The following is a 55,159-nucleotide window of genomic DNA, read 5'->3' as shown; positions in this document are numbered from 1 at the left end:
CGCTGTTCGACCTGCAGTACCCGGCACCGGGTGACCCCGCGCTGGCGCAGGAGATTGCGCAGCGGCTGACCGCGGCCGGCCTGTCGACCGCGATCGATCCGCAGCGCGGTCTCGACCACGGTGCCTGGGTGCCGCTGCGCTTTCTGTACCCGCAGGCGGATATCCCGGTCGTGCCGCTGGCGATCCAGCCGCTGCTTGGGCCGGCCCATCAGTTCGCGCTGGGGCGCGCGTTGGCCCCGCTGCGCGAGCAGGGCGTGCTCTTGATCGGCTCGGGCAGCATCACCCATAACCTGCACGACTGGCGCAGCTACCAGGACGGCAAGGAAGCGCCGTATGTGCGGCCCTTCATCGAGTGGGTGGAGCAGCGCCTGCAGGCCGATGACAGCGCCGCCCTGCTGGACTACCGCCGTCAGGCCCCGCATGCCGCGCAGGCACACCCCAGCGACGAGCACCTGCAGCCGCTGCACGTCGCGATGGGCGCAGCCGGTGGCGATGCGCTCGGCGCGCAGCGTATCGATGCCGGGATCGATGCTGGCTTCCTGGCGATGGACATCTATCGCTTCGACGGCGCCGACGCGCAGCAGCGCGCCGCGTGAGTGCCCTGCAGGCGAGCGGGTGCGCATGCCTGCAGCTGCTGTCCGCAAACTGAGCCTGGCGCGCCCCGCGCGTTCGCGTGGCGGCGCACGTGTGGTACGTTTTTTCCTGTTTCCGGCGCCGGCTGCCTGCAGCCTCCCCCGCGCTGCTTACTGGAAAATGCATGCATACCATTGAAGTCGTCCTGGCGATGCTGGTGGCGGTGGTCGCCAGCGGCTACCTGGTCCGCGTACTGCCGTTGTCGCTGCCGCTGCCGTTGGTGCAGATCGGGCTGGGCGCGGTCATTGCCGGGGTATTCAACCGCGGCCACGCGCTCGAGCCGGAGATGTTCTTCCTGCTGTTCCTGCCGCCGCTGCTGTTCCTGGATGGGTGGCGCATCCCCAAGCAGGGTCTGTTCCGCGATAAAGGCGTGATCCTGGAGCTGGCCTTCGGGCTGGTGGTGTTCACCGTGATCGGGGCCGGGTTCCTGATCCACTGGATGATCCCGGTGATGCCGCTGGCGGTGGCGTTCGCCCTGGCCGCGATCATTTCGCCGACGGACCCGGTGGCAGTCAGTTCGATCGCCTCGCGTGCACCGATTCCCAAGCGGCTGATGCACATCCTGGAAGGCGAGTCGCTGCTCAACGATGCCTCCGGGCTGGTCTGCTTCCGCTTTGCGGTGGCGGCAGTGATGACCGGCTCGTTCTCGCTGGCGACTGCCTCGCTGACGTTCCTGTGGGTGGCGGTGGCCGGACTGGCGATCGGTGTCGCGGTGACGCTGGGCGTCTCCACGTTCCAGCGCTGGCTGTGGCGGCGCTTCGGCGAGGAGCCGGGCGCGGCGCTGCTGGTCAATCTGTTGATTCCGTTCGCGGCCTACCTGCTGGCCGAAGAATTCAACGCCTCGGGCATCCTCTCGGCGGTCGCTGCGGGCATCACGATGAGCTATGTGGAACTGAGCGGCCGCGTGTCCGGCAGCATGCGCGTGCAGCGCACCGCCGTGTGGAACATGCTGCAGTTCAGCTTCAACGGCATCATGTTCGTGCTGCTCGGCGAGCAGCTGCCGGGCATCGTGGAGCGCGCGATCAAGACGGTCAGCGAGAGCGGGCACCACAGCGCGTGGTGGCTGCTGGTCTACGTGGTGGTGATCAATCTGGCGCTGGTGCTGCTGCGCCTGGCCTGGGTATGGCTGTCGCTGCGCTGGAGCCTGCTGCGCGCGCGTCATCGTGGCGAGGCCCGGCAGGGCACGTCCTGGCGGATCGTGGTGGCCACTTCGGTGGCGGGGGTGCGCGGGGCGATCACCCTCGCCGGCGTGTTGACCCTGCCGCTGTTCCTGCCCGACGGCAGCGCCTTCCCGGCGCGTGATCTGGTGATCTTCCTGGCCGCGGCGGTGATCCTGTTCTCGCTGGTCGGCGCCAGCATCGCGTTGCCGCGCCTGCTCAAGGGCCTGGAACTGCCGGCCGATTCGGGCGAGCGCAAAGAGGAGGACCTGGCCCGCAAGCTGGCCGCCAAGGCCGCGCTGGCCGGCGTGGAGCGCACGCGCCAGCAGCTGGTGCAGAACCAGACCACCGAGAACGTGCAGCTCTACAACGACGCCGCCTCCCGGGTGAGCCTGCTGTACCAGCGCAATCTGGAGAAGGAAGCGGGGCCGGATGCCGATCCGGACAAGGTCAAGCGGATGGAGCAGGGCTACCGCCAACTGCGCACCGCCGGGCTCACCGCCGAGCGAGAAGAGCTGTTCCGCCTGACCCGGCGCGGCAAGATTTCCGATGAGATCTCACGCAGGTTGATCCGCAATCTGGACCTGCTGGAGACGCGGCAACGCGATTGAGGCCGCACCGTGTCACGGGTAGAGCCACCCCATGGGTGGCTGCCCTTCGTCCCGGACGCCTGGGTTCCAGTGGGTCCGCGCAGCCACCCATGGGGTGGCTCTACCGCCGGCAGACGTGGATCAGGCGTCGCCGGCAGACGTGGGATCAGGCTTCCGGCTTCTGATCCAGGAAATAGGCCACCACGGTGCCCTTGATCTTGATCGTCATCGGGTTGCCGCGGCGGTCGCGGGCCTTGCCGGCCTGCACGCGGATCCAGCCTTCGCTGACCGAATACTCTTCAACATTGTCGCGCTCGACATCGTTGAAACGGATGCCCACGCCGCGCTCCAGCGCAGCGGCATCGTGGAAGGGGCTGGCCGGATTGATCGCCAGGTGATCGGGAGGGGTATCGCTCATGGTCACAGGATGCTGACGACCACCAAGGCCGCCTTCTGCCGTACAGGATAAACCGCAGCGGGCCCCGCGCCGAATTTCGCTTCCTGCCAACGCCCTTGCACGGCAGAATGCGCCCCTGTCTCCAGGAATACCGGCCATGCCCGACAACAGCGATTATTTCGACTTCGAAGAAGAGGAACGCGATTTCGACGAAGACGATTTCGAGGCACGGATCTGGAATCTGTTCGTGCTGATCAACCCGGGCGATGAGGAACTGGCCCTGCAGCAGTTCAATCGCTGGCGCGAGGCCCTGCTGGAGAGCGGCGAAGGCATTGATGAGGACGCCGACTGGCTGCCGCCGACGATGGCGGCGATCGCTTGGCAGTCCGGGTTCGAGGTGGAACGCAGCGATGCCGATGCGCTGATGTCGGCGGTCAACGAGCTGTCCGCGCGCTGGAACCTGCAGATCGACTGGGGCGGCGACCTGGACGATGAGGATTTCGCCGCCGAGGTGGATGCCCCGATGCTGATGGCCACCGCCCATGACCGCCTGCGCGAGCACAACTACGCGTTGTGGAGCGTGGATACGGGCAATGGCACCCTGGCCGGGTGGATGGCGCTCAACCGCGATGACGATGCCATGCTGGCGCTGTGCTCGCTGCTGGGCGTGGAAGTGCGGCCGGGCAGCGATCCGTTCTGAGGGCGCGATTGCGGTCTGCGTGTGCCGACCAACGGTCGGCACCTGCGCCTAGGGCAGGTACTGCCCACGCGCGTTGGAGATGACCGCTTTGACCAGCGCGCGGTCCGTATGCCGTGAGATGGCCTGTGCGCCCAGGGCGATCGCCTGCAGGCGCAGCGGGGCGGGCACGTCGTAATGCGCGCCGCTGCGGCGGTTCTGGAACGCCCGCCGCGGAATCCCGAGCTGCGCCGCCATGGCGTGCAGCTCGGGCAGGGTGTCGGCCATCAGATGCGCCCAGCGTTCACCACGCCAGGGATGTACCGCATCGTCGATATAGACCGTCACCGGGTGGCCGTGGCTCAGGCCTGCGGCTTGTCGTCGCTGGCGGCCGGGGCCGGCTCGGCGTCGGCATCGGCTTCGACGGCAGCATCGGTCACGATCTCGGCGTCTTCGGCCTCGTCGTCACCTTCGCCTTCGCCTTCCACGCCTTCGAACTCGGAGACCAGCTGCGACAGGTACTCGTCGGCAGTCTTGCCTTCGTCAGCGGCCAGGTCGTCGATCAGCTGCTGCAGCTGGGTCGAGTACTCCAGGTTGACCTTGCGGCCTTCCTTTTCCTGGACGTTGGACAGGTGCTTGAGCATGGCCAGCATCGGGACCGGGTTGTCGGCGTTGCCCATGGTCTGGCCGCCGATGGCCAGCAGCCACTCGGTGCCCTGCAGGCCGATCGCAGCGACGACCTGGCCTTCTTCGTTGGTCAGCACGGCATGGTTCTGCACCGGCTGCTGGGCGTTGAGGCGGTTGATCGGACGCTTGGGCTGCTGCTTCTTGCGCTTGTCGCGCTTGGCCTTGGACTGCTTGGACATGAGTGCCGTCTATCTACAAAAGGGAAGACCCATTGTAGTGCCGGCCGCCGGCCGGCTCCACGGATTCCCTGAATTCCGCCTGCAGCCCCCGCCGCCGCGCCCCTTAAGGCGCGACAGCCGGCGCCAGCGCCGCCTGGATATCGGCGTCGGCGGCGGTGGGCGACAGCGCCACTTCCTGGCCTGCCCCCGCCAGCGCGGCGATCTCGGCGGCCTTGGTCATCACCACGATGCTGATCCGCCGGTTGATCGGGTTGTCCGGCTGCGCCTTGTCGAACAGCACCGAGGACGACAGGCCGACCACGCGGGTCACCTTGTCTTCGGTCATCCCCCCGTCGAGCAGGGCGCGGCGGGCGGCGTTGGCGCGGTCGGCGCTGAGCTCCCAGTTGCTGTAGCCATGCACGGCGTTGTACGCAGTGGTATCGGTGTGGCCGGTGATGCTGATCCGGTTCGGCACGTGGTTGATGAACTGCGACAGCTCGCGCAGGATCTCGCGCGTATAGGGCTTGAGCGTGGCGCTGCCCATGTCGAACATCGGGCGGTTCTGCTTGTCCACGATCTGGATGCGCAGGCCTTCCGGGGTCAGGTCGAGCAGCAGCTGGTCCTTGAACGGCTCCAGTGCCTGGCTCTTGCTGATGGCTTCTTCCAGCTCCTGCTTGAGCGCTTCGAGCTGCTGCTTTTCGCGCTCGCGATCGGTCTGCGGCACCGGCTTGGCGGCCTGCTGGTTCTGGAACGGGTCGTTGCTGTTGCCGCGCGAGATATCGGTGGCGCCGCCCAGTTTGATCATCGAGGTGCTGGCACCGCCCGGGCCGGCCATGCCCGGGGCCGGGGTCGAGCTCTGTCCGACCAGCGGGCTGGGGTTGCGGAAGTACTCGGAAATGGCCGCCCGCTCGGGCTTGGTGGTGGCGGCCATCAGCCACAGCACCAGGAAGAAGGCCATCATCGCGGTGACGAAGTCGGCGTAGGCGACCTTCCAGGCACCGCCATGGTGGGCGGCATGGCCGCCTTTCTTGACCCGGCGGACGATGACGGTGGGTTTGTTCTCGGCCATGGCGGTGCCTTACTTGACCGTCTTGAGGTGCGCTTCGAATTCGCTGAAGCCCGGGCGCACGTTCGACGGCAGGGTCTTGCGGGCGAATTCCAGCGCGATCTTCGGGTTGTAGCCCCGCAGGCAGGCCAGCAAGGCGGTCTTGACCGACTCGTAGATGCGGCTGTCCTGCTCGGCGCGGGCTTCCACCGCGGCCGCCAGCGGGCTGACGAAGCCATAGGCCAGCAGGATGCCGAGGAAGGTGCCGACCAGTGCGCCGGCAACGTGCGCGCCGACTTCTTCAATGGCGCCGCCGATGGAACCCATGGTGATCACGATGCCCAGCACCGCGGCCACGATGCCGAAACCGGGCAGGCCGTCGGAGACCTTGTTGAGCACCGCCGAGGGCTGCATGGCTTCGGCGTGGTGCTTCTCCAGCTCCATCTCCAGCAGCGGTTCCAGTTCGTGCGGCTCGATGTTGCTGCCGATCATCAGGCGCAGGCAGTCGGTGATGAAGTCGACCAGATGGTGGTCGGCCTGCACCTTGGGGTAATTGGCGAAGATGCTGCTTTCGGCCGGGCGCTCGACGTGGTCTTCCAGCGCCATGAAGCCTTCGCGGCGGGCCTTGTTGAGCAGTTCGTACAACAGGCTCAGGACGTCGATGTAGTCCTGCTGCTTGTAGGCCGGGCCCTTGAATACACCCACCGTGGCCTGCAGGGTCTGCTTCACGGTTTTGATCGGGGTGCCCACCAGGAAGGCGCCCAGCGCCGCGCCGCCGATGATGACCAGTTCATACGGCTGCCACAGCGCGCCGAGTTTGCCGTGCGCGCCCACGTAACCACCGAGCACGCTGAGGATGACGACGAGGAATCCAACGATGATGAGCATGGGGCCGACGCGGGGAGGGGATACCTCCATGTCGGCCCGTTCACCCCTTTTCTGAAGGGGGGCGTTCGCTCAATGTCACACTTTTGCGAATTCAGGCAGCGGGCTCAGCCTCGGCGCCCGCGCGCTGCAGCGGGTCCGGGTAGGGCTGGCCGTTCGGCGTGAACGCGAGCGACGCCGAGTTGAGGCAATGGCGTTCGTGGGTCGGCGGCGGGCCGTCCGGGAACACATGGCCGAGATGGCTGTCACAGCGGGCGCAGACGATCTCGGTGCGGATCATGCCGTGGCTGGCGTCACGGATCTCGCGCACATGGGCCGGATCGAAGGGGGCGAAGAAGCTCGGCCAGCCGGTACCGGAGTCGAACTTGGTGCTGGAGCGGAACAGCGGCAGCCCGCACAGACGGCAGCCATAGACCCCGTCCTGCTTGTTGTCCAGGAAGACCCCGCAGAACGGTGCTTCGGTGCCGTGATGCAGCAGCACGCGCTGCTCATCGGCGCTGAGGCCGGCGATCAGGGTCTGGCGCTGGGCGTCACTGGGCGGGGAGAGGTCGAAAGCAGTCATGGGCAGTCCTCACGGGGAGACTCTCTACATAGGGCCGGGCGTGGCACGTTCCAAGCCGGCGTCGTTCATCGCGCTGATACCCGTGCCGGTGCATGGTGAAGGTCTGAACCGCTGCCCGGGAGATTGCCATGTACCGCTCACGCTGCCTCGCCGCCCTGCTGGTGGTGCTGCCCTTGGCGGCAGGTGCGCAGATCGGTCCGCCGCCCAAGCCCACCGCGACGCGTCCGGTCGTCACTCCCCAGCCAACTCCCGTCCCGCTGCCCACGCCGGTGCAGCCGGCACCGGCCGACAGTCTCTCTGGCCAGCTGGCGCCGGTGAAGTCGTCCGCGCAGACCCAGCAACAGCTGCGTACGCACCCCATCCAGAGCAAGGGGCCGTCGCAGCCTGCGCCGATGCAGGGGCCCGCAGTGCAGGGCAAGGTCTACGACCGCCATGGCCGGATCATTCCGGGGGCCCGGCAGGTCGGGCCGAACCGGGTGCTCGATACGCGCACGGGCCGTTACTACGACTCGCTTCCCAGCGCGGATGGGCAGCAGATCAAGCCGTGATCCCCTGCAACGGCTGCGGGTGTCATCTGAACGGTTTACATCGAGGACCCGCAGTCATCCCCGTCAACGCATCGCCTCACCGTTTTTTCGCCTGTGATTAACCGGATCGGCGGGACCCTGTGCGTGCGCCGGAACACAGCGCATCCCCGAGGTTTTCAAGAAGAGTGCAATCATGGCTAACCAGCAGAACCGCAGTCCCGGCAAGATGCCGCAGGAGCAGCAGGGCAGTCAGCAACAGAACCAGAAGCCCGGCCAGCAGAACCAGCAGCAGTGGGACCAGCAGAATCAAAAGGGCGGCAAGCAGCAGGACCAGAAGCATCAGGACCAGAAACAGCAGCGCTGATGCGCTTGACGCAATGAACGAAGGCGGTGCGCACAGGCGCGCCGCCTTTTTTGCGTCTCAGCCCCCAGCCCAGCCAAGCGACGGGATCAATCCGGAATTGGCAGGGTCAGGGTCTCCTTGACCTCTTCCATCACGATGTAACTCTTGGATTCGCGCACGTGTGGCAAGGTCAGCAGGGTGCTGCCGAGCAGCTTGCGGTACGAGGCCATCTCGCTGATGCGGGCCTTGAGCAGGTAATCGAAATCGCCCGAGACCAGATGGCACTCCAGCACATTGGGCAGCTTCAACGCTGCGCGCCGGAACTCCTCGAAGATGTCGCCGGATTTGTAGGCCAGGCTGATCTCCACGAACACCAGCAGGCTGGCCTTGAGGTAGTGCGGATCGAGCTTGGCGTAGTAGCCGGTGATGGCTCCGTCGCGCTCCAGCCGGCGTACGCGCTCCGTGCAGGGGGTGGTCGACAGCCCGACCCGCTCGCCCAGTTCGGTGAAGGAAATGCGCCCCTCCACCTGCAGGATGCGCAGGATTTTCCGGTCGATCTTGTCCAGTTCGCGGGCACGCACGGCCATCGGCGTCAGCCTCTCAAGGGGGTTTGCAGGACAATACCCTGCCTGTAGGCTCAAAAACAGGCGAATTGATTGGTTTGGGCTGACTATACTTCCTCAATTATGGTCCCGGCGTGCTCCTGCGCAGGGAATGATCGGGTTGGAGAGGTGTCATGCGCGTTCTAGTCCTTGGCAGCGGTGTGATCGGCACGACCAGTGCCTGGTACCTGCGGCAGGCCGGGTTTGAAGTCACGGTCGTCGACCGCCAGCCCGGTCCGGCGCTGGAAACCAGTTTCGCCAACGCGGGCCAGCTGTCGTTCGGCTACACCTCCCCGTGGGCCGCCCCGGGCGTGCCGCTCAAAGCGGTCAAGTGGCTGTTCTCCGAACATGCGCCGCTGGCGATCCGCCCAGGCCTGGATTGGCACCAGTACCGCTGGCTGGCGCAGATGCTGCGCAACTGCACCCATGAGCGCTATGCGATCAACAAGGCGCGCATGGTGCGCATGTCCGAGTACAGCCGCGACTGCCTCAACGAACTGCGCCGCGAAACCGGCATCGAGTTCGAAGGCCGCGACCTGGGCACCACCCAGCTGTTCCGTACCCAGCAGCAGCTGGATGCCTCCGCCCAGGACATCGAGGTGCTGGCCCAGTACGGCGTGCCCTACGAGGTGCTCGACCGCGACGGCATCATCGCTTACGAACCGGCGCTGGCCGGCGTGGCCGACACGCTGGTCGGCGCGCTGCGCCTGCCGCGCGACCAGACCGGCGATTGCCAGCTGTTCACCCGTCGCCTGGCGCAGATGTGCGTCGATGCCGGGGTCGAATTCCGTTTCGATCAGGACATCGCCGGCCTGCAGAGCGAGGGCGACCGCATCACCGGCGTGCGCATCGACGGCAAGCTGGAAACCGCCGATCACTACGTGGTCGCGCTGGGCAGCTACTCGCCGTCGCTGGTCGCCCCGCTGGGCATGCAGCTGCCGGTGTACCCGCTCAAGGGCTACTCGCTGACGCTGCCGATCACCGACCCGGCGATGGCCCCGACCTCGACCATCCTGGATGAAAGCTACAAGGTGGCCGTGACCCGCTTTGACGACCGCATCCGCGTGGGTGGCATGGCCGAAGTGGGCGGGTTCGACCTGTCCCTTTCGCCGCGCCGCCGCGCCACGCTGGAGAAGGTGGTGCGCGATCTGTACCCGGAGGGCGGCGACCTGTCGCGCGCCGAGTTCTGGACCGGCCTGCGCCCGGCCACGCCGGACGGCACCCCAGTGGTCGGCGCCACGCCGTACCGCAACCTGTTCCTCAATACCGGCCACGGCACCCTGGGCTGGACCATGGCCTGCGGCTCCGGCCGCTACCTCGCCGACCTGATGGATGCCCGCCAGCCGCAGATCAGCACCGAAGGCCTGGATATCTTCCGCTACAACCACCACGCCGCATCCGTCCGTCACCGTGAGCCGAGTTCATGCGCCCAGCCCGTGCGTTGATTGATCTGGACGCGCTGCGCAGCAATTACCGGCTGGCACGCGAACTGGGGGGCGGCAAAGCCGTTGCGGTGATCAAGGCCGATGCGTACGGGCACGGTGCGGTGCGCTGCGCCCGCGCGCTGCAGGCCGAGGCCGATGCATTTGGCGTAGCCTGCATCGAGGAAGCGCTGGAACTGCGCCAGGCCGGCATCACCGGACCGATCCTGCTGCTGGAGGGTTTCTTTGATGCCGACGAACTGCCGCTGATCGTCGAGCACGACCTGTGGTTTGCCGTTGGTGCACCGTGGCAGGTCGAGGCGGTGGCCGCGTTCCAGACCACCGCCACGCTCACCGTGTGGTTGAAGCTGGACAGCGGCATGCACCGGCTGGGCCTGTGGCCGGACGAATTCCGCGCCGCGCATGCCACGCTCAGTGCGTTGGCGCATGTCGGGCCGATGGTGCTGATGACCCACATGGCGCGTGCCGACGAGCTGGACAGCCCGCGTACCCGCGAGCAGGCCGATGTGTTCGCCGCGGCCATTGAGGGCCTGGCCGGGCAGACCAGCCTGTGCAACTCACCGGCGCTGCTGGGCTGGCCGGACGTGCGCAGCGACTGGGTGCGCCCGGGCCTGATGCTGTACGGGATCAACCCGATGCCGGCGCACACGGCGCTGACCGAGCGTCTGCGCCCGGTCATGACGATGCGCTCGAAGATCTTCGCCGTCCGCGATATCGCCGTGGGCGAGCCGGTCGGCTATGGCGCGCGCTTCGTCGCGCAGCGGCCGACCCGCGTCGGGGTGGTCGCGCTCGGTTACGCCGATGGCTACCCGCAGTTCGCGCCGAATGGCGCCCCGGTCCGCATCGATGGCCAGCCGGGCATCGTGATCGGCCGGGTCTCGATGGACATGCTCACCGTGGACCTGACCCACCTGCCACAGGCGGGCATCGGCAGCACGGTGACGCTATGGGGCGATGCCCCGCGCATCGAAGCCCTGGCGCCGCTGTGCGGGGTCAGCGCATATCAGCTGCCGTGCGGCGTGAAGCGGGTCGTGCGCGAGTACGCCGGCGGCTGAGGCATCCCTCAGTTGCTGGCCGTGGCCTCGTTGCGCAGATCGCGCCGGATCCAATCCTCCAGCAGGCGCTTTTCGTAGCGCAGCGGATCGGTGTCGCTCTGCCGCCCGATGTTGTGCAGGTAGCCGGTGTCCTGCAGCTTGCGCTCGCCTTCACCGATCACCTGGCCCTGCGCATCCTTGAGCGTATAGGTCAGTGTCACGCGCGGCGGGTAGATATCGCGCATGACCCGGATGTCGTCGGCTCGTGGGCCATGCCACGGCTCGTAGTCGCCGGCGCGCTTGATGTCGGTGAAGGTCACCTCCAGCGTCTGCCCGGGCTGCAGCTGTTTGCTGGCCGTGGTCTGCACATACTTGGCCAGCTGCTGCACCCAGTCGCCGCGTTCGGCCTCGAAGCGGTTGTTGCTCTGGCGGATCTCGGTGAACTGGGCAGGGTCGCTCCAGCTCACCTGGACCGGGCCTGCGGTCTCGAGCGCGCGCGGTGCCTGCGGGTCGGTCACGGTGCGCGGGGCCGCGGTGGCGCTGCCGATGAGCAGCAGGCCGGCCAATGCCCCGGCGATCAGGGATGTGCGGTTCATGACAACTCCTGCGTCGCGATCACGGGTGGGATCAGGTCCTCAGTGTGATCCCGAACCGGGTGGCCCACAATCCACGCGTGTATGCTCGGCGGTTGCCGTTGGCGCCAATTCATCCCGCCGGCACCCCGAGTCCCCACTGCGCTTGACACTGCGAATACGCGCATTGGCTGATCCTGTGTCCCTCTGTTTCGCCAGCTGCCCCATTGACGCCCTTGCCCAGCCTGCCTACCTCAACGTTGGAACGCGCCTCCTTCCTGGCTTCATCGCCGGATCCGGCCCTGTATCGCACGGTACTTGAACGCCTGAATGCGGGGTTCTGCATCATCGAAGTGATCTTCGACGACGCAGGCGTGGGTGTGGATTACCGGTTCGTGGAGGTCAACGAGGCGTTTTCGCGCAATACCGGGCTGAGCAATGTCTGCGGCCAGCGGATGAGCAGCCTGCAGCCAGGGCACGAGCCGGACTGGTACCGCACCTATGGCGAGGTGGCGCGCAGCGGTCAGGCACGCCAGTTCGAGATGGAAGCGCGGGCGCTGGGCCGCTGGTACTCGGTGGAAGCGGTCAGCGTGGGCGAGCCGGACGAGCACCTGGTGGCGGTGGTGTTCTTCGACATCACCCACCGCAAGCACATCGAAGTGGAGCTGGCTGAAAGCGAAGCGCGTTTCAGTGCGCTGGCCGATGGCCTGCCGATGCCGGTCTGGGTGCTGGACGAGCGCGGCCATTCGCGCTTCGTCAACAGCGCCTTCAGTGAGTTTTTCGGCGGCGATGAGCAGCGCGTGCCCGACGATGTCTGGCGTGGCTTGGTCCATCCTGACGATGCCTCGGTCTTCGACTATGAGCTCCAGGAATCGCTGAAATCTCAGCGGTCCATGCACGCCCTGGTCCGCGGTCGGCGCGCCGATGGCCAGTGGCGCTGGCTGGAAATGAACGCCCGGCCGCGGTTCTCGCGCATGGGCCGTTTCATCGGTCTCGCCGGCAGCAGCCCGGACGTGACCGAGCGCCGCGAGATCGAAATGGCGCGCGAGGAACTGCTGCAGTCCGAGCGCGCTGCGCGCAGTGCCGCCGAAAACATGGCGCGGTTGAAAGATGAATTCCTGGCCACGCTCTCGCATGAGCTGCGCACGCCGCTGACCACCATCCTGGGCTGGAGCGAGCTGCTGCTCCAGCGCATCGACAACACCAGCCCGATGTACAAGGGACTGGGCGTGATCGCCAACAGTGCGATGGCGCAGAAACGGCTCATCTCGGACATGCTGGACCTGAGCAGCATGCTGCTGGGCAAGGTGCAGCTGGAAGTGGAAATGCTCGATCTGCGCACCCAGCTGGAAGAGGCGATGCGCGCGCAGGAGCTGGTGGCCGAAGGCAAGGCCCTGACCATGGAGCTGGTGATGCCGGAGGAACCGTGCCTGGTCCTCGGCGATGCCACGCGCCTGCAGCAGGTGCTGTGGAACCTGCTGTCCAACGCGATCAAGTTCACCCCGGCCGAGGGCCGGGTGGTACTCACTCTGGCAGCGGACGGCGGGCACTGGTCGATCAGCGTCACCGATTCCGGCGACGGCATCGCGCCGGAGTTCCTGCGTCACCTGTTCAGCCGGTTCCGCCAGGCGGACGGGACCACCACGCGCCGACATGGCGGCCTGGGCCTGGGCCTGGCGATCGTGCAGCAGCTGGTGGAGCTGCATGGCGGTGCGGTGGCCGCCAGCAGCGACGGCCATGGCCACGGTGCCACCTTCAACGTGCGCCTGCCGCGCTACCAGCCGCAGGCCGACGGTCGTCCGCTGCGCGAAGTGTTCAGCGGCCCGATCACCGAGCAGATCATCGAGCCGTATCCACTCAAAGGCCTGCACCTGTTGGCTGTGGAAGATCAGCCCGAAGTGCTGGAGTACCTCCGGCGGCTGCTGGAAGAGCAGGGCGCCTCGGTCACCACGGCGTCTTCGGCCGGCGAAGCGCTGGCACTGCTCAACGAGAAAGGCCATGACGGCATCGACGCGCTGCTGACCGATATCGGCATGCCCGGGATGGACGGCTATGGTCTGGTACGCACACTGCGCGACAACATGGGGGTCGAGGCAGATGCCCTGCCGGCCGTGGCCGTGACCGCGCTGGCACGGGCGGATGACCGCAAGCGGGCCTTGGCCTCCGGCTTCCAGGAGCATGTGGCCAAGCCGTATTCGGTTGCCCAGCTGGTGGCTGCCGTACGCAGTGTGCTGGGCGGCAACCGCTGAGTAAGCGTTGGCGGCGTGTTGACGTCGCCGGCGGCACACTTAGGCCATACGCCACAGGAGTTGCCATGTCCCGTTACGCCCCCCGCATCCACACCCAGCCGGCCGATATCGCGGCCCTGGAGGCGCTGTTGCCGCAGCTGCACGGCCAGACCCAGGTCGAACTCACCATGGACGATGGCAGCCGCCTGCTCGGCACGGTGGCCGCGCAGCCGACGCTGCAGCAGTACCGCGACGCCGAGGAAAACGAAGGCAGCAATGGCCAGCTGCGGTTGGACGATCTGGATACGCCGGTCCAGCAGCACGTGGTGTGGCTGGACCAGATCAAGGCCATCCGGCAGCTGCCCTACCGCGAGTGACCGCGGCGGGCAGGCCCGGCGGAGGGCGGCGTCAGTGGATGAACTCGCTGGGTTCAGCCTCGAAACGGCGCGCATACGCCCGCTCATCGGCGATGCGGGCCACCTCTTCGTCGGCCAGGTCCGGCGCGCCGTAGACCGCATAGGCCACGCTGCCGTCGGCGGTCTTGCCGACCTGGTGGAGGCGGTAGCGCGAATGGCCGCCGCCGGTATCTTCGGGGTAGTGCACCGGTGGCTGGCTGCCCTCCATGTCCATCTCGCTGTTGTCGACTACGCCACCGACAAACAATGCACGCATGAGCCATCTCCACGGGAAGTGAGGCTCCACCCTGCCGGTTTGGATGTTGTCAGGGCATCAACAGGACGTTGAATAAACGCAAATCCGGGGCTGGCGGGGCGAACCGGTAGAATGGCGGCCTCTTTTCAAGATGTGCCCTCCGCATGGCTGCCCAGCACGACGCTCCCCTGGAAACCCTGTTCCTGCCGTTCGCCAGTGGCGTGCTGTCCTGGCCGGCCGGCCCCGTGCTGTTCCTGCGCGCCCGCGATGGCGCGCCGCTGCGCGAGCACGCCCAGCCGGCGCAGCTGCTCTGCGAGCAGAGCTTCCGCCCGTTTGCCGACGCCCTGGAAGCCAGCGGCTGGACCGTACGTGAGGAGCAGCAGCTGGCCGGTGATGCCACCCGCTACGCCGTGGTGCTGGTGCTGCCACCGCGCCAGCGCGAGGAAGCCAAGGCGCTGTTCGCCCGTGCGCTGGCCCTGACCGCCCCGGGCGGGATCGTGGTGGCCTGCCAGCACAACAACGAAGGCGCCCGCTCCGGCGAAGGCGACCTGCAGCAGCTGGCCGGCCTCGGCGGCAAGCTGACCAAGAACCATTGCCGTGCCTACTGGACTGCGCCGCTCAACGGCCAGCACGACGCCGCGCTCGCGCAGCGCTGGGCAACCCTGGACGCGCCGCGCGCGATCCTTGGCGGCCGCTTCCAGAGCCGCCCGGGCATCTTCGCCTGGGACCGCATCGATCCCGCCTCGGCGCTGCTGGTGGAGCAGCTGCCGGCCGATCTGGCCGGTCGTGGCGCCGATCTGGGCGCCGGCTTCGGCTATCTGTCCGCCGAAGTGCTGGCGCGCTGCCCGAACGTGACCGCGCTGGACCTGTACGAGGCTGAAGGCCGCGCGCTGGCGCTGGCCCGCGAGAACCTGACCGCACTCGGCAAGCCGGCGGCGCTGGCCTATCACTGGCAGGACGTCACCGCCGGGATCGAGGGCGAGTACGACTTCATCGTGACCAACCCGCCGTTCCACACCCCGTCGCGCGCGGATCGCCCGGATATCGGCCAGCGCTTCATCGCCGTGGCCGCGCAGGCGCTGCGCCCGGGCGGTCGCATGTGGCTGGTGGCCAACCGTCACCTGCCGTACGAGCACATTCTCAACGAGAGCTTCGGCCAGGTCCGGGTGGCTGCCGAGCGCGATGGCTTCAAGCTGATCGAAGCGACCAAGGCCAGCAAGAGTGCCACGCCGGTCCGCACGCCGCGCAGCACCGAGCCGAAGTGGGGCCGCGGAGGCCGCGCATGAAGCTGGTCAAGCTGTTGGCCAACCTCGGCTATGGCAGCCGCAAGCAGGTGCAGGGGATGTTCCGTGCCGGCCTGATCACCGATGCCGAGGGCGAGGTGCTGTACGCCGATGACGCGGTCGCGCATGAGGCGATCCGGGTCGAGGGCGAGCCGCTGGACCCGCCGCAGGGGCTGACCCTGCTGCTGCACAAGCCGCGCGGCTACACCTGTTCGACCAAGGACAAGGGCCGGCTGATCTACGACCTGCTGCCGCCGCGCTACCGCGACCGTGCGCCGGTGTTGTCCTCGGTGGGCCGCCTGGACCGCGACACCAGTGGCATGCTGCTGATGACCGACGATGGCGCGCTGCTGCACCGGATCGTGTCGCCGAAGTCGCGCCTGGACAAGGCCTACGAGGTCACCCTGGCCGAAGACCTGCGCGGCGATGAAACCGCGCGTTTCGCCAGCGGCGGCCTGCTGCTGGAATCGGACGACAAGCCCCTGCTGCCGGCCGAGCTGCACGTGAACGGTCCGCGCCAGGCGCAGCTGGTCCTGCACGAAGGCCGCTACCACCAGGCCCGCCGGATGTTCGCGGCCGTCGGCAACCACGTCGAGGCGCTGCACCGCAGCCGCATCGGCGGGCTGTCGCTGGGGGAGCTGCCTGAAGGTGAGTGGCGCATGCTCGATGCGGCCGATCTCGAGACGCTGTTCAACGTCCCATGACCGCCTTCGCCGCGCTGCCGTTCCTGCCCGACGCCGTCATCTTCGACATGGACGGGTTGATGATCGACAGCGAGCGCGTCTCGATCGCGTGCTGGTCGCAGGCGGCGCAGGAGCTGGCGCTGCCGTTCCCGGAGGGCTTCTGGCTGCGCATGGTGGGTCTGGGCGACCGCGACTGCGAACGCCTGCTGCTGCAGACGGTCACTGCCGAGCAGGTCACCGCGCTGTTCGCGCGTTGCCACGAACTGTACGAAGCGCGCACGCAGCAGGGTCTGCCGCTGCGCCCCGGCATCCTGGAGATCCTGCAGCTGCTGCACGAACATGGCGTTCCACGTGCAGTGGCGACCTCCACCCGCCAGCCGCGTGCCTCGCGCAAGCTGGCGGCGGCCGGGCTGCTGCCGTTCTTCGAGGTGGTGGTGACCAGCAGCGATGTCGCGCATCCCAAGCCCGCCCCGGACATCTACCTGCTGGCGGCGCAGAAGCTGGGCAAGGACCCGGCGCGCTGCATGGCGCTGGAAGATTCCCCGGCCGGTATCCGCGCGGCCGTGGGTGCGGGGATGACCGCGATCCAGGTGCCGGACCTGGTGCATCCGGATGAAGAGCTGCGCGCGCTGGGGCATCGCATCGTGGATTCGCTGCTGGATGCCCGGGCGTTGTTGATGCCGCTGTTGCCGGTGACCGGCGCGCGGTGATGTCCCGCCCGGCTTGCCGATACACCGGGCATTGATCGCGTGCACCACGAAAAAGCCCGGCACATGGCCGGGCTTTTTCATGCGGATCCAGACGGTACTCAGAGGCGGCTGAACACCAGCGCCGCATTCGTGCCGCCAAAGCCGAAGCTGTTGGACATCACGGTGTTCAGCTGTGCCGGCTGGGTCTGCTGCACGATCGGGAAGCCTTCCACCAGCGGGTCCAGCTCGCCGATGTTGGCCGAGCCGGCGATGAAGCCATCGCGCATCATCAGCAGGCAGTAGATCGCTTCGTGCACGCTTGCCGCGCCCAGCGAATGGCCGGACAGCGCCTTGGTCGAGGACAGCGGCGGAATGCTCTCGCCGAACACCTCACGCACCGCCTTCAGCTCGGTGACGTCGCCCAGCGGAGTCGAGGTGCCGTGCGTGTTGAGGTAGTCGATCGGGGCGGTGATGTGCTCCATCGCCATGTTCATGCAGCGCACCGCGCCTTCACCGGACGGGGCGACCATGTCGGCGCCATCGGAGGTGACGCCGTATCCGACCAGCTCGGCATAGATGCGCGCGCCACGGGCCACGGCGTGGTCGTAGTCTTCCAGCACCAGCATGCCGCCGCCACCGGCGATGACGAAGCCGTCGCGGTCCTTGTCGTACGGGCGCGAGGCCGAGGCGGGCGTGTCGTTGAAGCGGGTCGACAGGGCGCCCATCGCATCGAACATCACGCTCATCGACCAGTGCAGGTCTTCACCGCCACCGGCGAACATCACGTCCTGCGCGCCATGGCGGATCAGATCCGCGGCGGCGCCGATGCAATGCGCGGAGGTGGCGCAGGCGGCCGACAGCGAGTAGCTCAGGCCCTTGATCTGGAACGCCGTGGCCAGGCAGGCCGACACGGTGGAGCACATCGTGCGCGGCACCATGTACGGGCCCACCTTGCGCACGCCGCGGGCGCGCAGGATGTCGGCCGATTCCACCTGCCACTGGCTGGAGCCGCCGCCGGAGCCGGCGATCAGGCCGGTCCGCGGGTTGGCGACCTGCGCCTCGTCCAGGCCGGCATCGGCGATCGCATCGCGCATGGCGATGTACGCATACGCCGACGCATCGCTCATGAAGCGCTTCACCTTGCGGTCGATCTGCGCATCCAGGTCCAGCTCGATGTTGCCGCCGACATGGCTGCGCAGGCCGGCTTCGGCATGATCGGGCAGGTGGCGGATGCCGGCCTTGCCTTCACGCAATGCAGTGGACACGGTGTCCAGATCGTTGCCCAGGCACGAGGTGATGCCCATTCCGGTAATGACGACGCGACGCATCAGAAGTTCTCAGTGGAAGTGAACAGACCTACACGCAGGTCTTTGGCAGAGTAGATTTCGCGACCGTCCACCAGCATGCGGGCGTCGGACTGTGCCATCACCAGCTTGCGGTTGATGACGCGCGAGATGTCGATTTCGTAGGTGACGCGCTTGGCGCTCGGCAGCACCTGGCCGGTGAACTTCACTTCACCGCAGCCCAGGGCGCGGCCACGGCCGGGCGCACCGATCCAGGTCAGGAAGAAGCCGGTCAGCTGCCACATGGCATCCAGGCCGAGGCACCCGGGCATGACCGGGTCGCCGAGGAAGTGGCAGTCGAAGAACCACAGGTCAGGGCGGATATCCAGTTCCGCGCGTACCATGCCTTTGCCGTGTGGGCCGCCGTCCTCGCGGATATCGGTGATGCGATCGAACATCAGCATCGGATCATTGGGCAGGCGGCCGCTGCCCGGGCCGAACAGTTCACCGCGGGCGCTGGCCAGCAGCTGGTCGCGCGAGAACGCGTTGAGACGAGTCATGGAAAACGCAATCCTGAGGAAGTTGTCATCGGGGTGAGCCGACCACAGGTCGACTGCTCTTGCATGAAGCAAGTGCTCAAGAGTGCATGAGAAAAAGTGATTCAATCAAACGTTTTAACCGTACGCCGCCGTAGTGTTTTCAGGTTCAAAAACGCATGTTGTTGTTATCCAACAACCATACTGCGGCGTGTGGCTGTAATCTTGTTCATCTGAATTCGAGTGCCAACGCCCGTGTCCCGCCCCCGCAAGATCATTCACGTCGACATGGATGCGTTTTACGCGTCCGTGGAGCAGCGTGACGACCCTTCTTTGCGGGGCAAACCGGTGGTGGTGGCGTGGCGTGGGATGCGCTCGGTGGTCTGCGCGGCCTCGTACGAGGCGCGGGTGTTCGGGGTGCGTTCGGCGATGCCGGCGCTGCGCGCGGAGCGGTTGTGTCCGGATGCGGTATTCGTGCCGCCGGATTTCGCCCGCTACAAGGCGGTGTCACGCCAGGTGCGCGAGATATTCCTGCGGCATACGGATCTGGTGGAACCGTTGTCGTTGGACGAGGCGTATCTGGATGTGACCGAGCACAAGGGCGGGATGACGGTGGCGACGGAGATCGCGCAGATCATCCGCGCGCAGATCCGCGAAGAGACGCAGTTGACCGCCTCGGCGGGGATCGCGCCGAACAAGTTCCTGGCCAAGATCGCCTCGGATTGGCGCAAGCCCGATGGGCAGTTCGTGGTGCCGCCGCATCGCATCGAGCAGTTCCTGACGCCGTTGCCGGTGAACCGTGTGCCGGGCGTGGGCAAGGTGATGGCAGCGAAGCTGGCCGAGCTGGGCGTGGCGACGGTGGGTGATCTGCGTGCGCTGCCGCTGGAGGAACTGGAGGCGCGGTTCGGGACGTTCGGGGGGCGGTTGTTCAATCGTGCGCGCGGTGTGGATGAGCGGCCGGTGGAGCCGGATCAGCCGGTGCAGTCGATTTCGTCGGAGGATACGTTCGCGGAGGATCTGTTGTTGGAGGATCTGGCGCCGGCGATCGTGCAGTTGGCGGAGAAGACGTGGCTGGCGACGCGCAAGACGGACCGGGTGGGGCATACGGTGGTGTTGAAGTTGAAGACGTCGCAGTTCCGGATCATTACGCGCAGTTTTACGCCGGAGTCGCCGCCGGATTCGGTGGAGGAGCTGCGCGATATTGCGTTGGGGTTGCGGGCGCGGGTGGAGTTGCCGTTGGAGACGCGGTATCGGTTGGTGGGGGTGGGGTTGGGGGGATTCCGCGAGCGGGAGGTGGTACGCCAGCCGGGGTTGTTTGATCATCTTGGTGATGTGTAGTTGGTCGTTTTTTGGCTTTTTTCAAGATCGATATCAGCGTTGACCCCAACGCCAACGTCAACGACGGATGCGCTGGTGTTCGGGTGATGAGGGTTTGGGACGACGCGGGTGAGGTATCGGGACCCGCTGCAAGTACGTCCCTGTAAGCTCGTGTGTTGCCATCCATGGCAACACACGGTCCCGATACCCCACCCGCGCCGTCCCTCCGACACTTGGCCGGTGCGCATGGATAGGTGCGTTGCACTTTTCTGGGTCCACTGAAGACGTTGTCCGCTAGGACTGTATTGCTGCAGTCACTCGACTGTTCTTGGCGACGTTGCGGCCGACAGTTGCGGTCGTTTCGTGCTGGTTGGACTTGCATCTGGATCGACCGCTCAGGTCTCACTTACGCGTGGTGATCGTGCCACCTTCGCGCCGCCCAGCCTGTTACTTTCGCGCGATTACGGCCACTGCATTTCACCCTTGGCTATTTTCGCGCTCAGTTCCAGTGAGCTCTCGCCAGCCAGGTTTGGATAGCGCTTTTTCATTGCGGCGATCAGTGCGTTGGCATCGTTGCTGTGTGCGGTTTCTTCGTCGAACGCGCGGATGTAGTTGGCGGTGAAATCCACGGCGCTGATGTCCAGGGCGGCATCGGCTGCGTAGTGGCCGGGGATGACGCGGGTGGGGTTCAGGGCCTTGATGGTGGCGAGGGTCTGCAGCCAGTGCGCGTGTGATTGCGCGCTTTGGGTGTCGGCCATCCATACGTGTTCGCCGGCGACGATGGGGATGCCGCCGAGGAGGGTGCGCTGGGAGGGGATCCACAGGACGGTGCGGTCCGGGGTGGGGCCGGTGAGGCCGATGATCTTGATCGGTTGGCCTTCGAGGGTAAGGGTGTCGCCGTCCAGTGGGGCGGGGATGACGATGCGGCTCGGCTTGCCTGCGCCCATCTGGGGGCCCCAGAACGCGAGTTTGGCGGCCTGGGTGGCGTTGATGTGGGCGACGGTAGCGGGCGTGGCGAGGATGCGGGCGTCGGGGAAGGCGTCCTGCAGGGTGGCCAGGCCGAAGTAGTAGTCGGGGTCGCCGTGGCTGATGTAGATCGTGGTCAGGCGTTTGCCTGAGTCACGGATGCGTTGGACCAGCTGCGCGGCATCGGTGGCGGCGAACTGGGCATCCACGAGGATGGCGTCGTGACGGCCGGTGATCAGGGTCGAGGAGACCGCGAACAGGGCGTCGTCGCCGGGGTGGTACGGCTGCACCGCGAGGGGAGCGGCCTGCGCGGGCGCGTTCGCGGCGGGGCGGGCATGGCTGGTGGCTGGGGTGAGGGCGGTGAGGCCGGTGATCAGGGCGAGGCTGAGGGCCAGGGTGGTGCGGGAGAGCGTGGGCATGGGGGCGGTTCCATCCAGTGCCCCGGCGGGGATCGCCGGGGCGGGCAGGGCTCAGTACGCGACGGTGGCGATCTGGCGCAGGTATTGCGGGGTTTCGATTTCGCTGACGAAGGCGTCGGCGTAGTCGGGGTAGCTGATCCGGCTGTGGCCGTCATCGCCGACCAGGAAGTTCTTCGCTTGGGTGCGGAAGCCGCCGCGCTGCGGGCCGGGGCCGATTTCGGCGGCCGGGGAGTAGAACGTCCAGTCGAGGTCGTCTACGGCGCGCAGCTGCTTCAGCGTCTCGCGGGCGGCCAGGGCGACCGGCTTGTAGGCATCCGGGAAGCCCTCGGTGTCCACCAGCTGCACACCGGGGGCGACTTCCAGGCTGCCGGCGCCACCGACCATGATGAAGCGGGGCACGCCGGCCTGGCGCGCCGCGGCGACCAGGGCGGCACTGGTGGTGGTCACCGTGGCGGGTTCATCGCCCGGGCGCGGGCCGAAGGCGCTGGCCAGGACGTCATGGCCGGCGATCACGGCGGCCAGCGCGTCGGTGTCATCCAGCGCGGCCACGGCCAGCTGGGCGCCGTCCAGTTCCGCCGGGAGGTCGGTCTCACGGCGGACGATGGCGGTGACCTGATGGCCGCGGGCGAGGGCCTGGCGGGTGATTTCACGGCCGATGTTGCCGGTGGCACCAACGAGAGCGATTTTCATGGGGGAGGTCCGTTGAGGAAGGAAGGCCAGCGTATGCCTCTGGAATCGAACGAAAAACCGCGTATAACGGCCTAATTTGTTGCACGGATCGATCAAATGGACCGGATGACTGCCATGAACGTGTTCGTCGAGGTAGCCGAGCGTGGCAGCCTGACCGCTGCGGCCGAGGCGCTGGAGATGTCGCGGGCGATGGTGACGCGCTATCTGGCCGAGGTGGAGCGCTGGCTGGGCGCGCGTCTGCTGCACCGGACCACGCGCCGGATCAGCCTGACGGGGCCGGGAGAAGCGGCGCTGCTTCGCTTCCGGCAGATGCTGGCGATCGGCGATGAACTGCACGCTGAGCTGGCCACTGACAACCCCGAGCCACACGGGCTGATCCGGGTGACCGCGAGTGTTTCTTTCGGGCAGCTCCACCTGGCCGCGGCGGTGGCCGAGTTCGTCAAACGCCATCCGCTGACGCGGGTGGAACTGCTACTCGTCGACCGGGTGGTGAATCTGGTGGAAGAGCGGGTGGACATCGCCGTACGCATCTCGCGCGCAATCGACCCGAGTCTGATCGCGCGCCATCTTGGGCCGTGCCGGTCGGTGTTGTGTGCGGCGCCGTCGTACGTGGCCGAGCGCGGTGCACCGGGCTCGGCCGATGCATTGGCCGCGCATAACTGCCTGACCCACCACTACGTGGGCAAGAGCGTGTGGCACCTGCAGCGCGACGGGCGACAGATCGCGGTGGCGGTGGGCGGCAACATCAGCGCCAATGAAGCATCGTTGCTGCTGGAAGCCGTACGCGCCGGAGCGGGTATCGCCATGTTGCCGATGTACCAGATCGCGCCGCTGCTGCGTTCGGGCGAGCTGGTGGCCGTGCTGCCCGACTACACGGTGGAGACGCTGGGGCTGCACGCCGTGTACGCCTCGCGCCGGCAGCTGCCGACGATCATGCGCAGCTTCCTGGATTTCCTGGTCGAGCGTTTCAGCAGCCCGCAGTTTCTGGCGTTGCTCTGAGTGCCTGGGGTCAACGGCGCATGAGCAGAGCCGTGGCGGTGCCGCCGTACAATGGGGCTCCCACGTCGTTGAAGTGAGTGTCGTCTTGTCGTATCCGTATCCGTTGGTGGTGTTCGATCTGGATGGCACGCTGGTGGACAGCGCGGCTGATATCGCCGAAGCGCTCAACCGCACGCTGCAGGACTGGCAGTTGCCGCGCGTGCCGGAGGCGACGGTGTTGACGTGGATCGGTGATGGCGTGCGGCGGCTGGTCGAGCAGGCGTTTACCGCGGCCGGCAGCGATATCGATCTGGACGAGGTGATGCCCGGTTTCATGCGGCACTACGAGGCGTGCCTGTTGCGCAGCCCGCGCCTGTTTGATGGCGTGACCGAGACGTTGGCCGCCTTGCGCGAACGTTCGGTGACGCTGGCGATCTGCACCAATAAGCCGTCCGCGCTGGTGGCGCCGTTGCTGCAGCATTTCGGTCTGCAGGATGTGTTCGCACTGGTGCTGGGCGGGGATTCCCTGCCGGAGCGCAAGCCGAATGGTGCGCCGTTGCGGCATATCGCGGCGCACTTCGACGTGGCTGTCGAGGCAGCGTTGATGGTGGGTGATTCGATCACCGATTACCGCGCTGCGGTGGATGCAGGCATGCCGGTGGCGCTGGTGCGCTATGGGTATCCGCGTGGTCTGGATCTGGACAACGTCCAGGCGGTTGCCGTGGTGGATGATCTGCGGGAATTACTGGTGTTGTGAGGCGTTCGAGCGTGTGCCGACCAACGGTCGGCACCTACCGGAGGTTGGACGGCGGCAGTGCCGCCGTCCAGATCCCTTACTTCGGCTGGTAACGCACGCTCAGGCGGTACTCGCGGCCGGGCTGGTTGTACCAGGCGACGGTTTCGTAGTCGCGGTCGAACACGTTGCTGACCCGGCCCAGTACGGACCAATCACGGGTCAGCGCGTATTCCAGGCGCAGATCCACGGTGCCGTAGCCGCCCAGGCGCACGGTGTTGGCCGCATTGTCGTACCGCTTGCCGGCGCCGTTGGCGGTGAGGCCGGCGCGGAAGTCACCGAAACGGCGATCGACGTCCAGACGCGCGGTGTTCTGTGCGCGGCGGGCCAGCCAGTTGTCGAACTGCGCGCTGCCGTCGGTGCGGTTGCGCGGGTCGGTGTGGCTGAGTTGTGCGTTGAGGTCGAATCCGGCGACGGTGATCGCACCGGTCAGTTCGGCACCGCGGATGCGGGCCTTCTCGACCTGCGACATCATGAAGGTGGTCGCGTCGTAGGTGATCAGGTCATCGATGCGCGTTTCGTATACGTCCAGGCCCCAGCGCCAGCCATCACCCTGCTGGGCGATGCCGATGTTCGCGCTCTTGGATGTCTCCGGATCCAGGGTCGGCACGCCGCTCCACGGGTCGTAAAGGTCGCTGAAGGTCGGGGCCTTGAACGCGGTGCCGTAGCTGGCGTTGAGGCGGAAGCCGCTGCCCAGCTCCAGACCCCAGCCGAGGCTGCCGGTGGTGTGGTTGCCGAACTGCTCGTTGTCGTCGTTGCGCACGCTGGCCTGCAGGTGGTGCGCGCCGAAGCGGCCCTGGTACTGCACGAACACACCGGTGTTGTCGCGGCTGTCGACCAGGTAGCCGGCGCTGCTGCCGTCCAGGTTGTCCTGGCTCCAGTCCACGCCGGCGCTCAGCAGCTGGCCGTCAGCGATGCCGATGTCGGCCTGTACCGAAGCGCTGTCGCGGTGGGTCTGCGCGTTGCCCAGCCAGGTATCACCGTTGTAGTTGTCCGATTCGTTGTCAGCGCGGCCGACGTTCACGGTCAGGTTGAAGCGCTCACTCGGCGTGTAGCGCAACTTGCTGCCGAGCACCTGCTGCAGGGTCTCGGAGTAGTTGTAGTAGCCGTCGTAGTGGTTCTCGCCTTCGGCACGCAGCGCGGTGCCTTCCAGGCTCAGCGTGTCGGTCAGCGCATAGCCGCCGCGCAGGCTCATCGACAGGTTGCGGTAGCCGTCGCGGTCGGGCTCATCGGCACCGCAGCCAGCGAAGGTAGCGGCGTCGCCGCGGCAGGCGTTGATGCCATCGGTGTGCTGGTAGGCGATGTCGGTGCCGAACCAGCCACGCTCCCCGCTGCCGCCGAAGCCACCGCTGGCCTCGCGCAGACCATTGCTGCCGCCACCAAGCTGCAGGTGCGGCGCGAACTGGCCGGCGTTGCGGCGGGTGAAGATCTGGATCACGCCACCGATCGCATCGGCGCCGTACAGGCTGGACTGCGGGCCACGCACGATCTCGATGCGTTCGATCTGCGCCAGCGGCAGGTCCTGGATCATGGCCAGGCCGAGGTCGCCGGTGTTGATGCGCACGCCATCGACCAGCACCAGGGTGTGGGCCGAGTTGGTGCCACGCAGGAACAGCGAGCTCTGCTTGCCCAGGCCGCCGCTGTTGTTGAGGTTGATGCCGGCACGGCCGCGCAGCAGATCCTGCAGCGACGGTGCCTGGCTGCGCTCGATCTCGGCGCGGTCGATCACCTGCGCCGGTGAGATGCTGTCCTGCAGGGCGATCGGGGTGCGCGTGGCGGTGACCAGCACCTGGTCCAGCGCGGTGGCGTCGTCCTGTGCGGAGGCCAGCAGGGGTAGGGCCGACAGCACGGCCAGGGAAAGAACGCGGGTTTGCAGCTTCATCGATGACTCCATGCACCGCGCACGCCCGCGCGGCAAGGGGTGGGGATGATCACGCTGCAGGGGTGTTCGACGGTGGGCGGACGCACGCAGGCGCCTGCTTGCCGCCGCCATGCCCGCCGCATCGCAACCAGTCGTCCTCCAGGCCGGTCTCCGGGCTCGCGCGTCGATGGCGGTGCCATCGTGCCAGGCGCCTTCCCATGCCGGAGCACAGTGGCGTGTTGCCTGGTGTTTCCACGCTTACCGTTGCGGGGGCAGCGCCGGAGTGGCGTGGCACAGGGCCTGACGCGTCACCGGCTTCCCGTTTCAACCTGGCGGCATTGCAGCCCCAGGTCACCTGAAAGTGGGCGCAGTCTAAGCCATCGGCCGGGCCCATGGAGCGCACCGGTTAGAATGCGCCTCGCTTTTTCGATGTGATCTCCATGACCCCAACGTGGTTGCAGCACCCCGGCACCGACGCCCGTGACCCGCACCGGCCGGCCGCAGCGGGCAGCAGACGGGGCGCGGCATGATCCTCGATCTGATCCGCCACGCCAGCACCGGCCGCGACGATCATCTTGATGGCCGCACCGATCCAGCGCTGCACGAGGGCGCGACCGACGCCCTGTGCGCGCGTTATGCCGGGCTGCCCTGGCAGCGTGTGCTGTCCTCGCCACGGCAGCGAGCACTGTTGACCGCCGAGGCATTGGCCTTGCCCCACGCGGTGGACGTGGAGGCCGATGAGGAATGGGAAGAACTCGATTTCGGCGACTGGGACGGGCTCGCGCTGGAGGCGCTGCCGATGGATGCGCTGTCCGCCTTCCATCTGGACCCGCATGCCAATCCACCGCCGCATGGCGAAAGCTGGGGCCACTTCGAACGCCGCATCGCGCGCGGTCTGCATCGGTTGCTGGATGAACCCGAGCCGGTCCCGACCTTGATCGTCAGCCACGGCGGACCGCTGCGGATGGTGCTGTCGCAGGTGTGCGGCCTGCCGATGGCGATGTGCTGGGCGCTGCGCATCGATCACGGCACGCGGCTGCGCCTGCGCGTGGAGCGCGAGGACGACCGGCTGTGGGGCGAACTGCTGGAGCTGCAGCAGGTATGAAGCGCACGGGTAGCGACGGTGTGTCGGTACCCGTGGATCAGCGGTTGTCGTCGTCCATCTCGAACGGCGGCGCTTCCTCGCCGTCATCATCGCGATGCTCCACGGTGCGGTCGTAGACCGGACCGGAGGCAGGCGGCGCCTTCTTCAGCGGCTGGTCGGCGATGATCGCTTCGTACTCCGCCACCAGCACGGTGCGGCGCGCTTCCGGCAGTTCCTGCCAGTGGCAATCCTGCAGTGCACCTTCCAGCGAGTAGAGCAGGTTCAAGCTGGGCTTGAAGCCGGCGCGGCGCACTTTGACGAAGGCACCGACCGCGCCGACCGCCACCAGATCTTCCGGCGTACGCAGACCGACCTGGCGCAGCCATGCTGCGCTCTTCGGGCCGATGTTGCGCAGCTTGACGCCACTCATCCCAATGCCTCGACGAACACGGCGGCGATCGCTTCCAGCCCGGCCTGGTCCTCGGCATCGAAGCGCGACAGCGAAGGGCTGTCCAGATCGAACACGCCGACCAGGTCGCCGTTGTGGACCAGCGGCACGACCAGTTCCGAGCGCGAGGCTGAGTCGCAGGCGATGTGACCCGGGAACGCATCGACGTCTTCGATGCGCTGGGTCAGCCGCTGCGACGCCGCGGCGCCACACACGCCCTTGTCGAGCGGGATGCGCACGCAGGCGGGCAGACCCTGGAACGGGCCAACGACGAGCTCCTTGCCATCGAAGAAGTAGAAGCCGACCCAGTTCAGGTGCGGCAGGGCGTGGTAGACCAGCGCCGACAGGTTGGCCGCATTGGCGATGCGGTCGCGCTCGCCGTGCACCAGAGCGCGGGCCTGGGCCAGCAGCTGGCCGTACTGTTCCGGCTTGCTGCCGGTGAGCGTGGAGGTATCGAACATGGCCGCAGTCTACCAAGCGCGGCGGTTGGTTGCCCCCGGGGCTGGCGGAACGCAGCGGACCGCACCGCAGCGCTGCCGGGAGGGCGGATAATGACGCGATTCCGCTCCCGGTCGTTCCCATGTCCCTGCCTGCGCCGCGCCCTGCCGCCCTGTTCGTCACCGGCACCGATACCGGCATCGGCAAGACCTTCAGCAGCTGTGTGCTGCTGCATGCCCTGCGCCGCCACGGCGGCACCGCAGTGGGCATGAAGCCGGTCGCCAGTGGCTGCGAGCGCACGCCCGAAGGCCTGCGCAACGAGGATGCCACGGCCCTGCTGGCCGCCAGCATGCCGATGCCCGCGTATGACGACCTCAACCCGTTCGCGCTCGAGCAGCCACTGGCCCCGGAGATCGCCGCGGCAGAGGCTGGCGTGCAACTGTCGCTGGCGCCGATCGAGGCCGCCTTCGAGCGCCTGCGCGCCAGCGCGGACACGGTGGTGGTCGAGGGCGTCGGCGGCTGGCTGGCGCCGCTGTCGGCCACGCTGGACCAGAGTGATCTCGTGGACGCGCTGGCGCTGCCGGTGGTGATGGTGGTCGGGCTGCGGCTGGGCTGCCTCAACCATGCGCGGCTGACTGCCGAGGCGATTGCGGCCCGTGGCGCGCGCTGCATCGGCTGGATCGCCAATGAGGTGGACCCCGCCATGGCACGCCGCGACGAGAACGTCGCACTGCTCACCGCGCGGCTGCCGATGCCGTGCTGGGGGCGCCTGCCGTATGCGCCGGGTGCGGACCCGGCCCGCCTGGCGGACCGGCTGGTGTTCTGAGCGTCAGCTGCCTGCGCGCGTCTGCAGCGCGCTGGCCAGCCGGCCGAGCGTGGCAATCGCGCCGGCGAAGCGCTCGTCCAGCTCCTGGCAGCACGACAGGCGCAGGCAATGCCGGTAGCGTGCACCGCGCGAGTAGACCTGGCCGGGCATGAACACCACGCCCTCGGCCAAGGCCTGCTCGAACAGCTCCCCGGCATCGATCGCGGCGGGCAGTTCCACCCACAGCAGGAACCCGCCGGTCGGCTGGGTGGCCGACGTGCCGGGCGGGAAGTGCTGCGCGATCAGGCCACGCACGTGGCTGACCTGATCGCTGTAGAGCCGACGCAACCCCCGCAGATGATGCTCGTAGTTGCCCGCTTCCAGGAACGCGGCAACCGCGTCCCCGAGCAGGCGTGATTCGGCACCAGAGGAGTGGAACTTCAGCAGCTGGATATCGGCGGCGAAGCGGCCACCGTCGAGCCAGCCGATGCGGTAGTCCGGTGCGAGCGTCTTGGAGAAGCCGCTGCAGACCATGATCCAGCCATCGCGGTCAAAGCTCTTGGCCAACGGCTCCAGCGGTTCCTTGAACTGGAGTTCGGCGTAGACCGCGTCTTCGATCAACGGCACCTGGTAATGGTTCACCAGCGCGGCAAGGCGCTGTTTGTTCGGCACGGGCATGCTGCCGCCGAGCGGATTGTGCACGGTCGGCATGGCCATGATCGCGGCGATGCCACCGGCGGCGAGCAGCGCTTCCAGTGCGTCCAGATCGAGGCCGTCGCGCGGATGGGTAGGCAGCTCGATCGCGCGCAGGCCCAGACTGCGCAGCAGCGGGTAGATGTTGAAATACGAGGGCGCTTCGATCGCCACCGCATCGCCGGGTTGGGTCACCACGCGCAACGCCAGCTGCAGGGCTTCCATCGCACCATGCGTGAGCACCAGCCGGTCCGTGGTGGTGTGCAGCCCCAGCCGTGGCCCACGCTGCACGATCTGGGTCAGCAGCCGTGCCGCACCGTTGGGACGTGCATAGGTCTCCACCGTGGTGGTGGCACGGCGCAGTACCTGCGCGGTGATGCGTGCCAGCTGCGCGCCGGGATAGAAACGCTTGCCGCGCGGGCCGGCGAACGCCAGATCGATGATGTCCGGTTGCTGCTGTGCGGCCAGCACGCGCGCCATCATCGCGTGCTGCGCGGGTGCGGTCGGTGGTGAGGGTGCCTGCCGCAGTGACTGCGTCGGTTCGGGAAGACGTGGGCTGACCACGAAGCCGGCCTTCGGCCGCGGCAGCACCAGCCCGGCATCCTCCAGCTGCCGATAGGCGGCGATCACCGTGTTGAGGCTGAGGCTGCGCTGCGTCGCCAGGCCGCGCAGCGACGGCAGCCGGGTGCCGACCGGCAAGCGTCCACTGCGGATCGCGTCGGCCATTTCATCGGCCAGGGATTGATAGAGGTTGCTCGCCATCGGTCTGTGCGTCCACGGGTATCTGTAACCGTGCGGATGCCAGTCATCTGCATCTGTACCCGCCTCAGGACGCAGCCTACCATGGCCGTGATGACTTCCCTCGCGCACGGCAGAGCGATGTGTGCCGTGCGTCTTTTCTTCAGGTTCGCCGCGTGATCAGCGCGCCGAAATGGTGGTACTCACCAGGCGCGGCTGCTCGCGGTACAGGGCCGGATACTGCTGTTTCAGCGCAGCCACCTTGGGCAGGTCGTTGATCCGGATGTACATCGATTCGGGATGCAGCGTGAGGTAGTTCTGGTGATACCCCTCGGCGGCGAAGAACGGCTTGCCACCATCGACCTGGGTCACCACCGGCGCGGCGTAGGTCCTGGCCTGCTGCAGCTGGGCGATGTACGCGCGGGTCGCATCGCGCTGCGCCGCGTCGTCGGCATAGACCGCCGAGCGGTACTGCGTGCCCCGGTCCGGGCCCTGCCGGTTGAGCTGGGTCGGATCATGCGCCACCGAGAAGAACACCTGCATCAGCTGGCCATAGCTGACCTGGGCCGGATCGTAGGTGACCTGCACCGCCTCGGCATGGCCGGTACCGCCGCCGCCGACGCGCGGGTAGGTGGCATTCGCCGCACTGCCGCCGATGTAGCCGGAGAGCGCGTTGTCCACGCCCTTGATGTGCTGGAACACGCCCTGCACACCCCAGAAGCAGCCACCGGCGAACACCACCTGGGCGCGTTTCAGGCCTGGTTGGCGCAGGTCCGCCTTGCCGGTAGGCGCAGGCACGGCCATGGTCGTGGCGGCGGCAGCGTGTGCCGGCCTATCAAGGCCGACCACCACCACGCTGGCGGTGAGTGCGGCGATGGCGACAGCGATGCCGCCTGCAACGAGTTTGTCGACTGCGATCTTCATGCGATGGCTCCTCACCCAAACGTAAAGGCGTAGGCGCGCACGCCGGGATCGAGGAACTCGATCTCGAAGGTGCGCTCCTGCACGGCGCCGGACTGGCGGATCAGCTGATACAGACGGTTTTCATCCACGCGGCCGTCGCCGTCGGCGGAGATGTCTCCACCGGCCGCAGCGCCGGGTGCCTGCCCGTCGATGCGCACGCGGAACCGGACCGGCTTGCCGTCCTCGCCCGGTGCCAGCACCAGGTGCAGGTCACGTGCATGGAAGCGGAAGGCGATACGGCCGCCGCGTGTCTGCAGCCGGGCGTCTTCGTTGCCCACGGTCCAGCGTCCGGCCAAGGCCCACTGGTTGTGTTGAAGCGTGGCCGGCACGGTGTAGTCGGCAGGCTGGTCCTGGCGCTGGCCACCGGGCGAGGCGAAGTTCTCGGCACGCGCGTGGCCGAGGTAGGTCTCCGGTGATTTGAGGTTGCTCATGTCGGCCTGGCGCGCCACGCCGTCCAGCGTCATCGCTACCGGTGCATCGTCACCGGGCAGGGTGTTGCCGGCCTCGCGCAGCAGCTGGCGGATGATCTGCTCGGACTGCGCATAGTTGCCCTCGCCGAAGTGATGCGCGCGGATCCGGCCCTGCGCATCGATGAAGTAATGCGCCGGCCAATACTTGTTGTTGAAGCCGCGCCAGATGGCGAAGTCGTTGTCGATTGCGACCGGGTAGGTGACCTTCAGGTCCTTCACCGCCCGCTGCACGTTGGCCAGATTGCGCTCGAAGGCGAACTCCGGCGCATGCACGCCGATCACCACCAGCCCGTGGTCGCGATAACGCTCGGCCCACTCACGCACGTAGGGCATCGCGCGCAGGCAGTTGATGCAGGAGTAGGTCCAGAAATCGACCAGCACCACCTTGCCGCGCAGCGCCGGTGCATCCAATGGCGGGCTGTTGAGCCAGTCGGTCGCACCGGCCAGCGAGGGCAGGGTGCCCTCCACCGGCAGCGGTTGCCCGGGGGCACCGGCGGTGCTCATCATCGCCGCGCCGGCAACCGGCTGCTGCCCTGGCAGCACGTCGAGCAGGCCCTGTTCCAGCTTGGCGGTGCTGACCGTGGACAGTCGGGTCAGCACACCGGTATCCCAGCCCATCGCGATGGCGACCACCGCCAGCAACGCGGCGATGCCGAGCCCGCGACGCACCCACTCCCCCACGCCAAGGCGGCGCTTGAGCGCGGCGAACACCCGCCCGCCGATCCAGATCGCCAGGGCCAGTGAGGTGGCCGCGCCCAGTGCATAGGCCAGCAGCAGCCCGCTGGTGCCGACACTGGCGCCCTGCAACGCCGCGCCGGTGAGGATCAGTCCGAGGATCGGCCCCGCACACGGCGCCCACAGCAGGCCGGTGGCGATGCCGATCAGCAGCGAGGTGCCAACGCCCCCACGCCCTGCGTCACTGGCCGCATCGGCCGAGGCGCTCAGCCGCGCGCCCAGCCGCTGGAACGGCGACAGCAGACGGTCGGCCAGCGCCGGCCACAGCAGCGCCAGCGCGAACACCGCCATCACCACCAGCGCGATCCAGCGCCCGATCTGGTTGGCCTGCGCCACCCATTGGCTGCTCACCGCCGCCAGGCTGGCGACCACGGCGAACATCAAGGCCATGCCGATCAGCAGCGGCAGGCCACTGCGCAGGAACGGGCGGTCCGAGCGGGCGAACACGAACGGCAGCACCGGCAGGATGCAAGGGCTGAGGATGGTGAGCACGCCACCGAGGTAGGCCAGCACGAGCAGAAGCATGGAGAGGTCCTTCTATGACGCAGGGGAGTGCGGCGCTCAGGCCGCGACGAAATTCATGGCCACGCCGTTCATGCAGTAGCGCAGGCCGGTGGGGCGCGGGCCGTCATCGAACACGTGGCCGAGATGGCCACCGCAGCGCCGGCAATGCGCTTCGACACGGACCATGCCCAGGGTTGTGTCGCGGTCTTCGCCGACGGCATCGTGCAGCGGCGCCCAGAAGCTGGGCCAGCCGGTGCCGCTGTCGAACTTGGTGGAAGAGGAGAACAATGGCAACGCGCAGCCGGCACAGGTGAAGGTGCCACGCCGATGCTCTTTGTTGAGGGGGCTGCTGAACGGCCGCTCCGTGCTCTGCCGCCGCAGCACGCTGTACTGGGCAGGCGTGAGCTGTTCGCGCCACTGCGCATCGCTGCGCATGACCTCGAACTGGCGTGCGGGCGCGGCGGGCGCCGCCGGGGCAGGGTTGCTGCAGGCGGTCAGGCCAAACAGGCCGGCGGCGGCTGTCATGCCACCCATTCCAAGCACTTTGCGACGTGTGAAGCGCATGACCGATCTCCGGGCACGGGGACGATGCGGCCATGCTGCACCCGGCCCGGTCAACGAATCCTCACGCAGGGTTAAATTTTCCGTGACACATTCAGGTCGCGATCCGTCGACAATGCCGCCATGCCCTCCTGCCGCCCCCTGAGCCGATGAGCAGTGCCAAGCGCGTCCTGATCGTCGAAGACGATGTCCACATCGCCAACCTGCTGCGCATGCACCTGCGCGATGAAGGCTATGAGGTCACCCATGCCGCCACCGGCGACGAGGGCCTGGCCCTGCTGGAGGCGCAGCCGTGGAGCGCGCTGGTGCTGGATCTGATGCTGCCCGGCGTGGACGGCCTGGAGATCTGCAAGCGTGCCCGCGCGATGACGCGCTACACCCCGATCATCATCACCAGTGCGCGCGCCAGTGAAGTGCACCGCATTCTCGGCCTGGAGCTGGGGGCGGACGATTACCTGGCCAAGCCCTTCTCGATGCTGGAGCTGGTGGCACGGGTGAAAGCGCTGCTGCGCCGTGTCGAGGCGATGGCGCAGAACGCACGCATCGACGCTGGCGAGATCGGGGTGGCCGGGCTGCGCATCGACCCGGTCGCACGCACGGCACTGGTCGACGGCCGCCCCTTGGAACTGACCCCGCGCGAGTTCGATCTGCTGTATTTCTTCGCCCGTCATCCGGACCAGGTGTATTCGCGGATGGACCTGCTCAACCAGGTCTGGGGTTACCAGCACGACGGCTACGAGCACACCGTCAACACCCACATCAACCGGCTGCGCAACAAGATCGAGCGCGATGCGGCCAACCCGCAACGCATCCAGACGGTGTGGGGGCGCGGCTACAAACTGGTCGATGGCCACGAGGGGACAGACACATGATCCGCCTCACCTTGTCCCAGCGCCTGTCCGCGGTGTTTTTCGCGCTGTTGCTGCTGTGCTGTGGCGCACTGGTCTGGATCCAGATGCGCAGCACCACCGTGCATGAGCAGGAAACCGTGCAGCGCCTCTCACGCGGGCTGGCCGAGCACATCGCGCGCAGCGGCGAGCTGATGGATGGCCGCGGCATGCGCAATGGCGAAGTGCGCGCGCTGTTCGGCAAGCTGATGGCGGTCAACCCGAGCGTGGAGGTGTATCTGCTTGATGACCAGGGCCGCATCCTTGGCCATGATGCGCCCGACGGTCACCTCAAGCGCAGCCGTGTCGATCTGGTGCCTGTGCAGGCGCTGCTGCGCGACGAGCCGTTGCCGATTCTCGGCGATGACCCACGCAGTGCGACCGGCCGCAAGGTGTTCAACGCGGCGCCGCTGTGGGTGCAGGGGCATCAGGCGGGTTACATCTACGTGGTGCTGGTCGGCGAGCAGCGCGAAGCGCTCGCCGCCAATATCGCGGCCAACAGTACGCTGCGCACCACGTTGTGGTCGCTGGCGATCGTCGCCGTGGTGGGCCTGCTGGCCGGCCTGGTCGCGTTCCGCTGGGTGACCCGCCCGCTGCGCCAGCTGACCCGGCGCATCCAGTCCTTCGATGTGGATAGCGCCACCCCGGATGCCGCACCGCCCCCGGCGGCGCTGCGCCCCGGCGAGCGCGACGAGCTGGCCATCCTGCAGCACAGCTTCGGGCACATGGCCCAGCGCCTGGGCGAGCAGTGGCAACAGCTGCGCCAGCAGGATCTGCAGCGGCGCGAACTGGTCGCCAACATCTCCCACGACCTGCGCACGCCGTTGTCGTCGCTGCACGGGTATCTGGAAACGCTGGCGCTCAAGGACGCCACGCTCAGCGCCGACGAACGCCAGCGCTACCTGTCCATTGCCTTGTCGCAGAGCCACAAGGTCGGCCGGCTGGCCCAGGCGCTGTTCGAGCTGGCCCGGCTGGAGCACGGCGGTGTCGTGCTGGACCGTCAGGCGTTCTCGCTGCCGGATCTGATCCAGGACGTGTTCCAGAAATTCGAGCTGGCAGCCGAATCGCGCCGGCAGACGTTGAGCGCCGATATTCCGCCGGGCTTGCCGCCGGTGATCGCGGATCTGGCGTTGATCGAGCGGGTGCTGACCAACCTGCTCGACAACGCGATCCGCCACACGCCCGAGGGCGGCCGTATCGCGGTGACGCTGCGCGCGGTCAGTGGCGAGGTGCAGATCAGCATCGCCGACAGTGGCCCGGGCATCGCCCCGGAGCGTCGCGACACATTGTTCACCGCCATGCCGGCACTGAGCAGCCAGCGACCGGACAGCGGCGGGCTGGGGCTGTTGATCGTGCATCGCATCCTGCAGTTGCACGCGCGTGACATCCGGCTGCTGGAGAGCCGGGAAGGCGCCTTGTTCGTGTTCTCGCTGCCCGCCACGCGGTAACACCGCGCAAAAAAAGACCCGACAGAGGGAGGGTTCTGTCGGGTCTGGGATTGCGTGGGGGGAGGGACCCACGCAAATTCGATGTTGTCCGGCTCAGCCGCGCGTCTTGCCTGCGCTGGGCGTGGCGGCCGCGAACGGCTGCCGGGCGAGTTCGCCGAAGGCTTCGGAGGCCTTCAGCCCCAGGCCGGCCACTTCCTGGCTGGCGCTGGTCCAACGGGCGAGGTTGTCACGTGCCAGTTGCGCGCCTTTGGGCAGCAGCGACTGCAGCGTGCCAGCATCCTGTGACTGCACGATTTCACCGAAGAACCCGCTGGTAGCGGTGATGTTCTTCTCCAGCGTCTTCACCTGCACCCCGAACATGCTTTCGGCATTTTCCAGCGCGAGCCGGTTGGCACGCGTGGCCGTGGCGGCCAGCTGGCGGGTGTAGTGGCTGAAGGAATCGGTGAACGCGGACGCCATGGTCAGGACGGCTCGAGAACGTTGATGCAATGCAGCATACGCCGAAAATATTGCATTGCAACATTCCGTTGCCGGGTGGGGTCCGGTTTTACATGAATTGTTTACAGATCAGGGGGTTGCACAGGCTTTCGGGCGGTGGTGGCTGGCGCGGAGCCGGCCAGCGGCCGGCACTACCGCGCCGTGCGGTGCTCGCGCGCCGCCGGTCAGCCCCGGTAGCGGCAGCCGGAGGTGCAGGTTTCGTGCACGGTGACCTCGCTCAGCTCGGGCAGGGCCGGCTTGAGCTCGTCCCAGATCCACATCGCCAGGCGCTCGCTGGTCGGGTTCTCCAGGCCGGGGATGTCGTTGAGGTAGTGGTGGTCCAGACGGTCGTAGATCGGCTGGAAAGCGGCTTTGACGTCGCCGAAATCCATGATCCAGCCGGTCTGCTCGCCGGGCTCGCCTTCCACTTTGAGTTCCACCCGGAAGGAGTGGCCGTGCAGGCGCGCGCACTTGTGACCCGGCGGCACGTTGGGGAGGTGGTGAGCGGCCTCGAGGGTAAAGACTTTGAAGATTTCCATGGCCGCATTGTAGCGGTGGGTCGGGGCTCCGGCAGGGGGCGGCGGTTAATTGTTGCTAACGAAAACATTTCCATCCGGATGAAGAGATGTTAGTTTCTCTTATATCCGTATGAAGAGATGTTATTGGCCGTGGTTCAGCCAGGCATGGACTACTGCGGAACTTGTCGTCCACCACCCCACTGAAGTTCATGCCCAAGCACACTCTTCTTGTAGCGGCGTTGTCCGTCGCTCTGGCAACGCCTTTGACCGCGTTCGCCGACGCCGCCCCCGATGCTGCCGCCACCGGCGACAGCAAGACCCTCGCCGCCGTGCGGGTCACCGGGTCCAACATCAAGCGCACGGATACCGAGTCGGCCAACCCGGTGCAGGTGATCGAGCGCCAGCAGCTGGAGGAGACCGGCAAGGCCACCGTCGCCGACCTGCTGCGATCGATCTCGGCCAACACCGGCAACGCCGCCAACGAAACCACCAACAACGGCTGGGCCTCCGGTTCGGCCGGCATCGGCCTGCGCGGCCTGTCGCAGAAGAACACGCTGGTGCTGCTCAACGGCCGTCGCCTGGCCAACTACGGCTTCCCGGCTGGCGGCCTGTCGGACACCTTCGTCAACCTCAACGCGCTGCCGCTGGTTGCCGTGGAGCGCATCGAAGTGCTCAAGGACGGCGCCTCGGCCGTGTACGGTTCGGATGCGGTGGCCGGTGTGGTCAACATCATCACCCGGCAGAATTTCGAAGGTGCCGAACTCGGTGGCAGCCTGGGCACCGCCGATCAGGGCGGGCTGGACGAGCAGAACCTGAAGTTCATCGGCGGCATCGGTGATCTGGACACGGACGGCTACAACATCCTGGTCAGCCTGGAAGGCTACAACCGCGAGCGCCTGGACCAGGACGAGCGTGACCTGACCAAGTCCGGCATCTACACCGACAAGCCCGGCGGCCGCTGGAACGGCTGGTCGGCAAAGGGCGCACGCTATCTGGTCAACGGCACCTCGGTGCCGATGCTCGATGCCAGTGGCAACTGCCCGGACGGCACCACGCTGGTCGCCAGTGCGCCGATCGACGGCCTGGCCGGCAACACCTGCGGCTTCAACCAGGCGCCGTACACCACGCTGATTCCCTCGACCAAGCGCTACCAGGCCTACGTCAACGGCACCTTCCGGGTGAACGACAACGTCGAAGCCTTCGGCGAAGTGCTCTACAGCGACATCAAGGGCGTTTCCTGGTTCGGCAGCAGCCCCTTCTTCACCCTGGAAAGCGGCCGCTTCGCGCTCAACGCCGATACCGGCCTGGCCGAACCGGTGTCCTCCAACCTGCCCGCCAGCAGCCCGTACAACCCGTATGGCCGCGCGGTGCCGATCGAGTACACCTTCTTCAACCTCGGCGCGACCATCAAGACCAACCGCTCGCAGGCCTACCGCGGCCTGGTCGGGCTGCGCGGCAGCCTGCAGAACTGGGATTGGGAAGTGGGGGCGTTCGGCGCGCGCAGCAGCGAGCGCGAGACCGTCTCCGGCGGTTTCGCCAACCGCTATGCACTGGCCGATGCGCTCGCCACCGGCAGCTACAACCTGCTCGATCCGTCGGCAACCTCGCAGGATGTGCTCAACGCGATCAACATCAGCACGCTGCGCCCGGCCGAGTCGGTGCTGCAGGGCGTGGATGCCAAGATCTCCGGTGCGATCGGCCACACCTGGGCCGGCGAAATCGGGTTCGCCGCGGGTGCCGAGTGGCGCCGCGAGAAACTCGATTCCAACAACCCGTGGCAGATCGATGCGGGTCTGCAGATCCGCCCGGCGATCGCCGAGGTACATGGTGAGCGCAAGGTCACCGCGGCCTATGCCGAAGTGAACGTGCCGCTGGCCGAGCGTCTGGAACTGCAGGCGGCTGCGCGCGCGGATCACTACAGCGATTTCGGCGATGCGTTCTCGCCCAAGCTGAGCCTGCGCTGGCAGCCGTGGGACATCCTGCTGGTGCGCGCCGCCGCCTCCAAGGGCTTCCGCGCGCCGTCGCTGTCGGAGAACTCCAACAGCACCAGCATCGCCTACGGCAGCGTGATCGATCCGCGCGACCCGGACGTGCCGGGCTCGCGGCAGAACCCGACCTTCTTCACTGTCGGCAACAACGATCTCAAGCCCGAGCGCACCAAGAGCTTCAATGCCGGCATCGTGCTCTCCCCGTGGTCCAACACCAGCCTGAGCGTGGATTACTACCGCATCGAGCTGGAAAACCTGGTGGGCACCAACAACACCCAGACCCTGGTCACCGACAACGTGCCGGGTGCGGTCAGCCGCGATGAGCGCGGCAAGCTGCTGGCGGTGTTCAACCGCTACCAGAACCTCAGCGAGCTGAAGACTTCCGGGTTCGATGTCGAACTGCGCCAGCGCTTCCCGACCACGCAGGCGGGCGACTTCGGCCTGAGCACCGCTTTCACGCACGTGCGCAACTACAGCCGCCCCACCGTGGTCGGTGGCCCGCTGGTGGATTACGCCGGCAGCAACCTCGGCGCCACCCTGCCCAAGAACAAGGCCACCACCACCTTCGACTGGAGCTACGGCGACTTCCGCACCGCGCTCACCTGGTACTACACCAGCGGGTACGACCAGAAGGCCAGCGCCGCGGCCACTGCCGTGCAGGATCGGGTGGATGCGTACAACCAGTTCGATCTGTACCTGGGCTACACCGGTATCGACAAGCTGACCGTGTACGCGAAGATCCAGAACCTGGCCGATGAGGAACCGCCGTACGACGCCTCTTTCCCGGGCATCCGCGCGCCGTATGACTTCAGTCAGTACGACCTGCGTGGTCGCTACTTCACGGTCGGCTTCGACTACCGCTTCTGACCTCATCCAGCGCATCGGAGCGTGCGTATCCACAGGGCCGGAAGGAACCGGCCCGTCTTTCGGGGAATCGCTGTGTCTTTGCAACGTCGTCTGCTGTCTCCCATCGCCTGGTTGGCGCTGGTGCTGTCTGTGTTCGCTGCGCCTGCCTCCGCGCAGAGCGCGTACTTCTTTCCGGGCAGTGGTGATTTTGATCCGGCCGTGCCCACGCCCCAGCAGTTTCTCGGCTATGAGATCGGCAGCCGTTACACGCGGCACGATCAGCTGGTGGCCTACTTCAACGAGCTGGCCAAGCACTCGGACAAGATCAAGGTTGAAGAGATCGGCCGCAGCTACGAGGGCCGCCCGCTGCTGATCGCCACGGTGACCTCGGCGCAGAATCTGCAGAACCTGGACGCGCTGCGTCGCCAGCACGTCACTCTGGCCGATCCGGCGCAGCCACTCTCGGCCGCCGGCAGCAGCCCGGTGGTGGTGTGGCTGGGCTACAGCGTGCACGGGAATGAAACCTCCAGCGGCGAAGCGGCGATGCTCACCGCTTACTACCTGGTCGCCAACCGCAGCGCGGAGACCGCGCAGTGGCTGCAGCAGGCGGTGGTGCTGTTCGATCCGGCGCAGAACCCGGATGGGCGCGACCGCGCGGCGAGCTGGCACAACGCCTATGCATCCTCGCCTGCCTCGGCTGATCCGGCCGACAAGGAACATGTCGAACCGTTCCCGCAAGGCCGCACCAATCACTACTTCACCGATCTCAACCGCGACTGGCTGGCGCTGACCCAGCAGGACACGCGGCCGAAGATCGCCTATTTCCACCAGTGGTATCCCAACGTCCAGATCGATTTCCACGAGATGGGCAAGGACAGCACCTACTACTTCGAGCCGTCGCCGGCGAGCATGCACAGCCCGCTGATTCCGGCGTCGTCGTATGACTTCAACAAGACCCTGGCCAAGTACCACGCCCAGTCGCTGGATGCATTGGGCTCGCTGTATTACACCGGGGAGAACTTCGACAACTTCTCGCCGGTGTACGGCTCGACCTACCCCGACTTCCACGGCGCGGTCGGCGTGACCGTGGAGCAGGCCAGCTCGCGCGGCCGCGTGCAGGAATCGGTCAACGGCCTGCTGACCTTCGGCTTCACCATCCGCAACCAGGTGGCCACCGGTCTGGGCACGGTGCGCGGCGCAGTGACCGAACGCGATGGGCTGCTGAAGCTGCAGAAGGACTTCTTCCAGTCCGCACTGAAGCAGGCCAACCAGCAGCCGGTGAAGTCGTTCGTGTTCGGCGACGCGGCCGATCCGGGCCTGACCCAGCGGCTGCTGGATCTGCTGCTGCAGCACCAGATCACGGTGCAGGCGTTGAGCGCCCCGGTCACCGTGGATGGGCAGCGCTTCGAGCCAGGCAGCGCGTACGTCGTCCAGGCCGCGCAACCGCAGTTCCGCCTCGTGCATTCGATCTTCGCCGACACCCCGCCGATCAAGGGCGATGTGTTCTACGGCAGCACTTCCTATGCGATCGCGCCGGCCTACGGCATCGCCTTCGCCGCGAGCCGCAGCCGGATTGCCGGTGGCGAGCGCGTGGCCAGCGTACCGGCCGCCAACGGTGGCGTGGTCGGCGGTCAGGCGGGCTACGCCTACGTGTTCGATTGGCGCGATTACAACGCCAGCCGCGCGCTGTATGCGCTGCAGGCCAAGGGCGTGGTGACCCGCGCGGCCTTCCAGCCGTTCACCGCGGCCACCGCGCAGGGCGAGCAGTCGTTCGGCTATGGCAGCGTGGTGGTGCCGGTCGCGGGCCAGCCGCTGGCCGGTGCCGAGCTGCTTGCCGCGGTCGATGCGGTCGCACGCAGCAGTGGCGTGCACATCCAGGCGCTGTCCAGCGGGCAGAGCCGTGGCGGCATCGATCTGGGCAGTGACAGCGTCAAGGCGCTGCGCAAGCCGGCGGTGGCGCTGGTGATGGGCGAGGGCGTCAGCGCCACCGAGATCGGCTCGGCGTGGTTCCTGCTTGATCAGCACCTGCAGTTGCCGGCCAGCAAGATCGATCCGGCCCAGCTGGGCAAGATCACGCTGGACCGCTACACCACCATTGTCCTGGCCGGCGGTACCTATGCCGGCGTGGACGCCACCGCAGTGGCGGCGCTCAAGCGCTGGATCAACGCCGGTGGCTCACTGATCACCTACGGCACGGCCGCGCGCTGGGCGATCGAGCAGAAGCTCAGCGACGAAGTGCTGGGGCCGGAGGAGAAGGAGCCGGAAGGCGCCCGACGTGCGTTCGGCGACCAGCGCGACATCGCAGCCATCGAGCGGGTGAGCGGCAACATCCTCAGCGCGGACGTGGACAACACGCATCCGCTGGGCTTCGGCGTACCGCGTCGGCAGCTGGCGGTGAACAAGGAAAACGGCCTGAGCTTCCAGCCCAGCCGCAATCCGTTCTCCACCGTGGTGCGCATCGACGAGGCGCCCAAGGTCAACGGCTACCTTTCCGAGCGCAACCGCAGCCGCGTCGCCGGTGCCGCATGGCTGGTGGTGTCCCCGCAGGGGCAGGGCAATGTGGTGCTGTTCGCCGATGATCCGGCGCACCGCAAGTACTGGCATGGCACCGAGCGCCTGCTGTTGAACGCGATCTTCTTCGGCAACCAGCTCAACCCGACCAAGCCGCGCGGCTGATCCATCCGCCCCGGTCGTGCCGGCCGCCGGCCGGCTCCCGACCCTTCCCACTGGGACGCGCAGGCCCCAGAACCCGGTGCCCGGAAACAGCCGACCCACGTCGGCTGTTTCCGGTTGTCAGACACCCATCACACCTCATGTGAAATTTCCGTATTGCGAATCATTCGCAATACGCATACGATGGCGCCCGCCGGGATTGCCCGGTGCCCGTCCGCGAGATTCCACATGTCGTTCCGCCCGATCGCTGCGCTGCTGTTGGCCGCCCTGGCCCTGCCCGCGGCCGCGCATACCCCGTATCTGGCGCCGGCCAGCTTCGAGGTCCGCCCCGACAGCCGGGTCACGCTGGACGCCAGCTTCGCCGAAACCTTCTTCGTTCCGGAGGTGGTGTTCGACAACAGTGAGTTCGCCGTTACCGCACCGGATGGCAGCCGGAAGTCACCGGACACGGTTGTACGCCTGAAGAGCCGCACGGTGGTCGAACACACGTTGCCGGGCCAGAAGGGCACGTACCGCTTCAGTACCGGCAACCGGCTGGGTGCGGTGTTCCGGACCTGGTCGCTCGACGGCAAGACCGGCGCCTCGCGCGATCCGGCCATGCCGTTGCCCGCTGGCGCCACGCTGCTCACCCACTACCAGAGCCTGTCCCGCGCGGAGGTCTACCTGACCGCCGGCGCCCCGACCACCGCCGCGCTGAAACCCTATGGCACCGGCCTGGAGCTGGTCCCGGTCACGCACCCCAGCGACCTGTACCGCGGCGAGCGCTTCGACTTCACCGTGCAGTACGACGGTCAGCCGCTGCCTGCGCAGACCGTTGAGATCCACCGCGCGCTCGGCGACGGTGCTCGCCAGCCCGCGCCGGTGACGCTCACGACGGATGCCGCAGGCAATGCCTCGTTCGCGCTCGATCAGGCCGGGACCTATCTCGCGCTGATCCGCTATCGCGGCCCGGCACCGGCCGGCGCTGCCGCCCCGATGTATGGCAACAACTACACGCTGAGCTTCCGCGTCCTCGAACCGTAACCGTTTTTTTTCCAGGGGAACCACCATGAACATTGTCCCGCTCACCGCTGCCCTGCTGGCACTGGTGCTGGCCCCGGCCGCCCATGCGCAGCCGTCCACCCGGACCGCCACCGCCTCGCCGACCGCCGCCGCCTTCCTCGCGCAGTTCGCCACCGATGGCACCGACAGCGTCAGCTGGGCCCAGTTCGAGGCCTTCCGCAAACAGCGTTACGCCGAGACCGACCGCAACCACGACGGTCAAGTCGACGAGCAGGAATACGTGGACGAGTACCTGCAGCGTTTCGATGTGCGTCTTGCCGATGCACGCGCTGGCCACCTGCGCCAGACCGACACCCGCTTCAAGGCGTTGGACCGCGACAAGAACGGCGCGATCAGCCGTGCCGAGTACGATGCCGCCGGCGAACGTACCTGGGCCGGCTACGAGACGTCGCAGAACGCTACACAGGAGACGGCCGCGGCGTCTTCGCGCGATCCGCTGAAGATGCCGACCTCGCATACCGCCAACGGCATGCTGGACCTCTACGACCGCAACAAAGACGGCGCGGTTGATCGCGCGGAATTCGACGCAGTGCGTGCAGCGAGCTTCGCCGCCACCGATGCCGATGACAACGGCGCCCTGTCGCTGGCCGAGTACACCGCCGAGTTCGAGGGCCGCCTGGACGAGCAGCGCCAGCGTGTCCGCGCCGATGCCGAGCGGCAGGCCCGCGTGCGCTTCGCCTCGCTGGACAAGGACAAGGATGGCCGGATGACCTTCGCCGAGTACCAGCTCTCCGGCAAGCGCATGTTTGATCGTGCCGACAGCAACGGTGATGGCGTGGTCGATACGCGCGATCCGGAGCCGGTTGCCGGCGCGCATTCGGCCAACGGCAACCGCTAGCGACTGGGACGTGCCGCGCACGTCCCACGTATCAGCCAACGATGAATCCGGCGCGCGATTTCCCGCGCGTCCTTGTGCCTCCCAGCCCCGCTCGATCCACCGATCGCCGCAGCCAGGAACGGCCCGCCGCCACCGCGGCGCTCACGCCATTCCCTACCCCTCCTGCGGAGCTTGATCATGAAGTCGTCCCTCACCCTGCTGGCCTTGGCGGTTGCCGCCAGCCTGTCCGTCACCGTGCACGCTGAAACCGTCAACGATGCCAGCACGCTCGACACCGTGCGTGTCCAGGCCGAGCGCGCCAAGAAAACGCGTTCGGCCAACCAGAACGTCACCGTGCTCACTGCAGCCGATCTCGACAGCGAGATGGCCAACACGATGGAAGAAGCGATCCGCTACATCCCCGGTGTCAGCATCGTGGACATGGGCCGTTTCGGCGACAACGGGTTCAACATCCGCGGCCTGGAAAGCGACCGCGTGGCGATCACCGTCGATGGCCTGAGCCTGGGCGAATCGGTGGAGAGCGCGCGCTCCTACGAGTTCTTCCGCAGCGGCCGCGGCGATGTGGACATCGATACGCTCAAGAGCCTGGCGGTGATCAAGGGCGCCGATTCGATTAGCGCCGGCAGCGGCGCACTGGGCGGCGCGGTGGTGTTCACCACCAAGGACCCGGCCGATTATCTCAAGGCGAGCGGCAACGATACCCACCTCGGGTTCAAGGCGGGGTACTCCGGTGCCAACGACGAAACCATGGGCACGCTGACCTTCGCCAACCGCACCGGCATCGTTGAATCGATGCTGGTCTACACCCGTCGCGAAGGCCATGAATCCGAGTCGTGGTACGACACCACGAACGATCGCATCGGGGTCGGTCGCCGCACGCCCGATCCGGTCGACAGCACCCGCGACAACCTGCTCGGCAAGCTCGACCTGCAGCTCGACGAGGCCAACACGCTGGGCTTCCTGTACGAGCGTGGCCGCGCCACCAACGACGTGGACAACCTGTCGCGCGTCTATGCACCGGGTTATCTCTCTCGCAAAGGCCATGACACCAACGACCGTGATCGCTACGGCGTGAACTACCAGTGGCGGGCCGACAACGCGCTGTTCGATACCCTGGATGCGCAGGTGGACCGCCAGGTCACCGACAGCCGTGGCATCACTACCATTCTGGCCGGCAGTGGTTGCCCTGGCCGTACCACGCCCTGTCTGCGCAGTGAGAACCGTTCGACCAAGCAGACCCTGGATCGTGCCGCGGCCGATTTCAGCAAGGTGTTCGCCACCGCCGGCGCGCGCCATGACGTGGTCTACGGCCTGGCCTGGCAGCAGCGCGACATCGACTTCACCGCGGTTGATACGCGCTGGAATGCGGCGGGCGCCGTGGCCTCGGTCGAGATCGATCCGCGCCAGGTCCCCAAGACCGACGTGACCGCCTGGAACCTGTACCTGCGCGACAGCGTGCAGCTGCTGGACGAGCGCCTGACCCTCAGTGCCGGCGCGCGCTATGACCGCTACGACTATTCGCCGCAGGTGGATGCCACCTTCGTGGACCGTACCGGTACCGTGCGTGATGTCAGCTTCGCCTCGCCGAGCTGGCAGGCCGGTGTCGAATATCGCTTCCTGCCCGACCACGCGCTGTGGGCGCAGGTGGGTCGCGGCTTCCGTGCGCCGACCGTGGCGGACATGTATTCGCCGACCAGCGCCACCCAGGTGATCAATGCGCAGAATGGCCAGCCGCTGCTGCTCAACGACACCGTGTCCAATCCGGACCTGGACGCAGAGAAAAGCCTGAATCTCGAGTTCGGCTACCGCTGGAGCACGGATCGGGCGCAGCTGGGCCTGTCGCTGTTCCGCGACCGCTACGAGAACTTCATCGAGTACACCAACCTGGCGCAGTCGGTGCCGGGTGGCTTCCGTACGACGGCGACCGGTCCGGTGCTGTACTCGCGCAACTACACGATGCCGACCAACGCGGGCGAAGTAACGGTCAAGGGTGTGGAACTGGAAGGACGCTGGCAGATCAGCGATGCATGGTCCTCGCGCCTGGCCGCCTCGTACAGCGAAGGCGAGAAGCGCAACGGCGATCCGCTGGAGAGCATCGTGCCGGCCAGTGCCGTGCTGGGCGTGCGCTATGCACCGTCGCCGGTGTGGAACCTTACCGCCAGCGTGACCCATGCCGTGGCCAAGAAGGCCAAGGATGCCTACACCACCGATGCCACCACCGGCAGGGTCACCACGCCGTCCTTCGTCGACAAGGCCGACGGCTACACCGTGCTGGATCTGTACGGCACCTGGAATGTCACCCCGCAGTGGAAGCTCAGTGCCGGCCTCTACAACCTGACCAACGAGGAGTACTACCTCTGGCAGCGCGTACGCAACATCAACAAGGGGACCAACACGCTGTACGGCTACGTCAACGATGAAGGCATCGGCCGCTACAGCGAGCCGGGCCGCAATGCACGCATCACGGTGGCCTACAGCTTCTGAGGCAGAGACACAAAAAAAGGGCGACGCAGATGCGTCGCCCTTTTTGCGTTTCAGCGATGCCCGAAGGAATCAGCTGGCGCGACCGCCACCGCCGCCCTGGCTGCGACCGCCGCCGGCATTGCCACCGCCACGGCGCTGGCCCTGCGGCTGGCCACCGCGCGGTGCACCGCGGCCGGCGCCATCACGCTGACCGCCACCGGCCTTCTTCGGGCCGGCATGGGCGTGGCGCGGGGCCTCGGCGTGCGGGCGACGTGCATGCTTGCGCGGCGAACGATCGCCACCCGGCAGTTCGGCCTTGCCCGGCGCGCTGTTGCCCCAGCGGATCGGGGTCTGCGGCTCGAAGCCCGGCACGTCGCGGATGTCCATGTCCTTGTCGAGCAGGCGCACGATCTGGCGCAGCAGCTTGGCTTCGTCCTGCGCCACCAGCGAGATCGCCTGGCCGGTCGAGCCGTTACGGCCGGTACGGCCGATGCGGTGCACGTAATCCTCGGCCACCATCGGCAGGTCATAGTTGATGACCTTCGGCAGCTCGTTGATGTCGATGCCACGCGCGGCGATGTCGGTGGCGACCAGCACGGTCACGCGGCCGGCCTTGAAGTCGCCCAGCGCACGCAGGCGCTGGCCCTGGCTCTTGTTGCCGTGGATCGCCGCGGTCTTGATGCCGGACTTGTCCAGGAACATGGCCAGCTTGTCGCAGCCGTGCTTGGTACGACCGAACACCAGGGTCTGCTCACGGCTGTCCTGGGCCAGAAGATGCAGCAGCAGCTCGCGCTTGCGCGGGCCATCGACCGGGTGCACGCGGTGGCTGATGTTCTCGGCAACGGTGTTCTTCGGCGTGACCTGGATCTGCTCCGGGTTGCGCATGAACTCCAGCGCCAGCTGCTTGATGCTCTCTTCGAAGGTCGCCGAGAACAGCAGGGTCTGGCGGTTCTGGCGCGGCAGCTTGGCGAGGATCTTCTTGATCGACGGCAGGAAGCCCATGTCGAGCATGCGGTCGGCTTCGTCCAGCACCAGGATTTCGATGCCGGAGAGGTCGACGCTGCGGCGCTCGATGTGATCGATCAAGCGGCCCGGGCAGGCGACCAGCAGGTCCACGCCACGGCGCAGCACATCGAACTGGTTGCCCATGCCGACGCCGCCGTAGATGCAGGCGCTCGGGATGCGCAGGTACTTGCTGTAGCCGCGCAGGCTGTCATGCACCTGGGTGGCCAGCTCGCGGGTGGGGGTCAGCACCAGTGCACGCGGACGGCGCGGGCCATCGACGGCCTGCGGGTTGGTGCCCAGGTGCTGCAGCAGCGGCAGGCCGAACGCGGCGGTCTTGCCGGTACCGGTCTGTGCGCCGGCCAGCAGGTCGCGGCCTTCCAGGGCGAGCGGGATGGCCTGCTCCTGGATCGGGGTGGGGGTTTCGTAGCCCTGCTCGGCCAACGCGCGCAGCAGGAACGGGGCAAGGCCCAAGGATTCAAAAGACATCGGGTGGAAGCTCCAAAGACAAAGTAACGCCAGGCCGAATGGCCGGACGCGAGGCAGATCAATGTGATCGGCTGACTCGGAGCGTTCCCGTAAACCGCGCTGCGAGAATTGGGTGCAGTCGACGCGGTGCGCAGACTGGAATGCATGACGAATGGCGTCGGAGTGGGGGCGGGCGACGGATCGATGATCCATATCGCCGGCGATCCCGAAGGGAAACGGACGGCCGCTGCAGACCCGGATAGTCTAACGGATGTTTGAGATCCATACCAAATGCCCCTGTTCAGCTTGGGAGGAGGGGGCGGAACGGTAGCGCCACGCCATGTGTGGCTGCTCCTGCGCGTAGGCAATGCATTACGGTAAGGCGATGCGGCGGTGCAGCTGGTAGGTCCGCCAACCATTTGATTACACTTGAAACCTATTTTCGCGATCCCGGATACCCACCCATGAAGCTTGGTTCTTTGAAGGAAGGCGGCCGCGACGGCACCCTGATCGTGGTCTCGCGCGATCTGCGCCAGGGCGTGCGCGCCACCGGCATCGCCGTGACCCTGCAGCAGGCACTGGAAGACTGGAGCCACCTGGCGCCGCGCCTGAACGCCCTGTACGAATCGCTGAACGACGGCGACGCCGACGGCGTGTTCGATATCGACCTGCAGGCATTGGCCGCGCCGTTGCCGCGTTCGTATGAGTTCCTCGACGGCAGCGCCTACCTGCCGCACGTGGCCCGCGTACGCCGCGCCCGTGGCGCCGAGGTGCCGGAGAGCTTCTACACCGATCCGCTGATGTACCAGGCCACCAGCGCCGGCTTTTACGGCCCGCGCGATGCGGTCAAGGTGGTCAGCGAGGAGTACGGCATCGATCTGGAAGCCGAGCTGGTGGTGATCACCGACGACGTGCCGATGGCCGTGACCCCGGAGCAGGCCGCCGGCCACATCCAGCTGATCGGCCTGGTCAACGACGTCTCGCTGCGCAACCTGATCCCGGGCGAACTGGCCAAGGGCTTCGGCTTCCTGCAGTCCAAACCGCGCTCGGCGCTGTCGCCGGTGTTCGTCACCCCGGATGAGCTGGGCGAGGCCTGGCAGGACAGCAAGGTCCACCTGCCGCTGGTCACCCACATCAATGGCACCTGGTTCGGTGCGCCGGAAGCGGGCGTGGACATGCAGTTCAACTTCGCCCAGCTGGTCGCGCATGCGGCCAAGACCCGCCCGCTGGGCGCGGGCGCGATCGTCGGCTCGGGCACCATCGCCAACGAAGACACCAGCAAGGGCGCCTCCTGCTTCGCCGAACAGCGCACGGTGGAAACCCTGCGCGACGGCAAGCCGAGCACGCCCTTCATGTCCTTCGGTGATGTGGTGCGGATCGAGATGTTCGATGCGGCCGGCGAGAGCATCTTCGGGGCGATCGAGCAGCGCATCGAGCAGGCAGCCAAGCCCTGATCGCCGCGGCGGAGACCGTCATGGAACCGATCGAGCTCTTCAGTTACTGGCGGTCCAGCGCCGCCTACCGCGTGCGCATCGGGCTGAACCTCAAGGGCCTGCCGCACCGGATCACCCCGGTGCACCTGGTCCGCGAGGGCGGCGAGCAGCACAGCGCTGCCTATGCCGCGCTCAACCCGCAGGAACTGGTGCCTACCCTGCGCCATGGTGATCGCGTGTTGCAGCAGTCGATGGCGATCCTGGAGTACCTCGACGAGGTCTTCCCGGCCACGCCGTTGCTGCCCGGCGATGCGGAAGGCAGGGCGCGCGTGCGTGCCCTTGCCCAGCTGGTGGCCTGCGACATCCACCCGCTGAACAACCTGCGGGTCATGCAGTATCTGGAGCGCACCCTACAGGCCAGCGCCGAGGCGCGCACGCAATGGACGCTGCACTGGATGGCGGAGGGGTTGGCGGCGATGGAAACGCTGCTGGCCGGCCATGCGGCGACGGGTACGTTCTGCCATGGCGAGCAGCCCGGGCTGGCCGATGCCTGCCTGGTGCCGCAGTTGTACAACGCGCACCGGTTCGGCCTGGTGCTGGCGCCGTACCCGACCCTGCAGCGGATCGAAGCCGCCTGCCTGGCGCTGCCGGCCTTCGACGCGGCGCGGCCCGAGCATCAGATCGACGCAGGATGACGGTGGGCATCGACAGATCGACGCAGCGAGACGGGTAGGCATCGACCGTTGGTCGATGCGCCGTGTCAATTGCCCCCACCAACGGTGGGGAACTGCTAGAACCCGTGCGTGATCGCCGGAGCCGAGGCGGCCGAGTAATCCGCGTAAGGATCGTGCTCGTTGCCGCCCTCGGACAGGCGGAACTTCAGCGCCAGGCCATCGCGCGAATCGGCTGCGCGCAGCGCTTCTTCCTGCTCGATGATGCCGTTCTTGGCCATCCGGAACAGGCACTGGTCAAAGCTCTCCATGCCTTCTTCCAGCGAGGCTTCCATCGCCGCCTTGATCTCGTGTACCTGGCCGCGGCGCAGCAGGTCGCGGATCATCGGCGTGTTGATCAGCACTTCGGTGGCCGGCAGGCGACGCCCGTCCTTGCCCTTGACCAGGCGCTGGGACACGACCGCGCGCAGGTTCAGCGAGAGGTTCATCAGCACGTTGCGGTGCGCGCTCTCGGGGAAGAAGTTGAGGATGCGCTCGATGGTCTGGTCGGCGTTGTTGGAATGCAGGGTGGCCAGGCACAGGTGCCCGGTTTCGGCGAAGGCGATCGCCGCCTCCATGGTTTCCGCATCCAGGATTTCGCCGATCAGGATCACATCGGGCGCTTCACGCATCGCGTTCTTCAACGCGTGGTGGAAGGTGTGGGTGTCCAGCCCGACCTCGCGCTGGTTCACGATCGACATCTTGTGCTTGTGCAGGTACTCGATCGGGTCCTCGATGGTGAGGATGTGCCCGGTCGTGGTGCTGTTGCGGTGGTCGATCATCGAGGCCAGCGAGGTCGACTTGCCCGAGCCGGTCGAGCCGACCACCAGCACCAGCCCGCGCGGGGTCATGATGACGTCCTTGAGCACCTGCGGCAGGTTGAGCTCTTCGATGCTGGGGATCTTGCTGCGGATCGCACGGATCACCATGCCGACCTCGCCGCGCTGCTTGAACACGTTCACGCGGAAGCGCCCAGCGTCGGGCAGGGCAATGGCCATGTTGAGCTCGAGCTCGCGCTCGAACTGCGGGGCCTGGCCCTCATCCATCAACGAGTAGGCGATCTTCTTGACCATCCCGGGCGGCAAACCGGTATTGCCGAGCGGATAGAGTTTCCCCTCGATCTTGATGTATACCGGTGCTCCCGTCGTCAAGAACATGTCCGACGCGTTCTTTTCGGTCATCAGCTTCAGGAAATAGCCGATATCCATGCGAAATGTTTCCCCAACAATCAGCGGCTTGCCATTGCAAGCGCACCGCAGGCTTCCGACAATGGCCGCGCACACAACTCTGGCGACGGCACCCCCAATGAAACCTAGCTTCGCACAAATACGACGGGCCCTGTATGTGACGGTGTGCGCATTCGCGCTCTCTGGTGCCGCACAGGCGCAGGATGGCGCCCTGGAACTGATGCAGGCCCGGCAGGCGGTCGACAAGGCCACCCAGGCCGATGCCGACCAGTACGCTCCGGACCTGATCGCCGTGGCCCGCCAAGGGCTCGAGCAGGCCCAGCGTGCCGCCGGCGACCGCCGCGAGCGCAAGAACGCGCCGATGCTGGCCGTTCGTGCCACGGTCGATGCCGACCTGGCCCGCGCGCGCAGCGAAGAAGCCACCGCCACCGCGCAGCTGCAACTGCGCCGCAACGAAGTCAGCCAGCTGCAGCGCCAGCTCGCCACCGGGGAAGACCGCTGATGATGTCCACCAAGATGCGCATGCCCTGCCTGCTGCTGGTCGCCAGCCTCAGCCTGCCGCTGATGGCCCACGCCGCCGATGACCCGGCCGTGGCCCAGCTGACCCAGCGCCTGATGGCGATCCAGGCCAATCCGGATGCGGCCCAGCTGGCCGCCTTCGAGCGCCTGCAGGCCCAGCAGGCCGTGGCCGATCTGACCAAGGCCAAGCGCCGTGATCTGGACCAGGCCCGCTACCTGGCCGAGCGCCGGGTCGAGATCGCCGAGACCAGCGTGCGCGCCGCGCTGGCCCAGCGTGAGGTCGACCAGCTCGAGCGCACCCGCAGCGAGCTGCTGATCGAAGCCAGCCGCCGCGATGCCCAGCGTGCCCGCCAGGAGGCCGAGCGCCTGCGCGTGCAGGCCCAGATCCAGGCCGAGGAAAGCGAGCGCCTGCGCCAGGCGGCCGAGCAGGAAGCGCTGGCCCGCCAGGATGCCGAAACCGCGCTGACCAGCGTGGCCGGCAAGCAGACCGCCCGTCTGAGCGCGGCCCAGCAGAACGCCGCCAAGCTGGCCCGTGAGGAAGCCGAGCTGGTGGCGGGCAGCAAACTGCCGGGCTCCAGGTTCGACAGCCGCGGCGAAGTGTTCACCTTCAATGGCGACGCCTTCGCCGCCGGCAAGGGCAGCCTGTCCGGCGGTGCCAAGGGCCAGGCCAAGGCCTTGGCCGAGTACCTGAACATCGGCAAGAAGGGCCGGGTCCGGATCGAGGCGTACGACGCCGCAGCCGGGGTCGGCCAGCAGCGTGCCGAGGCCCTGCGTGATGCCCTGGTCGCGGCCGGAGTGAGCAGCAGCCGGTTGCAGGTGAGCGGCAAGAAGGCAGCGGCGACCAAGGCGCGTTCGGCCGAGGTCATCATCGCGCCCTGATGCCCGATCTGGATGTGCTCATGACCGCGGGTTGTGACGCAAATCCTTGTTTTTGTTTAATTTTCGTTGTTCTGCGTGTTCAGGCTGAACCCCGCCTAGGCATCGCCAACGATATCGTTTGAAAGGGTTGAACCGCCGTCGAAGCAAGCGTAGGGTCAGTTGTCCGGGTCGCCTTCCGCGGCCCGGACGATTGGAGGGCCGGCAATGCACCAGCGCCACGAATCACCGCAGTCCCAGGTCCGGCACGATGTGCTGGAGGGCGTTGCGGGTTCGCAGGCCAAGGATGCGCGGTACTCCGCCCCAAGCAGCGCCCCGTGCCGTCAGGCCGGGGCGTTCTTGTTTCAGCAGAAGCGATAGGAGGTTCATCATGTTTGAAGGTCAGCCCCAGAGCGATATCGACGCACGGCGCCAGCAGGATCCGGAATTCAAGGCGTTGTACGAACGGCACCAGAAGTTGAACAAAAAGTGCATGGATGCCGAGCTGGGCGTACTTCCGATAGACCGTCTCACCCTGGGACAGATGAAACGAGAAAAGCTGCTGGCCAAGCAGAAGCTGGAACGGTTGTACGCCTCCCCCATGCATTAACCCCTTTACCACCCTACGTCGCGGGCGGTTCCGGTCTCCTCGTCGACCGGTGCCGTCCGCGCCGCTTATGAACACGGCAACCTGACTTTCGCCGCCAACCGTCGGATAATCACCGGTCCGGCCGCCCAGCGGCGCGAATCGATGTGAACCGATGGCAATCCACTCCTCCGTACTCGAACTCATTGGCCAGACCCCGATCGTCAAGGCCCAGCGCCTGGATACCGGTGTCTGCGAGCTTTACCTGAAGCTCGAGAGTGCCAATCCCGGAGGATCGATCAAGGACCGCATCGGGCTGTCGATGATCGAAGCCGCCGAGCAGCGTGGCGACCTCGAGCCGGGCGCGACCCTGGTCGAGGGCACCGCCGGCAACACCGGCCTGGGCCTGGCGCTGGTCGCGCAGCAGAAGGGCTACAAGCTGATCCTGGTCGTGCCGGACAAGATGAGCCGCGAGAAGATCTTCAACCTCAAGGCGATGGGTGCCGAAGTGCGCCTGACCCGGTCGGACGTGGCCAAGGGCCACCCGGAGTACTACCAGGACATGGCCAAGCGCGTGGCCGAGGAAACCCCCGGCGCGTACTTCATCAACCAGTTCGGCAACCCGGACAACCCGGCCGCCCATGAATTCGGCACCGGCCCGGAAATCCTGGCGCAGATGGACGGCGACCTGGATGCGATCGTGTTCGGCTGTGGCAGCTCCGGCACCATGACCGGCCTGTCGCGCGCCTTCTCCACGCTCTCGCCGAAGACCGAGCTGGTCCTGGCCGACCCGGTCGGCTCCATCCTGGCCGAGTACATCAATGACGGCGTGCTCAACGACAAGTCGGGCAGCTGGCTGGTGGAAGGCATCGGCGAGGACTTCCTGCCCTCGATCGCCGATTTCAGCCGCGTCACCAAGGCTTACGCGATCAGCGATGCCGAGAGCTTCCACACTGCGCGCGAGCTGCTGGGCAAGGAAGGCATCCTCGGCGGTTCCTCGACCGGCACCCTGCTGGCCGCGGCGCTGAAGTACTGCAAAGAGCAGACCACCCCGAAGAAGGTGCTGGTGCTGGTCTGCGACACCGGCAACAAGTACCTGTCCAAGATGTACAACGACTACTGGATGCTGGACAACGGCTTCCTGGAGCGCCCGCAGTCCGGCGACCTGCGCGACCTGATCCTGCGCCCGTACGGCCAGCGCGACACCGTCGTGATCGGCCCGAACGATCTGCTGACCACTGCCTATCAGCGCATGAAGCTGTATGACGTCTCGCAGCTGCCGGTGATGGATGGCGACCAGCTGGTCGGCATCGTGGATGAAAGCGACGTCCTGCTGCATGTCTATGGCGACGAAGCCCGCTTCCGCGACCCGGTCGCCACCGCGATGGTCAGCAAGCTGGACCGCCTGGACGTGAAATCGCCGATCGAGGCCCTGCTGCCGGTGTTCGACCGCGGCCAGGTCGCCATCGTGATGGACGGCGCCAACTTCCTCGGGCTGATCACCCGCATCGACCTGCTGAACTACCTGCGCCGCCGGGTACAGTAAGCGGCTGAGTCGCAATGAACCCATGTTTATCCGCGTCAACGGCCGATTAAGCCACCGCTGATAGACTTCCGCTCCTTTTGCGGGGGCCCCTGTGGGGGCTCCTCTTGCTGGGAAACAACATGTCCGATCACGCTTCCTCCGGGCACGGCGACCGCTCGCTCGCCCTGGCCACGCTGGCCATCCATGGCGGCCAGTCGCCGGATCCGAGCACCGGCGCGGTGATGCCGCCGATCTACGCGACCTCCACCTACGCCCAGTCCAGCCCCGGTGAACACCAGGGTTTCGAGTACTCGCGCACCCACAATCCCACCCGCTTCGCCTACGAGCGGTGCGTGGCCTCCCTGGAAGGCGGCAGCCGCGGTTACGCGTTCGCCTCGGGCATGGCCGCCAGCTCCACCGTGATGGAACTGCTGGACGCCGGCAGCCACGTGGTGGCGATGGATGACATCTATGGCGGCACCTTCCGCCTGTTCGAGCGCGTGCGTAAGCGCACCGCCGGCCTGCAGTTCAGCTTCGTCGACCTGACC

At 67.0% G+C, this 55,159-nt stretch carries 55 protein-coding genes and 1 riboswitch (2 of these 56 only partly in view); of the genes, 31 read left to right on the top strand and 24 right to left on the bottom strand.

Annotation, left to right across the window (positions count from 1 at the left end; genetic code table 11):
* Both EDF74_RS17475 and EDF74_RS17470 read left to right on the top strand, forming a co-directional pair.
* Positions 1–596 carry the 3' portion of a dioxygenase family protein gene (locus EDF74_RS17475; RefSeq protein ID WP_123731302.1) on the top strand. It extends 214 nt beyond the left edge of the window, so the window shows 596 of its 810 coding nt (coding positions 215–810); the start codon falls outside the window, past its left edge; the stop codon is at positions 594–596.
* Between the two features lie 161 nt (positions 597–757).
* Entirely contained in the window at positions 758–2,401 is a 1,644-nt protein-coding gene (locus tag EDF74_RS17470; protein ID WP_123731301.1) for a Na+/H+ antiporter, read from the top strand.
* Positions 2,402–2,546: 145 nt separating this feature from the next.
* Here the strand turns inward: EDF74_RS17470 and EDF74_RS17465 are convergent, their stop codons facing one another.
* Complete coding sequence (locus EDF74_RS17465) at positions 2,547–2,798, bottom strand: DUF3297 family protein (protein ID WP_123731300.1); 252 nt, start codon at positions 2,796–2,798, stop codon at positions 2,547–2,549.
* A gap of 136 nt (positions 2,799–2,934) precedes the next feature.
* Between EDF74_RS17465 and EDF74_RS17460 the strand changes: the two genes are divergently transcribed.
* The gene (locus EDF74_RS17460; protein WP_123731299.1) at positions 2,935–3,477 is read left to right on the top strand and encodes a DUF6630 family protein; all 543 of its coding nucleotides are present in this window, start codon (positions 2,935–2,937) and stop codon (positions 3,475–3,477) included.
* A 48-nt stretch (positions 3,478–3,525) separates the two neighbouring features.
* Here EDF74_RS17460 and EDF74_RS17455 read toward each other — a convergent pair whose 3' ends face one another.
* From EDF74_RS17455 to msrB (EDF74_RS17435), 5 genes are all read right to left on the bottom strand, one after another.
* A complete protein-coding gene (locus EDF74_RS17455; RefSeq protein ID WP_123731298.1) occupies positions 3,526–3,801 on the bottom strand; it encodes a DUF4031 domain-containing protein in 276 nt (91 codons plus the stop codon).
* 14 nt (positions 3,802–3,815) lie between these two features.
* Positions 3,816–4,319, bottom strand: coding sequence for a hypothetical protein (locus tag EDF74_RS17450; protein ID WP_123731297.1), 504 nt, complete (start codon positions 4,317–4,319; stop codon positions 3,816–3,818).
* Between the two features lie 103 nt (positions 4,320–4,422).
* Entirely contained in the window at positions 4,423–5,367 is a 945-nt protein-coding gene (gene motB / locus EDF74_RS17445) for a flagellar motor protein MotB (RefSeq protein ID WP_123731296.1), read from the bottom strand.
* Between the two features lie 9 nt (positions 5,368–5,376).
* On the bottom strand, positions 5,377–6,231 hold the full coding sequence (motA, locus tag EDF74_RS17440; RefSeq protein ID WP_123731295.1) for a flagellar motor stator protein MotA: 855 nt from the start codon (positions 6,229–6,231) through the stop codon (positions 5,377–5,379).
* Positions 6,232–6,322: 91 nt separating this feature from the next.
* Positions 6,323–6,790, bottom strand: coding sequence for a peptide-methionine (R)-S-oxide reductase MsrB (gene msrB, locus EDF74_RS17435; RefSeq protein ID WP_123731294.1), 468 nt, complete (start codon positions 6,788–6,790; stop codon positions 6,323–6,325).
* Positions 6,791–6,918: 128 nt separating this feature from the next.
* Between msrB (EDF74_RS17435) and EDF74_RS17430 the strand changes: the two genes are divergently transcribed.
* Both EDF74_RS17430 and EDF74_RS17425 read left to right on the top strand, forming a co-directional pair.
* Complete coding sequence (locus tag EDF74_RS17430; RefSeq protein WP_123731293.1) at positions 6,919–7,338, top strand: classical arabinogalactan protein 4; 420 nt, start codon at positions 6,919–6,921, stop codon at positions 7,336–7,338.
* A 172-nt stretch (positions 7,339–7,510) separates the two neighbouring features.
* Positions 7,511–7,681 (top strand): lana protein, encoded by a 171-nt coding sequence (locus tag EDF74_RS17425; RefSeq protein ID WP_123731292.1) that lies wholly within the window; start codon positions 7,511–7,513, stop codon positions 7,679–7,681.
* Between the two features lie 86 nt (positions 7,682–7,767).
* On the opposite strand, the gene EDF74_RS17420 is transcribed toward EDF74_RS17425, so the two are convergent.
* The gene (locus EDF74_RS17420) at positions 7,768–8,247 is read right to left on the bottom strand and encodes an Lrp/AsnC ligand binding domain-containing protein (RefSeq protein WP_123731291.1); all 480 of its coding nucleotides are present in this window, start codon (positions 8,245–8,247) and stop codon (positions 7,768–7,770) included.
* Positions 8,248–8,396: 149 nt separating this feature from the next.
* On the opposite strand from EDF74_RS17420, the gene EDF74_RS17415 reads away from it, so the two are divergent.
* Together EDF74_RS17415 and alr are read left to right on the top strand one after the other, a co-directional pair.
* Positions 8,397–9,707 (top strand): D-amino acid dehydrogenase, encoded by a 1,311-nt coding sequence (locus EDF74_RS17415; protein ID WP_123731290.1) that lies wholly within the window; start codon positions 8,397–8,399, stop codon positions 9,705–9,707.
* Positions 9,686–10,759, top strand: coding sequence for an alanine racemase (gene alr / locus EDF74_RS17410; protein ID WP_123731289.1), 1,074 nt, complete (start codon positions 9,686–9,688; stop codon positions 10,757–10,759). Before EDF74_RS17415 ends, alr begins: the two co-directional genes overlap by 22 nt.
* Before the next feature lie 8 nt (positions 10,760–10,767).
* Here alr and EDF74_RS17405 read toward each other — a convergent pair whose 3' ends face one another.
* Positions 10,768–11,334: a DUF3016 domain-containing protein gene (locus EDF74_RS17405; RefSeq protein WP_123731288.1), complete on the bottom strand. Its 567-nt coding sequence runs from the start codon at positions 11,332–11,334 to the stop codon at positions 10,768–10,770.
* 236 nt (positions 11,335–11,570) lie between these two features.
* Between EDF74_RS17405 and EDF74_RS17400 the strand changes: the two genes are divergently transcribed.
* Both EDF74_RS17400 and EDF74_RS17395 read left to right on the top strand, forming a co-directional pair.
* Positions 11,571–13,559 (top strand): hybrid sensor histidine kinase/response regulator, encoded by a 1,989-nt coding sequence (locus EDF74_RS17400; RefSeq protein WP_123731287.1) that lies wholly within the window; start codon positions 11,571–11,573, stop codon positions 13,557–13,559.
* Between the two features lie 65 nt (positions 13,560–13,624).
* Positions 13,625–13,915, top strand: a complete 291-nt coding sequence (locus EDF74_RS17395) for a DUF3247 family protein (RefSeq protein ID WP_123731286.1) — start codon at positions 13,625–13,627, stop codon at positions 13,913–13,915.
* Between the two features lie 31 nt (positions 13,916–13,946).
* Here the strand turns inward: EDF74_RS17395 and EDF74_RS17390 are convergent, their stop codons facing one another.
* The gene (locus tag EDF74_RS17390) at positions 13,947–14,210 is read right to left on the bottom strand and encodes a hypothetical protein (protein WP_123731285.1); all 264 of its coding nucleotides are present in this window, start codon (positions 14,208–14,210) and stop codon (positions 13,947–13,949) included.
* A gap of 143 nt (positions 14,211–14,353) precedes the next feature.
* On the opposite strand from EDF74_RS17390, the gene EDF74_RS17385 reads away from it, so the two are divergent.
* From EDF74_RS17385 to EDF74_RS17375, 3 genes are read left to right on the top strand one after another with little or no spacing between them, the layout of a single operon-like run.
* Complete coding sequence (locus tag EDF74_RS17385) at positions 14,354–15,475, top strand: class I SAM-dependent methyltransferase (RefSeq protein WP_123731284.1); 1,122 nt, start codon at positions 14,354–14,356, stop codon at positions 15,473–15,475.
* Positions 15,472–16,176: a pseudouridine synthase gene (locus EDF74_RS17380; protein WP_123731283.1), complete on the top strand. Its 705-nt coding sequence runs from the start codon at positions 15,472–15,474 to the stop codon at positions 16,174–16,176. The genes EDF74_RS17385 and EDF74_RS17380 overlap by 4 nt, the downstream gene beginning before the upstream one ends.
* Positions 16,173–16,865: an HAD family hydrolase gene (locus tag EDF74_RS17375; RefSeq protein ID WP_123731282.1), complete on the top strand. Its 693-nt coding sequence runs from the start codon at positions 16,173–16,175 to the stop codon at positions 16,863–16,865. Before EDF74_RS17380 ends, EDF74_RS17375 begins: the two co-directional genes overlap by 4 nt.
* A 98-nt stretch (positions 16,866–16,963) precedes the next feature.
* Here the strand turns inward: EDF74_RS17375 and fabB are convergent, their stop codons facing one another.
* A complete protein-coding gene (gene fabB / locus EDF74_RS17370) occupies positions 16,964–18,172 on the bottom strand; it encodes a beta-ketoacyl-ACP synthase I (RefSeq protein WP_123731281.1) in 1,209 nt (402 codons plus the stop codon).
* Positions 18,172–18,687, bottom strand: coding sequence for a 3-hydroxyacyl-[acyl-carrier-protein] dehydratase FabA (gene fabA, locus EDF74_RS17365; RefSeq protein WP_070471641.1), 516 nt, complete (start codon positions 18,685–18,687; stop codon positions 18,172–18,174). Before fabA ends, fabB begins: the two co-directional genes overlap by 1 nt.
* A 231-nt stretch (positions 18,688–18,918) precedes the next feature.
* Here fabA and dinB point away from each other — a divergent pair, with 231 nt between their 5' ends.
* The gene (gene dinB / locus EDF74_RS17360) at positions 18,919–20,001 is read left to right on the top strand and encodes a DNA polymerase IV (RefSeq protein WP_123731280.1); all 1,083 of its coding nucleotides are present in this window, start codon (positions 18,919–18,921) and stop codon (positions 19,999–20,001) included.
* A 440-nt stretch (positions 20,002–20,441) separates the two neighbouring features.
* On the opposite strand, the gene EDF74_RS17355 is transcribed toward dinB, so the two are convergent.
* A complete protein-coding gene (locus EDF74_RS17355) occupies positions 20,442–21,365 on the bottom strand; it encodes an MBL fold metallo-hydrolase (protein WP_123731279.1) in 924 nt (307 codons plus the stop codon).
* Positions 21,366–21,416: 51 nt separating this feature from the next.
* The gene (locus tag EDF74_RS17350) at positions 21,417–22,055 is read right to left on the bottom strand and encodes an NAD(P)-dependent oxidoreductase (protein WP_123731278.1); all 639 of its coding nucleotides are present in this window, start codon (positions 22,053–22,055) and stop codon (positions 21,417–21,419) included.
* A gap of 96 nt (positions 22,056–22,151) precedes the next feature.
* Here EDF74_RS17350 and EDF74_RS17345 point away from each other — a divergent pair, with 96 nt between their 5' ends.
* Positions 22,152–23,054, top strand: a complete 903-nt coding sequence (locus EDF74_RS17345) for a LysR family transcriptional regulator (protein WP_123731277.1) — start codon at positions 22,152–22,154, stop codon at positions 23,052–23,054.
* An 85-nt stretch (positions 23,055–23,139) separates the two neighbouring features.
* Complete coding sequence (gph, locus tag EDF74_RS17340; protein WP_123731276.1) at positions 23,140–23,790, top strand: phosphoglycolate phosphatase; 651 nt, start codon at positions 23,140–23,142, stop codon at positions 23,788–23,790.
* A gap of 76 nt (positions 23,791–23,866) precedes the next feature.
* On the opposite strand, the gene btuB is transcribed toward gph, so the two are convergent.
* The gene (gene btuB, locus EDF74_RS17335; protein WP_123731275.1) at positions 23,867–25,708 is read right to left on the bottom strand and encodes a TonB-dependent vitamin B12 receptor; all 1,842 of its coding nucleotides are present in this window, start codon (positions 25,706–25,708) and stop codon (positions 23,867–23,869) included.
* 124 nt (positions 25,709–25,832) lie between these two features.
* Positions 25,833–26,061: riboswitch (cobalamin riboswitch) on the bottom strand.
* Between the two features lie 152 nt (positions 26,062–26,213).
* Here btuB and EDF74_RS17330 point away from each other — a divergent pair.
* Positions 26,214–26,792, top strand: coding sequence for a histidine phosphatase family protein (locus EDF74_RS17330; protein ID WP_123731274.1), 579 nt, complete (start codon positions 26,214–26,216; stop codon positions 26,790–26,792).
* A gap of 37 nt (positions 26,793–26,829) precedes the next feature.
* Here the strand turns inward: EDF74_RS17330 and EDF74_RS17325 are convergent, their stop codons facing one another.
* The gene (locus tag EDF74_RS17325) at positions 26,830–27,201 is read right to left on the bottom strand and encodes a TfoX/Sxy family protein (protein ID WP_123731273.1); all 372 of its coding nucleotides are present in this window, start codon (positions 27,199–27,201) and stop codon (positions 26,830–26,832) included.
* Complete coding sequence (locus EDF74_RS17320) at positions 27,198–27,680, bottom strand: GAF domain-containing protein (protein WP_123731272.1); 483 nt, start codon at positions 27,678–27,680, stop codon at positions 27,198–27,200. The genes EDF74_RS17325 and EDF74_RS17320 overlap by 4 nt, the downstream gene beginning before the upstream one ends.
* A 119-nt stretch (positions 27,681–27,799) precedes the next feature.
* Here EDF74_RS17320 and bioD point away from each other — a divergent pair, with 119 nt between their 5' ends.
* Positions 27,800–28,483, top strand: coding sequence for a dethiobiotin synthase (bioD, locus tag EDF74_RS17315; protein WP_123731271.1), 684 nt, complete (start codon positions 27,800–27,802; stop codon positions 28,481–28,483).
* Between the two features lie 3 nt (positions 28,484–28,486).
* Here bioD and EDF74_RS17310 read toward each other — a convergent pair whose 3' ends face one another.
* From EDF74_RS17310 to msrB (EDF74_RS17295), 4 genes are all read right to left on the bottom strand, one after another.
* Positions 28,487–29,917 carry a PLP-dependent aminotransferase family protein gene (locus EDF74_RS17310; protein WP_123731270.1) on the bottom strand — a complete coding sequence of 477 codons (1,431 nt, stop codon included), beginning with the start codon at positions 29,915–29,917 and terminating at the stop codon, positions 28,487–28,489.
* Positions 29,918–30,073: 156 nt separating this feature from the next.
* Entirely contained in the window at positions 30,074–30,817 is a 744-nt protein-coding gene (gene msrA, locus EDF74_RS17305) for a peptide-methionine (S)-S-oxide reductase MsrA (RefSeq protein WP_123731269.1), read from the bottom strand.
* 11 nt (positions 30,818–30,828) lie between these two features.
* Entirely contained in the window at positions 30,829–32,586 is a 1,758-nt protein-coding gene (locus EDF74_RS17300; protein ID WP_123731268.1) for a cytochrome c biogenesis protein DipZ, read from the bottom strand.
* A gap of 36 nt (positions 32,587–32,622) precedes the next feature.
* The gene (gene msrB, locus EDF74_RS17295; protein WP_123731267.1) at positions 32,623–33,129 is read right to left on the bottom strand and encodes a peptide-methionine (R)-S-oxide reductase MsrB; all 507 of its coding nucleotides are present in this window, start codon (positions 33,127–33,129) and stop codon (positions 32,623–32,625) included.
* Between the two features lie 146 nt (positions 33,130–33,275).
* On the opposite strand from msrB (EDF74_RS17295), the gene EDF74_RS17290 reads away from it, so the two are divergent.
* Both EDF74_RS17290 and EDF74_RS17285 read left to right on the top strand, forming a co-directional pair.
* On the top strand, positions 33,276–33,998 hold the full coding sequence (locus EDF74_RS17290; RefSeq protein WP_123731266.1) for a response regulator transcription factor: 723 nt from the start codon (positions 33,276–33,278) through the stop codon (positions 33,996–33,998).
* Positions 33,995–35,461, top strand: a complete 1,467-nt coding sequence (locus EDF74_RS17285) for a sensor histidine kinase (protein WP_123731265.1) — start codon at positions 33,995–33,997, stop codon at positions 35,459–35,461. Before EDF74_RS17290 ends, EDF74_RS17285 begins: the two co-directional genes overlap by 4 nt.
* A gap of 93 nt (positions 35,462–35,554) precedes the next feature.
* Here EDF74_RS17285 and EDF74_RS17280 read toward each other — a convergent pair whose 3' ends face one another.
* Both EDF74_RS17280 and queD read right to left on the bottom strand, forming a co-directional pair.
* On the bottom strand, positions 35,555–35,920 hold the full coding sequence (locus tag EDF74_RS17280) for a phasin family protein (RefSeq protein WP_123731264.1): 366 nt from the start codon (positions 35,918–35,920) through the stop codon (positions 35,555–35,557).
* A 203-nt stretch (positions 35,921–36,123) separates the two neighbouring features.
* Positions 36,124–36,477, bottom strand: a complete 354-nt coding sequence (gene queD, locus EDF74_RS17275; RefSeq protein ID WP_019182605.1) for a 6-carboxytetrahydropterin synthase QueD — start codon at positions 36,475–36,477, stop codon at positions 36,124–36,126.
* 188 nt (positions 36,478–36,665) lie between these two features.
* Between queD and EDF74_RS17270 the strand changes: the two genes are divergently transcribed.
* From EDF74_RS17270 to EDF74_RS17250, 5 genes are all read left to right on the top strand, one after another.
* Positions 36,666–39,311: a TonB-dependent receptor gene (locus EDF74_RS17270; RefSeq protein WP_123731263.1), complete on the top strand. Its 2,646-nt coding sequence runs from the start codon at positions 36,666–36,668 to the stop codon at positions 39,309–39,311.
* A 72-nt stretch (positions 39,312–39,383) separates the two neighbouring features.
* Positions 39,384–41,966, top strand: a complete 2,583-nt coding sequence (locus EDF74_RS17265) for a M14 family zinc carboxypeptidase (protein WP_428999179.1) — start codon at positions 39,384–39,386, stop codon at positions 41,964–41,966.
* Positions 41,967–42,191: 225 nt separating this feature from the next.
* Positions 42,192–42,986: a DUF4198 domain-containing protein gene (locus EDF74_RS17260; protein WP_123731262.1), complete on the top strand. Its 795-nt coding sequence runs from the start codon at positions 42,192–42,194 to the stop codon at positions 42,984–42,986.
* Positions 42,987–43,011: 25 nt separating this feature from the next.
* On the top strand, positions 43,012–43,863 hold the full coding sequence (locus EDF74_RS17255; RefSeq protein ID WP_123731261.1) for an EF-hand domain-containing protein: 852 nt from the start codon (positions 43,012–43,014) through the stop codon (positions 43,861–43,863).
* Positions 43,864–44,040: 177 nt separating this feature from the next.
* Positions 44,041–46,347: a TonB-dependent hemoglobin/transferrin/lactoferrin family receptor gene (locus EDF74_RS17250; protein ID WP_123731260.1), complete on the top strand. Its 2,307-nt coding sequence runs from the start codon at positions 44,041–44,043 to the stop codon at positions 46,345–46,347.
* Positions 46,348–46,416: 69 nt separating this feature from the next.
* Here EDF74_RS17250 and EDF74_RS17245 read toward each other — a convergent pair whose 3' ends face one another.
* Complete coding sequence (locus EDF74_RS17245; RefSeq protein ID WP_121042519.1) at positions 46,417–47,817, bottom strand: DEAD/DEAH box helicase; 1,401 nt, start codon at positions 47,815–47,817, stop codon at positions 46,417–46,419.
* A 443-nt stretch (positions 47,818–48,260) separates the two neighbouring features.
* On the opposite strand from EDF74_RS17245, the gene EDF74_RS17240 reads away from it, so the two are divergent.
* Complete coding sequence (locus tag EDF74_RS17240; RefSeq protein ID WP_123731259.1) at positions 48,261–49,250, top strand: fumarylacetoacetate hydrolase family protein; 990 nt, start codon at positions 48,261–48,263, stop codon at positions 49,248–49,250.
* 20 nt (positions 49,251–49,270) lie between these two features.
* A complete protein-coding gene (maiA, locus tag EDF74_RS17235; RefSeq protein ID WP_123731258.1) occupies positions 49,271–49,924 on the top strand; it encodes a maleylacetoacetate isomerase in 654 nt (217 codons plus the stop codon).
* Positions 49,925–50,019: 95 nt separating this feature from the next.
* On the opposite strand, the gene EDF74_RS17230 is transcribed toward maiA, so the two are convergent.
* Entirely contained in the window at positions 50,020–51,147 is a 1,128-nt protein-coding gene (locus EDF74_RS17230; protein WP_123731257.1) for a PilT/PilU family type 4a pilus ATPase, read from the bottom strand.
* A 97-nt stretch (positions 51,148–51,244) separates the two neighbouring features.
* Between EDF74_RS17230 and EDF74_RS17225 the strand changes: the two genes are divergently transcribed.
* From EDF74_RS17225 to EDF74_RS17205, 5 genes are all read left to right on the top strand, one after another.
* Positions 51,245–51,628 (top strand): DUF4398 domain-containing protein, encoded by a 384-nt coding sequence (locus EDF74_RS17225; RefSeq protein WP_183073797.1) that lies wholly within the window; start codon positions 51,245–51,247, stop codon positions 51,626–51,628.
* Between the two features lie 14 nt (positions 51,629–51,642).
* Positions 51,643–52,524, top strand: coding sequence for a hypothetical protein (locus EDF74_RS17220; RefSeq protein WP_184997363.1), 882 nt, complete (start codon positions 51,643–51,645; stop codon positions 52,522–52,524).
* A gap of 367 nt (positions 52,525–52,891) precedes the next feature.
* On the top strand, positions 52,892–53,110 hold the full coding sequence (locus tag EDF74_RS17215; RefSeq protein ID WP_123731256.1) for a YdcH family protein: 219 nt from the start codon (positions 52,892–52,894) through the stop codon (positions 53,108–53,110).
* Positions 53,111–53,261: 151 nt separating this feature from the next.
* Positions 53,262–54,632, top strand: coding sequence for a pyridoxal-phosphate dependent enzyme (locus tag EDF74_RS17210; protein WP_123731255.1), 1,371 nt, complete (start codon positions 53,262–53,264; stop codon positions 54,630–54,632).
* Between the two features lie 119 nt (positions 54,633–54,751).
* Positions 54,752–55,159: the start of a cystathionine gamma-synthase gene (locus EDF74_RS17205; RefSeq protein ID WP_123731254.1), read on the top strand. It continues 786 nt past the right edge of the window; 408 of the gene's 1,194 nt are visible here — the first part of the coding sequence; it begins with the start codon at positions 54,752–54,754; its stop codon lies beyond the right edge, outside the window.

This window comes from Stenotrophomonas rhizophila (assembly GCF_003751305.1).
In the GTDB taxonomy this organism is placed as follows: Bacteria; Pseudomonadota; Gammaproteobacteria; order Xanthomonadales; family Xanthomonadaceae; genus Stenotrophomonas; species Stenotrophomonas rhizophila_B.
The sequence above is the reverse complement of the archived record's forward strand: the minus strand, read 5'-3'. Positions and strand labels throughout refer to the sequence as shown.

Coding starts and splice junctions, on each gene's coding strand:
- EDF74_RS17395 (WP_123731286.1), top strand. CDS start 13,625: ATGTCCCGTTACGCCCCCCGCATCCACACCCAGCCGGCCGATATCGCG.
- EDF74_RS17450 (WP_123731297.1), bottom strand. CDS start 4,319: ATGTCCAAGCAGTCCAAGGCCAAGCGCGACAAGCGCAAGAAGCAGCAG.
- EDF74_RS17465 (WP_123731300.1), bottom strand. CDS start 2,798: ATGAGCGATACCCCTCCCGATCACCTGGCGATCAATCCGGCCAGCCCC.
- maiA (WP_123731258.1), top strand. CDS start 49,271: ATGGAACCGATCGAGCTCTTCAGTTACTGGCGGTCCAGCGCCGCCTAC.
- EDF74_RS17230 (WP_123731257.1), bottom strand. CDS start 51,147: ATGGATATCGGCTATTTCCTGAAGCTGATGACCGAAAAGAACGCGTCG.
- EDF74_RS17350 (WP_123731278.1), bottom strand. CDS start 22,055: ATGAAAATCGCTCTCGTTGGTGCCACCGGCAACATCGGCCGTGAAATC.
- EDF74_RS17215 (WP_123731256.1), top strand. CDS start 52,892: ATGTTTGAAGGTCAGCCCCAGAGCGATATCGACGCACGGCGCCAGCAG.
- EDF74_RS17375 (WP_123731282.1), top strand. CDS start 16,173: ATGACCGCCTTCGCCGCGCTGCCGTTCCTGCCCGACGCCGTCATCTTC.
- EDF74_RS17250 (WP_123731260.1), top strand. CDS start 44,041: ATGAAGTCGTCCCTCACCCTGCTGGCCTTGGCGGTTGCCGCCAGCCTG.
- EDF74_RS17225 (WP_183073797.1), top strand. CDS start 51,245: ATGAAACCTAGCTTCGCACAAATACGACGGGCCCTGTATGTGACGGTG.
- EDF74_RS17280 (WP_123731264.1), bottom strand. CDS start 35,920: ATGGCGTCCGCGTTCACCGATTCCTTCAGCCACTACACCCGCCAGCTG.
- EDF74_RS17220 (WP_184997363.1), top strand. CDS start 51,643: ATGCGCATGCCCTGCCTGCTGCTGGTCGCCAGCCTCAGCCTGCCGCTG.
- EDF74_RS17345 (WP_123731277.1), top strand. CDS start 22,152: ATGGACCGGATGACTGCCATGAACGTGTTCGTCGAGGTAGCCGAGCGT.
- alr (WP_123731289.1), top strand. CDS start 9,686: ATGCGCCCAGCCCGTGCGTTGATTGATCTGGACGCGCTGCGCAGCAAT.
- EDF74_RS17260 (WP_123731262.1), top strand. CDS start 42,192: ATGTCGTTCCGCCCGATCGCTGCGCTGCTGTTGGCCGCCCTGGCCCTG.
- EDF74_RS17355 (WP_123731279.1), bottom strand. CDS start 21,365: ATGCCCACGCTCTCCCGCACCACCCTGGCCCTCAGCCTCGCCCTGATC.
- EDF74_RS17470 (WP_123731301.1), top strand. CDS start 758: ATGCATACCATTGAAGTCGTCCTGGCGATGCTGGTGGCGGTGGTCGCC.
- EDF74_RS17270 (WP_123731263.1), top strand. CDS start 36,666: ATGCCCAAGCACACTCTTCTTGTAGCGGCGTTGTCCGTCGCTCTGGCA.
- EDF74_RS17330 (WP_123731274.1), top strand. CDS start 26,214: ATGATCCTCGATCTGATCCGCCACGCCAGCACCGGCCGCGACGATCAT.
- EDF74_RS17420 (WP_123731291.1), bottom strand. CDS start 8,247: ATGGCCGTGCGTGCCCGCGAACTGGACAAGATCGACCGGAAAATCCTG.
- EDF74_RS17210 (WP_123731255.1), top strand. CDS start 53,262: ATGGCAATCCACTCCTCCGTACTCGAACTCATTGGCCAGACCCCGATC.
- msrB (WP_123731267.1), bottom strand. CDS start 33,129: ATGCGCTTCACACGTCGCAAAGTGCTTGGAATGGGTGGCATGACAGCC.
- motB (WP_123731296.1), bottom strand. CDS start 5,367: ATGGCCGAGAACAAACCCACCGTCATCGTCCGCCGGGTCAAGAAAGGC.
- EDF74_RS17430 (WP_123731293.1), top strand. CDS start 6,919: ATGTACCGCTCACGCTGCCTCGCCGCCCTGCTGGTGGTGCTGCCCTTG.
- EDF74_RS17240 (WP_123731259.1), top strand. CDS start 48,261: ATGAAGCTTGGTTCTTTGAAGGAAGGCGGCCGCGACGGCACCCTGATC.
- EDF74_RS17415 (WP_123731290.1), top strand. CDS start 8,397: ATGCGCGTTCTAGTCCTTGGCAGCGGTGTGATCGGCACGACCAGTGCC.
- bioD (WP_123731271.1), top strand. CDS start 27,800: ATGTCCCTGCCTGCGCCGCGCCCTGCCGCCCTGTTCGTCACCGGCACC.
- EDF74_RS17390 (WP_123731285.1), bottom strand. CDS start 14,210: ATGCGTGCATTGTTTGTCGGTGGCGTAGTCGACAACAGCGAGATGGAC.
- motA (WP_123731295.1), bottom strand. CDS start 6,231: ATGCTCATCATCGTTGGATTCCTCGTCGTCATCCTCAGCGTGCTCGGT.
- EDF74_RS17320 (WP_123731272.1), bottom strand. CDS start 27,680: ATGTTCGATACCTCCACGCTCACCGGCAGCAAGCCGGAACAGTACGGC.
- EDF74_RS17425 (WP_123731292.1), top strand. CDS start 7,511: ATGGCTAACCAGCAGAACCGCAGTCCCGGCAAGATGCCGCAGGAGCAG.
- EDF74_RS17290 (WP_123731266.1), top strand. CDS start 33,276: ATGAGCAGTGCCAAGCGCGTCCTGATCGTCGAAGACGATGTCCACATC.
- EDF74_RS17245 (WP_121042519.1), bottom strand. CDS start 47,817: ATGTCTTTTGAATCCTTGGGCCTTGCCCCGTTCCTGCTGCGCGCGTTG.
- EDF74_RS17255 (WP_123731261.1), top strand. CDS start 43,012: ATGAACATTGTCCCGCTCACCGCTGCCCTGCTGGCACTGGTGCTGGCC.
- btuB (WP_123731275.1), bottom strand. CDS start 25,708: ATGAAGCTGCAAACCCGCGTTCTTTCCCTGGCCGTGCTGTCGGCCCTA.
- EDF74_RS17300 (WP_123731268.1), bottom strand. CDS start 32,586: ATGCTTCTGCTCGTGCTGGCCTACCTCGGTGGCGTGCTCACCATCCTC.
- EDF74_RS17405 (WP_123731288.1), bottom strand. CDS start 11,334: ATGAACCGCACATCCCTGATCGCCGGGGCATTGGCCGGCCTGCTGCTC.
- queD (WP_019182605.1), bottom strand. CDS start 36,477: ATGGAAATCTTCAAAGTCTTTACCCTCGAGGCCGCTCACCACCTCCCC.
- EDF74_RS17460 (WP_123731299.1), top strand. CDS start 2,935: ATGCCCGACAACAGCGATTATTTCGACTTCGAAGAAGAGGAACGCGAT.
- EDF74_RS17385 (WP_123731284.1), top strand. CDS start 14,354: ATGGCTGCCCAGCACGACGCTCCCCTGGAAACCCTGTTCCTGCCGTTC.
- EDF74_RS17325 (WP_123731273.1), bottom strand. CDS start 27,201: ATGAGTGGCGTCAAGCTGCGCAACATCGGCCCGAAGAGCGCAGCATGG.
- EDF74_RS17285 (WP_123731265.1), top strand. CDS start 33,995: ATGATCCGCCTCACCTTGTCCCAGCGCCTGTCCGCGGTGTTTTTCGCG.
- EDF74_RS17380 (WP_123731283.1), top strand. CDS start 15,472: ATGAAGCTGGTCAAGCTGTTGGCCAACCTCGGCTATGGCAGCCGCAAG.
- fabB (WP_123731281.1), bottom strand. CDS start 18,172: ATGCGTCGCGTCGTCATTACCGGAATGGGCATCACCTCGTGCCTGGGC.
- fabA (WP_070471641.1), bottom strand. CDS start 18,687: ATGACTCGTCTCAACGCGTTCTCGCGCGACCAGCTGCTGGCCAGCGCC.
- msrB (WP_123731294.1), bottom strand. CDS start 6,790: ATGACTGCTTTCGACCTCTCCCCGCCCAGTGACGCCCAGCGCCAGACC.
- EDF74_RS17310 (WP_123731270.1), bottom strand. CDS start 29,917: ATGGCGAGCAACCTCTATCAATCCCTGGCCGATGAAATGGCCGACGCG.
- msrA (WP_123731269.1), bottom strand. CDS start 30,817: ATGAAGATCGCAGTCGACAAACTCGTTGCAGGCGGCATCGCTGTCGCC.